The sequence below is a fragment of the Mucilaginibacter gossypii genome (assembly GCF_900100945.1).
GTDB lineage: Bacteria > Bacteroidota > Bacteroidia > Sphingobacteriales > Sphingobacteriaceae > Mucilaginibacter > Mucilaginibacter gossypii.
Window position 1 is genome coordinate 1 of sequence record NZ_FNCG01000012.1, and the last position, 57,671, is coordinate 57,671.

General features: G+C 42.2%; 55 protein-coding genes (1 of these 55 running past the window's edge). 31 read left to right on the forward strand and 24 right to left on the reverse strand.

From position 1 onward, the window contains the following. Positions 1-380 precede the first annotated feature (380 nt). Positions 381-959 carry a Crp/Fnr family transcriptional regulator gene (locus tag BLS28_RS19755; protein WP_256337489.1) on the forward strand — a complete coding sequence of 193 codons (579 nt, stop codon included), beginning with the start codon at positions 381-383 and terminating at the stop codon, positions 957-959. A 75-nt stretch (positions 960-1,034) separates the two neighbouring features. Continuing rightward, entirely contained in the window at positions 1,035-1,931 is an 897-nt protein-coding gene (locus tag BLS28_RS19760) for an SDR family oxidoreductase (protein ID WP_091171599.1), read from the forward strand. A 158-nt stretch (positions 1,932-2,089) separates the two neighbouring features. Here BLS28_RS19760 and BLS28_RS19765 read toward each other — a convergent pair whose 3' ends face one another. The 4 genes from BLS28_RS19765 to BLS28_RS30970 form a co-directional block, all read right to left on the reverse strand. Next, positions 2,090-2,272: a LytTR family DNA-binding domain-containing protein gene (locus tag BLS28_RS19765; protein WP_091171600.1), complete on the reverse strand. Its 183-nt coding sequence runs from the start codon at positions 2,270-2,272 to the stop codon at positions 2,090-2,092. Between the two features lie 310 nt (positions 2,273-2,582). Further along, on the reverse strand, positions 2,583-3,089 hold the full coding sequence (locus tag BLS28_RS19770; RefSeq protein ID WP_091171602.1) for an anti-sigma factor: 507 nt from the start codon (positions 3,087-3,089) through the stop codon (positions 2,583-2,585). Beyond that, complete coding sequence (locus tag BLS28_RS19775; protein WP_091171604.1) at positions 3,086-3,667, reverse strand: RNA polymerase sigma factor; 582 nt, start codon at positions 3,665-3,667, stop codon at positions 3,086-3,088. The genes BLS28_RS19770 and BLS28_RS19775 overlap by 4 nt, the downstream gene beginning before the upstream one ends. 329 nt (positions 3,668-3,996) lie before the next feature. Continuing rightward, on the reverse strand, positions 3,997-4,155 hold the full coding sequence (locus tag BLS28_RS30970; protein WP_176844522.1) for a hypothetical protein: 159 nt from the start codon (positions 4,153-4,155) through the stop codon (positions 3,997-3,999). Positions 4,156-4,261: 106 nt separating this feature from the next. On the opposite strand from BLS28_RS30970, the gene BLS28_RS19780 reads away from it, so the two are divergent. The 3 genes from BLS28_RS19780 to BLS28_RS19790 all read left to right on the forward strand — a co-directional run bounded on the left by BLS28_RS19780 (position 4,262) and on the right by BLS28_RS19790 (position 6,642). Beyond that, complete coding sequence (locus tag BLS28_RS19780; RefSeq protein WP_256337490.1) at positions 4,262-5,182, forward strand: hypothetical protein; 921 nt, start codon at positions 4,262-4,264, stop codon at positions 5,180-5,182. A 3-nt stretch (positions 5,183-5,185) separates the two neighbouring features. Beyond that, positions 5,186-6,007: a TerC family protein gene (locus tag BLS28_RS19785; RefSeq protein WP_091171608.1), complete on the forward strand. Its 822-nt coding sequence runs from the start codon at positions 5,186-5,188 to the stop codon at positions 6,005-6,007. A gap of 167 nt (positions 6,008-6,174) precedes the next feature. Continuing rightward, positions 6,175-6,642 (forward strand): phosphatidylglycerophosphatase A family protein, encoded by a 468-nt coding sequence (locus BLS28_RS19790; protein ID WP_091171610.1) that lies wholly within the window; start codon positions 6,175-6,177, stop codon positions 6,640-6,642. A gap of 136 nt (positions 6,643-6,778) precedes the next feature. Here the strand turns inward: BLS28_RS19790 and BLS28_RS19795 are convergent, their stop codons facing one another. From BLS28_RS19795 to BLS28_RS19805, 3 genes are all read right to left on the reverse strand, one after another. Then, positions 6,779-7,471: a response regulator transcription factor gene (locus BLS28_RS19795; protein ID WP_091171612.1), complete on the reverse strand. Its 693-nt coding sequence runs from the start codon at positions 7,469-7,471 to the stop codon at positions 6,779-6,781. Positions 7,472-7,599: 128 nt separating this feature from the next. After that, entirely contained in the window at positions 7,600-9,411 is a 1,812-nt protein-coding gene (locus BLS28_RS19800) for a sensor histidine kinase (protein ID WP_091171615.1), read from the reverse strand. 221 nt (positions 9,412-9,632) lie between these two features. Next, positions 9,633-10,001, reverse strand: coding sequence for a DUF3127 domain-containing protein (locus BLS28_RS19805; protein WP_091171616.1), 369 nt, complete (start codon positions 9,999-10,001; stop codon positions 9,633-9,635). Positions 10,002-10,089: 88 nt separating this feature from the next. On the opposite strand from BLS28_RS19805, the gene BLS28_RS19810 reads away from it, so the two are divergent. From BLS28_RS19810 to BLS28_RS19830, 5 genes are all read left to right on the forward strand, one after another. Further along, positions 10,090-11,265, forward strand: a complete 1,176-nt coding sequence (locus BLS28_RS19810; RefSeq protein ID WP_091171618.1) for a THUMP domain-containing class I SAM-dependent RNA methyltransferase — start codon at positions 10,090-10,092, stop codon at positions 11,263-11,265. Next, entirely contained in the window at positions 11,266-11,763 is a 498-nt protein-coding gene (locus tag BLS28_RS19815) for a hypothetical protein (RefSeq protein WP_091171619.1), read from the forward strand. 249 nt (positions 11,764-12,012) lie between these two features. Next, positions 12,013-12,252: a helix-turn-helix domain-containing protein gene (locus BLS28_RS19820; RefSeq protein ID WP_091171621.1), complete on the forward strand. Its 240-nt coding sequence runs from the start codon at positions 12,013-12,015 to the stop codon at positions 12,250-12,252. A 53-nt stretch (positions 12,253-12,305) separates the two neighbouring features. Then, positions 12,306-12,956 (forward strand): HD domain-containing protein, encoded by a 651-nt coding sequence (locus BLS28_RS19825; RefSeq protein WP_091171622.1) that lies wholly within the window; start codon positions 12,306-12,308, stop codon positions 12,954-12,956. A gap of 36 nt (positions 12,957-12,992) precedes the next feature. After that, positions 12,993-14,300 (forward strand): carbohydrate porin, encoded by a 1,308-nt coding sequence (locus BLS28_RS19830; RefSeq protein ID WP_091171624.1) that lies wholly within the window; start codon positions 12,993-12,995, stop codon positions 14,298-14,300. A gap of 114 nt (positions 14,301-14,414) precedes the next feature. Here the strand turns inward: BLS28_RS19830 and BLS28_RS19835 are convergent, their stop codons facing one another. The 4 genes from BLS28_RS19835 to BLS28_RS19850 all read right to left on the reverse strand — a co-directional run bounded on the left by BLS28_RS19835 (position 14,415) and on the right by BLS28_RS19850 (position 18,673). After that, complete coding sequence (locus tag BLS28_RS19835) at positions 14,415-14,810, reverse strand: HIT family protein (RefSeq protein WP_091171991.1); 396 nt, start codon at positions 14,808-14,810, stop codon at positions 14,415-14,417. Positions 14,811-14,936: 126 nt separating this feature from the next. Then, entirely contained in the window at positions 14,937-15,410 is a 474-nt protein-coding gene (gene greA, locus BLS28_RS19840; protein WP_090530524.1) for a transcription elongation factor GreA, read from the reverse strand. A gap of 282 nt (positions 15,411-15,692) precedes the next feature. Next, complete coding sequence (locus BLS28_RS19845) at positions 15,693-16,967, reverse strand: hypothetical protein (protein ID WP_091171626.1); 1,275 nt, start codon at positions 16,965-16,967, stop codon at positions 15,693-15,695. Between the two features lie 170 nt (positions 16,968-17,137). Next, positions 17,138-18,673, reverse strand: a complete 1,536-nt coding sequence (locus tag BLS28_RS19850; protein WP_091171628.1) for a carboxylesterase/lipase family protein — start codon at positions 18,671-18,673, stop codon at positions 17,138-17,140. Between the two features lie 225 nt (positions 18,674-18,898). Here BLS28_RS19850 and pafA point away from each other — a divergent pair, with 225 nt between their 5' ends. Both pafA and BLS28_RS19865 read left to right on the forward strand, forming a co-directional pair. Next, positions 18,899-20,581, forward strand: coding sequence for an alkaline phosphatase PafA (gene pafA, locus BLS28_RS19860; protein WP_091171632.1), 1,683 nt, complete (start codon positions 18,899-18,901; stop codon positions 20,579-20,581). A 119-nt stretch (positions 20,582-20,700) separates the two neighbouring features. After that, entirely contained in the window at positions 20,701-21,327 is a 627-nt protein-coding gene (locus BLS28_RS19865; protein ID WP_091171634.1) for a thiamine phosphate synthase, read from the forward strand. 8 nt (positions 21,328-21,335) lie between these two features. Here BLS28_RS19865 and BLS28_RS19870 read toward each other — a convergent pair whose 3' ends face one another. Further along, positions 21,336-21,749, reverse strand: coding sequence for a hypothetical protein (locus BLS28_RS19870; protein ID WP_091171635.1), 414 nt, complete (start codon positions 21,747-21,749; stop codon positions 21,336-21,338). A 154-nt stretch (positions 21,750-21,903) separates the two neighbouring features. Here BLS28_RS19870 and BLS28_RS19875 point away from each other — a divergent pair, with 154 nt between their 5' ends. From BLS28_RS19875 to BLS28_RS19905, 6 genes are all read left to right on the forward strand, one after another. Then, the gene (locus BLS28_RS19875) at positions 21,904-22,476 is read left to right on the forward strand and encodes a hypothetical protein (RefSeq protein WP_091171637.1); all 573 of its coding nucleotides are present in this window, start codon (positions 21,904-21,906) and stop codon (positions 22,474-22,476) included. Between the two features lie 150 nt (positions 22,477-22,626). Beyond that, positions 22,627-23,745: a DUF6515 family protein gene (locus BLS28_RS30975; RefSeq protein ID WP_176844523.1), complete on the forward strand. Its 1,119-nt coding sequence runs from the start codon at positions 22,627-22,629 to the stop codon at positions 23,743-23,745. A 156-nt stretch (positions 23,746-23,901) separates the two neighbouring features. Continuing rightward, positions 23,902-24,246 (forward strand): four-helix bundle copper-binding protein, encoded by a 345-nt coding sequence (locus tag BLS28_RS19890; protein WP_091171641.1) that lies wholly within the window; start codon positions 23,902-23,904, stop codon positions 24,244-24,246. Between the two features lie 290 nt (positions 24,247-24,536). After that, entirely contained in the window at positions 24,537-25,817 is a 1,281-nt protein-coding gene (locus BLS28_RS19895) for a replication-associated recombination protein A (RefSeq protein WP_091171643.1), read from the forward strand. A gap of 192 nt (positions 25,818-26,009) precedes the next feature. After that, a complete protein-coding gene (locus BLS28_RS19900) occupies positions 26,010-27,485 on the forward strand; it encodes a DUF5687 family protein (RefSeq protein ID WP_091171645.1) in 1,476 nt (491 codons plus the stop codon). A 2-nt stretch (positions 27,486-27,487) separates the two neighbouring features. After that, positions 27,488-28,204: an ABC transporter ATP-binding protein gene (locus BLS28_RS19905; protein ID WP_090530489.1), complete on the forward strand. Its 717-nt coding sequence runs from the start codon at positions 27,488-27,490 to the stop codon at positions 28,202-28,204. Between the two features lie 119 nt (positions 28,205-28,323). Here the strand turns inward: BLS28_RS19905 and BLS28_RS19910 are convergent, their stop codons facing one another. Both BLS28_RS19910 and BLS28_RS19915 read right to left on the reverse strand, forming a co-directional pair. Further along, positions 28,324-29,565 (reverse strand): peroxiredoxin family protein, encoded by a 1,242-nt coding sequence (locus BLS28_RS19910; protein WP_091171647.1) that lies wholly within the window; start codon positions 29,563-29,565, stop codon positions 28,324-28,326. Between the two features lie 57 nt (positions 29,566-29,622). Further along, entirely contained in the window at positions 29,623-30,762 is a 1,140-nt protein-coding gene (locus BLS28_RS19915; protein ID WP_091171649.1) for an acyl-CoA dehydrogenase, read from the reverse strand. Positions 30,763-31,170: 408 nt separating this feature from the next. Between BLS28_RS19915 and BLS28_RS19920 the strand changes: the two genes are divergently transcribed. Further along, positions 31,171-31,410, forward strand: a complete 240-nt coding sequence (locus tag BLS28_RS19920; protein WP_091171651.1) for a helix-turn-helix domain-containing protein — start codon at positions 31,171-31,173, stop codon at positions 31,408-31,410. A gap of 88 nt (positions 31,411-31,498) precedes the next feature. Next, complete coding sequence (locus BLS28_RS19925) at positions 31,499-33,553, forward strand: M13 family metallopeptidase (protein ID WP_091171653.1); 2,055 nt, start codon at positions 31,499-31,501, stop codon at positions 33,551-33,553. 214 nt (positions 33,554-33,767) lie between these two features. Here the strand turns inward: BLS28_RS19925 and BLS28_RS19930 are convergent, their stop codons facing one another. The 6 genes from BLS28_RS19930 to BLS28_RS19955 all read right to left on the reverse strand — a co-directional run bounded on the left by BLS28_RS19930 (position 33,768) and on the right by BLS28_RS19955 (position 42,884). Next, positions 33,768-35,393 carry an NADP-dependent glyceraldehyde-3-phosphate dehydrogenase gene (locus tag BLS28_RS19930; RefSeq protein WP_091171655.1) on the reverse strand — a complete coding sequence of 542 codons (1,626 nt, stop codon included), beginning with the start codon at positions 35,391-35,393 and terminating at the stop codon, positions 33,768-33,770. Between the two features lie 177 nt (positions 35,394-35,570). Continuing rightward, positions 35,571-36,362: a mechanosensitive ion channel family protein gene (locus tag BLS28_RS19935; protein WP_091171656.1), complete on the reverse strand. Its 792-nt coding sequence runs from the start codon at positions 36,360-36,362 to the stop codon at positions 35,571-35,573. 366 nt (positions 36,363-36,728) lie between these two features. Further along, positions 36,729-38,360: a chaperonin GroEL gene (gene groL, locus BLS28_RS19940; protein ID WP_091171658.1), complete on the reverse strand. Its 1,632-nt coding sequence runs from the start codon at positions 38,358-38,360 to the stop codon at positions 36,729-36,731. Between the two features lie 150 nt (positions 38,361-38,510). Then, complete coding sequence (gene groES, locus BLS28_RS19945) at positions 38,511-38,786, reverse strand: co-chaperone GroES (RefSeq protein ID WP_090530466.1); 276 nt, start codon at positions 38,784-38,786, stop codon at positions 38,511-38,513. Between the two features lie 423 nt (positions 38,787-39,209). Next, positions 39,210-39,971, reverse strand: a complete 762-nt coding sequence (locus BLS28_RS19950; protein ID WP_091171660.1) for a hypothetical protein — start codon at positions 39,969-39,971, stop codon at positions 39,210-39,212. Positions 39,972-40,145: 174 nt separating this feature from the next. Further along, positions 40,146-42,884, reverse strand: coding sequence for a DNA gyrase/topoisomerase IV subunit A (locus tag BLS28_RS19955; protein WP_091171662.1), 2,739 nt, complete (start codon positions 42,882-42,884; stop codon positions 40,146-40,148). Between the two features lie 297 nt (positions 42,885-43,181). Between BLS28_RS19955 and BLS28_RS19960 the strand changes: the two genes are divergently transcribed. Together BLS28_RS19960 and BLS28_RS19965 are read left to right on the forward strand one after the other, a co-directional pair. Then, positions 43,182-43,886, forward strand: coding sequence for a hypothetical protein (locus tag BLS28_RS19960; RefSeq protein ID WP_091171664.1), 705 nt, complete (start codon positions 43,182-43,184; stop codon positions 43,884-43,886). A 156-nt stretch (positions 43,887-44,042) separates the two neighbouring features. Next, entirely contained in the window at positions 44,043-45,941 is a 1,899-nt protein-coding gene (locus BLS28_RS19965; RefSeq protein ID WP_090530453.1) for a DNA topoisomerase IV subunit B, read from the forward strand. A gap of 216 nt (positions 45,942-46,157) precedes the next feature. Here BLS28_RS19965 and BLS28_RS19970 read toward each other — a convergent pair whose 3' ends face one another. Further along, positions 46,158-46,619, reverse strand: coding sequence for a DUF4019 domain-containing protein (locus BLS28_RS19970; RefSeq protein ID WP_091171666.1), 462 nt, complete (start codon positions 46,617-46,619; stop codon positions 46,158-46,160). A 116-nt stretch (positions 46,620-46,735) separates the two neighbouring features. On the opposite strand from BLS28_RS19970, the gene BLS28_RS19975 reads away from it, so the two are divergent. Further along, positions 46,736-47,227, forward strand: coding sequence for a cytidine deaminase (locus BLS28_RS19975; protein ID WP_091171669.1), 492 nt, complete (start codon positions 46,736-46,738; stop codon positions 47,225-47,227). Then, complete coding sequence (locus tag BLS28_RS19980; RefSeq protein ID WP_091171670.1) at positions 47,227-47,886, forward strand: GDSL-type esterase/lipase family protein; 660 nt, start codon at positions 47,227-47,229, stop codon at positions 47,884-47,886. The genes BLS28_RS19975 and BLS28_RS19980 overlap by 1 nt, the downstream gene beginning before the upstream one ends. A gap of 68 nt (positions 47,887-47,954) precedes the next feature. Here the strand turns inward: BLS28_RS19980 and BLS28_RS19985 are convergent, their stop codons facing one another. Continuing rightward, positions 47,955-48,383 carry a nuclear transport factor 2 family protein gene (locus BLS28_RS19985; RefSeq protein ID WP_167516316.1) on the reverse strand — a complete coding sequence of 143 codons (429 nt, stop codon included), beginning with the start codon at positions 48,381-48,383 and terminating at the stop codon, positions 47,955-47,957. A 173-nt stretch (positions 48,384-48,556) separates the two neighbouring features. Between BLS28_RS19985 and BLS28_RS19990 the strand changes: the two genes are divergently transcribed. From BLS28_RS19990 to BLS28_RS20010, 5 genes are all read left to right on the forward strand, one after another. Continuing rightward, positions 48,557-49,069 (forward strand): YdeI/OmpD-associated family protein, encoded by a 513-nt coding sequence (locus BLS28_RS19990; RefSeq protein ID WP_091171673.1) that lies wholly within the window; start codon positions 48,557-48,559, stop codon positions 49,067-49,069. 47 nt (positions 49,070-49,116) lie between these two features. Further along, positions 49,117-49,452 (forward strand): winged helix-turn-helix domain-containing protein, encoded by a 336-nt coding sequence (locus BLS28_RS19995; RefSeq protein WP_091171675.1) that lies wholly within the window; start codon positions 49,117-49,119, stop codon positions 49,450-49,452. Positions 49,453-49,622: 170 nt separating this feature from the next. Further along, positions 49,623-50,111, forward strand: coding sequence for a molybdopterin-dependent oxidoreductase (locus BLS28_RS20000; RefSeq protein ID WP_091171677.1), 489 nt, complete (start codon positions 49,623-49,625; stop codon positions 50,109-50,111). A 28-nt stretch (positions 50,112-50,139) separates the two neighbouring features. Then, entirely contained in the window at positions 50,140-51,108 is a 969-nt protein-coding gene (locus tag BLS28_RS20005; RefSeq protein WP_091171679.1) for a hypothetical protein, read from the forward strand. A gap of 73 nt (positions 51,109-51,181) precedes the next feature. Further along, complete coding sequence (locus BLS28_RS20010; protein WP_091171681.1) at positions 51,182-51,631, forward strand: hypothetical protein; 450 nt, start codon at positions 51,182-51,184, stop codon at positions 51,629-51,631. Between the two features lie 119 nt (positions 51,632-51,750). Here the strand turns inward: BLS28_RS20010 and BLS28_RS20015 are convergent, their stop codons facing one another. Together BLS28_RS20015 and BLS28_RS20020 are read right to left on the reverse strand one after the other, a co-directional pair. Beyond that, on the reverse strand, positions 51,751-52,053 hold the full coding sequence (locus tag BLS28_RS20015) for a DUF4286 family protein (protein WP_091171683.1): 303 nt from the start codon (positions 52,051-52,053) through the stop codon (positions 51,751-51,753). A 140-nt stretch (positions 52,054-52,193) separates the two neighbouring features. After that, positions 52,194-54,002 carry a tetratricopeptide repeat protein gene (locus tag BLS28_RS20020; RefSeq protein WP_091171684.1) on the reverse strand — a complete coding sequence of 603 codons (1,809 nt, stop codon included), beginning with the start codon at positions 54,000-54,002 and terminating at the stop codon, positions 52,194-52,196. Positions 54,003-54,186: 184 nt separating this feature from the next. Between BLS28_RS20020 and BLS28_RS20025 the strand changes: the two genes are divergently transcribed. After that, complete coding sequence (locus BLS28_RS20025) at positions 54,187-56,049, forward strand: S9 family peptidase (RefSeq protein WP_167516317.1); 1,863 nt, start codon at positions 54,187-54,189, stop codon at positions 56,047-56,049. Positions 56,050-56,055: 6 nt separating this feature from the next. Next, a protein-coding gene (locus tag BLS28_RS20030) for a sensor histidine kinase (RefSeq protein ID WP_091171688.1) crosses the window boundary here: on the forward strand, positions 56,056-57,671 show its 5' portion. It continues 31 nt past the right edge of the window; the window shows 1,616 of its 1,647 coding nt (coding positions 1-1,616); the start codon lies at positions 56,056-56,058; its stop codon lies beyond the right edge, outside the window.

The window sequence follows — 57,671 nt, forward strand, 5'->3', positions numbered from 1 at the left end:
TAATGAGAATGCAATCAAAATACAGATATGGTGCGCTTTTATTGCCGATCTTCTAATCAAAATTGTCCAGGTACAACTCAAAAGACAATGGTCTTTCTCTAATCTGAGTTCTATTATAAGACTCCATCTGATGAGTTATATCCACCTATTTAACTTTCTGAACGATCCGGAGAAACTGTCCGTCATGTCAACAAATCACTCACGGCAACTAAAATTGGGGGGGCTTGGACATCCGCTTTAAAACCTAAATCCTTCTTTTTATATCATAATGCAGTCTTTTTATAACAATAACAAACTTTACCGGACAACAGTGATGATCTATCGGAATCTCATTTTATACGCATCTGAAAACTTGCTATTGAAATGTTTATTATTTTTGGATGATGCATCCGGAATTTGAAACATATCTGCGAAGGAGTGGCCTGGCTGAGGAAGCGGTCCGCAGGGTCAGTGATCTGGCAGTGGCAAGAAAATTGCGCCGTAATGAGCTCCTTTTTAGCGCAGGCGAAATTTGCCGGCACAAGGTATTTGTTGTAAGCGGGCTACTGCACACGTTCAATATCTCGGCGGGAGGTAATCAGCATATTTTGCAATTTGCACCGGAAAACAGCTGGACGCTTGATGTTGAAAGTTATGACCGGCAGATACCCTCACAAGTGAGCATAGGAGCAGTAGAACCCAGCGAGATACTCTGCTGGCAAAAAAAGGATTTCGATATGTTGCTGGCAGAGGTGCCCCAACTAAAAAAATTTGCCGAAGGCCTTATTGCCCGTAATATCCATTACAGCCGGAAGCGGATCCTGATTTCATTAAGCGCAACGCCCGAAGAAAAGTATGAAGATTTTATCCAAACCTTCCCGGACTACCTGGCTCGTTTGCCCCTGCGTATGATTGCCGCTTATTTGGGCATCTCCATAAAAACCCTTACCCGTATCCGTCACGCGCAGCTCCTGCGCTAATTGAAATTATGGTCAGCTGACCATCTTTAGCATGATTTTATTGGGGAATTTTGTATCAAATAAAATCATTGACCTATGCGTGTATTTGTAACCGGAGCCTCAGGATTTGTAGGCTCAGCAATAGTAAAAGAACTTTTAGAGGCAGGCCATGAGGTACTTGGCCTCGTCCGTTCAGATAAAGGCGCTGAACAATTGGCATCAACCGGTGCCGAAGTATACCTTGGCGACATCAACGACCTGAAATTTATTCAGCAAGGTGCCGCCGCGTGCGATGCTGTAATCCATACGGCTTTTAATCATGATTTTTCACAGTTTAAGGCCAATTGTGAAGCCGACCGGAAGGTAATTGAAGCCCTGGGCGATGCACTTGTCGGAACAAGTAAACCTTTAGTTATTACCTCCGGAGTAGGGCTTTTGAATTATGGCCGGCTGGTTACAGAAGATGACGCGCCGCCTGCAGGATCAGATGTTATTCCGCGCGTAGCTTCAGAGGAGGCCGCCGCGGCTGCCGCGGCAAAACGTGTAAAAGTTTATACGGTGCGCCTGTCGCCCAGTGTGCATGGTGAGGGCGACCATGGTTTTGTACCGATGATCATTAATATGACCCGGGAAAAAGGAGAATCGGTCTATATAGCTGAAGGGAGCAATCGCTGGCCTGCCGTTCACCGTTCAGATGCCGCAGTTCTATATCGCCTGATTATAGAAAAGCAACCTGGGCTTCGTGTGTTTCACGCCGTAGCTGAAGAAGGTATCGAATTTCGCGAAATTGCCGAAGCAATTGGTCAGGGCCTGCATTTGCCTGTACTGAGCAAAACAGGTGATGAAGCGGCGGCGCATTTTGGATGGTTTTTACACTTTGCATCATTGGGTTGCCCCTCATCCAGCGAAAAAACACGCGCGGCCCTAAATTGGCAGCCTAAAGCTGTCGGGTTAATTGCTGATATGAGAGCTGCCGGTTATTTCCAGCAATAACATTGACCAAAACTTTAAGTTTACTCAAAGAACAAAAGCCGTCGTATACTTTTGCGATGGCTTCTGTTCTTTGGTTATTGGGTAATGAGTATTAAAAAAACCAAGCTTAAGTAACCAAACCACGGATAACTTCATAGTAAGCACCGCTCACCGGCAATTCAATACCTGCTTAATTGCACTGTACGATTTTGTAAGGATTTTATTTTACCTACCGGAACAATATACCTGTGGTGAATGCGCTGAAATTTTGCAGAAGGCAGCTTTTTCAATACCTCTTTTAATGGCATTAGCGTAAGTATGGGCTTGTCATTGGTTAAATGGATCCGGATATAATTTTCCATCGGGGAAATTTTAAATGGAATCTGTTATTGGTTTGAGAGAAGGATCGCCTTTAAAAAATAAAAGCCTCCCAACCTTGCGTCGGGAGACTTTCAACCTAAACCTTATCACAATTAAACCGGTAAGTTTACCAGTTCGTAAATCTTGTCACAATCACTGTGCCAAAAGCGGCGACTTTTTAAATTTTTATTTAATGTATTCTTGTTGATACATTAATCATAGGTTAAAACTGAGATTCCTGTTACAAAAGCCAGGTGTGACCAGTGTCAATATGACACTTTGGATGATTTGGCATATAGAAAACTGAACACTTTATGCCTCTTTTGCAGCTTTTTTTCTACGCAGATAACTATCAGTTAAAAATAGCGCCAAAATTACGTCAAACACGAAAAAACTTTTCATGAAAGCGCTATTGAAAATGGCGTTGGCTGCAGGCAATTTTAAATTTGCAGGTAGTTTAATGTTTACAACACTGAACGGATTTCCAGAAATTTGGACATTTGAAACGGTGATTGCCAGCAGGGCCAATATGCTTAGCACAAAAAAAGCCGCAATACCCAGTATAATCTTTTTATTTATAGTTGATTTTAGAGGTGCCAGTGCCTGATCTGCCCTGATAGCCTCCATTACATTATAGTTAAAGGCCATTGATGGTTCATCAAGTTCCAGGCCGGCAAACTCCTGGTTTAGCACAAGCAGCTCTGTGTACTTTTGTTTGTACAGCTCATCTTCCTCAATAAGCCTGGCAATGGCTTCCTGCTCAGCCGGTGTGCAGGTACCATCAATATAGTTCCAAAGTTTTTCTTCGATGGTGTTCATATCAGTTCTTTCACCTCGTGTTTTAAATTGCGCTCCAGCTTTTCTTTCAAACGCTGGCGTGCCCTAAATAGTTTAACCTTAACGGTATTTGTTTCAATACCCATTGTTTGGGCAATTTCTTCTAACGATTGCTCCCCCTTATAAAACAGGGTAATAATAGTGGCGTCATCGGGCAGTAATTGCTCAATTGCCTGGTTCAGGTAATATGACCGCGATTTGTTTTCTGCGTTGTTGGTATCATATGCCGATTCATGGCTCTCAACCTGTACAAATGTACCTTCATCATCAATCGAATCGGTATCCACCCGTTTCTTTCTTAAAAATGTCATAGCTGTAGTATAAACTATACTATACAGCCAGGTACTGAATTTTGACTGCCCCTGGAACGAAGCCAGCGAGCGGTACGCTTTCACAAAACAATCCTGCGCAATCTCTTCAGCATCTTCCCGGCCCTTTGCAAAACGCAGGGCCAGCGTAAAAACAAAACGCTGGTGCCGCTTAACCAAATCAGCGTACGCGAACTGGTTACCAGCCAGGGTTTGCTCAATAAGTTCGATATCTGAAAGCTTGCTCTGCATTATATAACCCCTGTGACCACACTTTTACAGACCAGGTTACACCTTTATGTAAATATAATTTATTTTGATGGGAATAGATATGGTATTAGGGGATTGCGCGTGGGGCGCGTTAGATTGCAGTGTAAAGCCCGGAGCGCGTAGAGAGGTTGCGGGTAGGAAAGGCGAGGACTTGCAACGAAAAGCCCGGGCCGGAGGCAACGCCATTGTCTGAATCAGAATTTACAGAATTTGATAATTGACCGAATGCTAAACCAATAAAAAATCCTTAGTTCATTTAGCTCAGGTATGATATTAAAAGAAATCCGAATTCGAAAATCCCAACTCCGAAATCAATCATAGCGTTGCCTGCGGCCGGGCATTACGCTCATACGCCTGCAGGCATTACGCTCCCGGCCGGTATCCGCTTCAATCCCTAACGCAAATTTGGGTTCAATTAAAGCGGTGCCCTCTAAGGTCAATAATCCAAATACACACCCGATTCGTAACATACGCCCCAACATTCAATCTCATAATTTTGTATTTTTACATTTATAAAAGGGATATTGTACGTTGATGGATGAAAACAGGCTAAATATTTTAAATAGCTCAAACAGGATGCTCAGCAAGCTTCAACTGCTGTCGGTATTTTTTGAAGATGAACTCATTTATAAGATCTACCTGCGTACCCAGGTTATCCATAAGCTTTTTGAAACCAATCCCGAAATCGATATCAACAAGCTGGAACTTTTTCATGTGCAATTTACCACCAGTCTGGTCGACCTGCTCCGCAAGATCAAGAAGAACAACGAGAACAATGTAAGCCTTGTGCTCGACGAGATCCAGCTTACCCGGGAAATGATTGATAAGATGGATGATAATGTGCTCACCGAGCAGGATTTCAAGATAGACAGACAACGGCAGGCGCTGAAAGTAAACCTTTCGTTGCGGAAGCTTTACCAGGTACTTTCAGATAACTCGGCTGATTATCCTTTCTCCAAAAATATCAATGCCTTCAGCCTGCGCTATGGTTCCGATTTTTTTTATAACATAACTCCCGAGCTGTATAATGAACTTGTGCAGCATAACTATAATGATACCTATCATAATAACTACGCTACTATTCAGCGTAAGCTGATGGGGGTATTGTTAAAACGCGAGTTCCGTACAGAGTTTTACTGTGGGTTAAAGGCCGGTAACCTGATACTGGAAGTATATAAATTTATGGATGAAGACAGGCACTTTTTATTTTCGCCTGCCAATAATTTATTCCTATTTTGCGATGTTACAAAGCTTTCGGGCATCGAGCATAATAACAATATGTCAAAAAGGGAAAAACTGATGCATGAGCTGCAGGACAAAATTGATAAGCTGCAAAGCGATGTAGTTACCATGAAAGCTTATATGCCTCCCGAAATAAAAAGCCTATTAGCCGAAAACTACAAAAAAATAGCCGACATCAACTTTTTACAAAGCCTGAGCGATGTGGATGTGCAGGCCAATATTTTAAAAGCAATGCTTAATACCGATATTATATAATTTATGGAGTTTTTACATTACCTGCTTGGCCCCGACCTTAAGGCCGGCCTATTGATTGTCCTAAACCTGATTGTTATTGAGAGCCTCCTATCCGTTGATAATGCTGCCGTACTGGCTACCATGGTACTTGACCTGCCTCCGCATCAGCGTAAAAAAGCACTACGTTATGGTATTATAGGTGCATATGTTTTACGGGGTGTTTGTTTGTTTTTAGCGGCATGGCTGGTATCTGTTTGGTGGCTGAAACCACTTGGAGGCCTTTACCTGATATACCTGAGCTTCAATTATTTTAAAGGCAAACTGAAAAAGGCCGACGGCGATGCTGAAGAAGAAACGGTTGATAAAAACAAGAACTGGCTTTACCGCTCAACCGTTGGTTTGATAGGTAATTTGTGGGCAACTATAGCTTTAGTGGAGCTGATGGACCTTGCCTTCTCTATTGATAACGTTTTTGCAGCTGTTGCATTTACTGACCATAAGATGTTAATTTATATTGGCGTGTTTATCGGGATCCTGGCTATGCGATTTGTTGCCCAGGCTTTTGTGAGGCTGATGGAAAAATTCACTTTCCTGGAAACCGTAGCTTTTATCGTGATTGGTGTACTGGGCATTAAACTGGCCTCATCGTTATTCATCCACCTTTATCCTGAAGCGGGATTTTCAAAATTGATGGAAGGAGAAAGCGCTGATATTTTCACTTCGGTGTTTACGGTAGCGTTATTTATTATCCCGGTACTTACATCATTGCTGTTTAACTTCCCAAAAAGACATACTATTGAACCAGAAGTTGCAGAAGCGGCAGAGGATGTGCTGGATAAGCAGTAGGCATACATTCCTTTATTTGTCATTTCGATAGAGCCGAAGGGTGTACTTTAGCGGGTGAGGACGAAAGAGAAATCTTATACTTTACGCCATGACCGCAGGAAAGGTGTATAAGATTGCTCACTATCGTTCGAAATGACAATTTTTAATTCTTTAACGATACAAATTAAATGTTCCTAAATAAAACAATAGCTTCCATTTTTGGCATCGGTTTTTTAAAAGGCGGGGGTACTTACGCCGCCATTGTTACCTGTGGCTTTATCTGGTTATTGTGGCAAAACCCGGCTTTGCAAAATCCCTGGTACCTGTTGGCTATTACCATATTTGTTACCGCACTTGGCGTATTTGTAGGCAATAAGGTTGAACCCGACTGGGGCGAAGACAGCTCGCGTGTGGTAATTGATGAGGTTGCCGGAATGCTGATAGCTATGCTTTTTATCCCTGCTAACTTATATTTCCTTTTAGCCGGATTGGTATTGTTCCGTTTTTTTGATATTGTGAAACCGCTTGGCGTACGCAAAATGGAAGATCTTGGCGGTGGTTTGGGTGTAATGATGGATGATGTGCTGGCTGGCGTTTACTCCAATATCCTGCTTTGGATTGGATATTTTGTGTGGATGAAATTTGGAGCACATTAGTGAAAGAGCGGGTTTGTGAGATTTCCTCTTCCTAGCCCATAAAATCAAATATGTGGTTACATAGCTAACTTGGTTAAGCCCCCTTGAGGCCTATATCACACAAATAATTTTTTCAACACAAAAATTAACCCTGAGTTCAGTTAATCAGTAGCTTATACCCCCGTCCGTGTACGTTGATGATCTCCACGTTAGGGTCGTCTTTCAGATACTTACGGATCTTGCTCAAAAATACATCCATACTCCGACCGTTAAAATAATTGTCATCATGCCAGATGTTCAGCAGGGCTTCTTCGCGGGTAAGCACCTCGTTTTTATGCACACACAACAGGCGCAGTAATTCGGCCTCTTTGGTAGATAGCTTTTGCTGGTTGTCTGTTGTCATGATCATCTGGGTTGTATAATCAAACGTATATTTCCCAATTTTAAAGGAGGTTTGTTTCTCCTCTTCCTTTTTGCCGATATTATCTGTACGTTTTAACAGCGCATTTATACGAAGCAGTAATTCCTCAATGCGGAAAGGCTTGGTGATATAATCATCTCCCCCCAAATTGAAGGCCTGGGTTTTATCTTCAATCATGCCTTTGGCAGTCGCAAAAATAATAGGCACCTGGGCATTTATCTTACGGATATCCTTACCAAGCGTAAAACCGTCCTTTTTAGGCATCATAACATCCAGTATCAGCAAGTCATATGTTTGTTTGGTAAAGGCGCGTAGGCCTTCTTCGCCATCTTTACATAAAACCACATCAAACTTACCTTTCAATTGCAGGTAGTCTTGCAGTAACAGGCCTAAATTGGCATCATCCTCAACCAGTAGTATTTTCTTCATATATTTTCCAAGTCAGGAAGATTTTTTAGTCCGGAAGTCCGAGGTCGGAAAGTCCGTAAGTCTTTATTTATTAAGTGGCTGAGCTTATCTTACGGACTTTCGGACATCCCGACTTTCCGACTTAACAATTACGCCACTGCAAACTTCAGCTCAAACTCCGAGCCCTTTTCTTTTTCTGATCTCACGCTTATGGTACCGTTCAGGCGTTTTACTATGGTATTAACATAGCTTAAGCCCAACCCAAAACCTTTAACGTTGTGCACGTTGCCGGTAGGGATGCGATAAAATTGTTCAAATATTTTTGATTGCTGGTCGCGGCTCATGCCTATACCTTTATCAGCTACTTTAATAACAATTTGCCCGTTTTTAACAAAAGTACTTATAGTTATATCAGGCGCTTCGTTGCTGTATTTAATGGCGTTATCAACCAGGTTGTATAATACGTTCGAAAAATGCAGCTCATCAGCAATGATATAGGCTTTTTCGGCATCAAGGTGCAGTGTGGTTTTAGCATTGCATTTTTGCAGTTTGAGCGCCATACTGTCAAGCACTATGGTAACCATTTCATTTACATCAACCGGTTTTTTATCCAGTTTAAAATCGTTACGCTCAATGCGGGCAATGTTTAATACACGCTCTATATGGCTGCCCAAGCGGGCGTTCTCTTCAAAAATGATGTTCGCTAAACGGGCTACCCGGTTTTTATCTTCGGCAATTTCATTATCCCTTAAAGCTTCACTGGCAATCATGATGGTTGACACCGGGGTTTTAAACTCGTGGGTCATGTTGTTAATGAAATCGATCTTCATTTCGGAGATCTTTTTCTGCCTCAATATCGAAAATATAGTATAACCGAAGCAAAGGATCAGCACCATGGTAAGGCCGCCGGTTGTAGCCATGGTAGCAGTCATATTGCTTAAGATCAATGAGTTTTTTTGCGGAAACGAAAGCCTGATCTTTCCGGGGTCGTTGATCACCTCTTTGGTAAAAATGGGTGTTTGGTAAGTATTTGCCGCTACAAACACAGGCAGCTTTTCGCCCTGGCTGTCGCTGGCATTTGAAAATATGAGCGAGTCGCTGTTGGCGGTTGTTACTTCGTAGCTGAAAGGCAGAAAAATGCCTTTATTATGCAGCTCAAAACGCAGTAACGAATCTATCCAGAAAGGGTTGATCCGTTTATTCAACGGTTCGCCCGATTTACGGTATTCTTCGGCCAGGTTTTCAATAACTGTGGGCTTATTGCTCAAACTGTTAGCCTTTTCAAGCGAATCGGTCTCCAGCATTTTTTTTATTTGTTGAACCTGCCGTTCCTTTTGCTTACGGGTTTGTTCCTGTACCCATAACGGATTGATACGCGGTACCGAGATCATTTGTTTGCCAAACTGGGGGTCGACGTAGACATACCTCAAGGTATCATACTTATGAAGTTTTTTAGGATGACCTACCCTGCGGGTAATACGCGTATGCACTATCTCGGGTGTAAGTTGCTCATGTACTACGCCAAACTCGTCTGTATATTCTTCTACACGTACTTTAAAATCAACCGTACCTTCTGTTTGTAGTAAGCCGTTAAGCTCATCATCCATTTTTCTGCGCTGGATCATGCGCTGCAAACTATCGCGCAGTAAAGCAATCCGTTTTTCGCGGGCAGATGAATGTTTTTTTGTTTTTGGTATTCCCGCTACTTTTATCGTGCTTATGTCCTGTTCTTCATTATCGGTGCTAATGGTAGCTTGCTGGGTTTTGGTTTTCAAAAAGTTATTCGCATCCTGGCGGGTAACCTTATCTACCACATTGTTCATAGCCTCCCTTACCTGGCGATCGAACGAATCAGACTGCATCTGGTATGATTGCCTCAGAAAATAAAATTGCATAGCCATTACGCCCAGCAACGCAAAGCTCATTAAGCCAATAATTAAACCTATGCTCCTTTTCTTCATTTATTAACAAACAAAATTATCCTAAATCCGCACACAAAAATTGCATTTAACAAAATTTAACAAATGTACATTCAATTTAAAACTCTGCTGCTTAATATTTTATTGTATCAATTATTAAGATGTCTGTTTAAGGCTATGGGTTATAACGGGCAGCGTATAAACAACAAAAGGCCCATTAACAGGGCCTCTTGAAATATTTTACTTATGCTTTTCTTTATTTATTAGAATGGCAGATCATCATCATCGGCCGATGAGCTGATATCAGCTGACGGAGCTGCATATTGCGGTGCAGCAGGCGCGTTGTTAGCAGCAGCCAGCGGGGTAACCCTCCATAACTGCAATGAGTTAAAATAGGTTTTTTTACCCATTTTATCTGTCCACGGGCGGCCTTTAAGGTTAAAAGAAACCTCTACATCGTCCCCAACTTTTACGTTATCCAGTAAATTGCAACGATCCTGTATAGCCTCAAACTTTAAATATTCAGGGTATTGAGGGTTCTCAATATATTCAAGTATAAGTTCGCGTTTTTTAAGTGAATCGGTTACTTGCTGGGTAGCCGATACTTCATGTACCTTACCTTTAACTTCCATAATTAGTCTTCAAATAATTTAAAAATGTAAAGTTAATAGTAAGAAATTAAAATAGGGGCTTTTTAATTCTTAATTTTACCGAATTAATATGCAAGTTTTCCACACCGAAAGTAAAATCATAATTACATGTAACAAAAGGCTTTCGCCTTACCTGCAAAGGGAGGTTGAAGCTTTAGGCTATGAGCCGGTCCGCGTTTTCCCTACCGGGGTTGAACTAAAAGGGACCGTTACAGATACTATTCCGCTTAATTTGAACTTGCGCTGCGCAAGCCAGATCCTGTATTCGTTAAAAACTTTTACCGCCCGCGACCCGAAAGAGCTTTACGATGAGCTGGTAACCATTGAGTGGGAAAAGCTGATTGATTTTACCGGCTATTTCTCGGTATCATCAAATGTAAATAACGAGCACATCCTTACCCCGCTGTTTGCCAATGTAAAAGTAAAGGATGCCATTGCCGACAGGATCAAATCCATTAAAGGTATCAGGCCCGATTCGGGCCCGGAGGTTAATAAAACCCTGGTACATCTTTACTGGCAGGATGACCGTGCCGAAATTTTCCTGGATACATCGGGCGAAACCCTGGCCAAGCACAGCTACCGTAAGATACCCGGCAAGGCACCAATGCTTGAGGCTTTGGCCGCATCAACCATTATGGCTACTAAATGGGATATGAAAAGCACATTCATTAACCCTATGTGCGGTTCGGGTACCCTGGCTATTGAAGCAGCATTGCTGGCTACTGATAAATCTCCGGGTTTGTTCAGGATGAATTATGGTTTTATGCACATACTGGGTTACGATGAAACCGTATTTTTTGCCGAACGCCGCAATTTAAAAGATAAAGCAAAAAAGGAAACCGGCTTTAAAATCATTGCCACTGATATCTCTGAAGACGCAGTTGACATCGCCCGTAAAAATGCCAGAACAGCCGGCGTAGAACATTTGATCGATTTTGCCGTTTGTGATTTTGAAGATACTGAGGTTCCGGCAGAAACTGGTGTAGTAATGTTTAACCCCGAATACGGTGAGCGCTTAGGCGTACACACTAAGCTGGAGATCACCTATAAGCGTATGGGTGATTTTATGAAAAAGAAATGCCTCGGGTATAATGGTTACGTTTTTACGGGTAATCCCGACCTGGCCAAAAAGATAGGCCTGAAGGCAGCCCGAAAAATTGAATTTTATAATGGTAAGCTTGATTGCCGCTTGTTTGAGTATGAATTATACCAGGGCAGCAAACGCGAACCGAAAGAAGAAAATTAAATGAAAAAGATCCTGTTATTTATAACACTTATTTTATCATCAGTACTGGTTAAAGCACAAGCGCAATTGGCATTTCCGTTTCAGGGCGGTAGTCCTATTATGAACCGCTTTTTTAAAGACAGTCTTGTTGTATCGCCCGAAATCATTAAAAAGAAAGCAAGCGGAACAGCGGTGTTTAAATTTACCGCTGATGAAAAAGGTTTGATTAAAAAAATAATTGTTTACTATGCCGATGATGCCATACTGGTAGTACCCATCATTGAGGCGCTAAAAAAATCAAATCATAAATGGATCATCCCCGATCATGAAAAACTGCATGATTTTATTTTGCCGTTTTCCATTAACTTTAATGCGCCGACAAATACAAGCAATGCTACTATAAAGGCGGCATTTGATTATTACAGCAAACGCAAGCCAATCATATCTTATAACCAGGTACCGCTTGAAACGGCTACTTTATTGCCCACGGTAATTGTTAGTTACAATTTAAGCGAGTAGTTTTTTAATAAAAAGGAATTTGGAAGCGACAGACTTTGCGGCCTGTCGCTTTTTTTGTCTTTATTATTAATTAATATGGTTGTTAAAACCTATGTATTTATACCGGCTCTTATAAAGGGCTGTTAATTTTTAATTAAAAAAGTATAAAATATCAGCTTTTCAATTGGTTAGCCATTAAAAAAATTGAAAATTTTGAAATCCATAACCCCATTATTTTCGTTATTTATAATCGAACTAATAAGTAAATGGATGAAAGATATGCTAAATTTAAAGATCAAGGCTATAGCTGCTAACATAAGGCATACCAGGGAGGGATTAAATTACACCCAGGAATACCTTGCAGCCAAGCTGGGTATATCACAAAACGCGTATAGCAAAATTGAGTTAGGTTATACAAAAATAACAGTGGAAAGGCTTTTTCAGATTTCCGCTATTTTGGAGATTGAAGTTGCCGAACTTATCGATACAGAAAAAATAGCCGCTGCTTAACGTTTTATACACAACCCCATTGTTCTGTCTTTTGCTTAGTATCTTTGCAAAAGATGGAACATAATAAAATCATTGAAGCCACTGCAAATTTTGTGCGCAATACGCTCAGTGACGCCGAAGGTGGTCACGACTGGTGGCATATTCACCGTGTTTGGACAAACGCGAAGCTCATCAATCAAACAGAAAAAACCGATCAGTTGGTAGTTGAACTTGCTGCCCTGCTACATGACATTGCCGATAGTAAGTTTCATAACGGCGATGAAGAGATTGGCCCGCGTACTGCCGGCAATTACCTGCAAAGCATGAATGTTGATACTGGTGTTACCGAACATGTGCAACAGATCATCAGGCATATGTCGTTCAAGGCCAGCTTTGATAAACCCTCCTTTCATTCGCCCGAACTGGCTGTAGTACAGGATGCCGACAGGCTGGATGCTATTGGCGCCATCGGTATTGCCCGTGCCTTTACCTATGGAGGCTTTAAAGGCCGCGAATTGTACAATCCCGAGATCCCGCCAAACCTTAACATGACCAGGGAAGAATATAAAAACACTACCGCACCAACTATTAATCACTTTTACGAAAAGCTATTACTACTTAAAAATAAAATGAATACGCCTGCCGGTAAGGCACTTGCCGAACAAAGGCACACATTTATGGAGCATTATTTAAAACAGTTTTTTGACGAATGTGGTTCAAGTTAACGTGAAAGCTTACTTTTGCGCCAAAATTGACAGCCCATGAAAAAACTTATACTTACTATAATACCCGTATTAATTACCGCCGTCGCTTTGGGGCAGGATACAGCTAAACGTCAGCGGTTCAACTTCCATTTCCAGCAAACAGTAATTACCCAATACAAACCATCGTTTCATGCCGATTATAACGGCGACAATAGTTTACTTACCAAAGAAGAAACACAAAGCTCAATTACCACTACGCTTTTTGGCGGTGCAAGGCTCTGGAAAGGCGCCGAAGCTTATTTTAATCCCGAACTTTCGGGCGGATCGGGCCTGAGCAAAACGCTGGGTGCGGCAGGTTTCCCTAATGGCGAAACTTTTCGTGTAGGCGGCGCAGAGCCGAAAATCTACATCGCCCGCTTATATTTTACCCAAAACTTTGAATGGGGCAAGGATAAAGACACCATTAGCGATGATGCCAACCAGTTAGCCGGTTTAAAAAGCAAGCGTTACTTTTCGGTTACCGTAGGTAAATTTGGTATGGCCGATTTTTATGACGGCAATGAATTTAGCCATGATCCGCGTACGCAGTTCATGAACTGGAGCTTAATGGATAACGGCGCATGGGATTATCCCGCCAATACCCGCGGATATGTTATGGGGATCCATACCGAATTAGGGCAACCTAACTGGACTTTGCGTTTTGCCTTTACCATGTCAACCACTACCGCCAACGGCGCCATTTGGGATCAAAAAATTGGTAAAGCAAACACCCAGACCTTAGAATATGAAAAACGCTATACACTTAACGGCCAAAAAGGTACCTTCAGGATCTTAGGTTTCCATAATAATGGCAAAATGGGAGATTATCGCCTGGCACTCGCGCAAAGCCCTGTTGCCCCCAATGTTGATACCACACAAGCTTATGGCAGGCACAAATATGGTTTCGGCATCAGCGCCGACCAATATCTGACCAAAGATTTTGGGGTATTTGCCAAAGTGAGTTATAATGATGGTAAAACCCAAACATGGTATTTTACCGAGATTGACCGGTCATTGAGTTTTGGCGGCGTACTTAAAGGAAGTTCATGGAACCGCGGCGATGACGAACTGGGCCTGGCTTTTGTAGCCAACGGCATCTCAAACGCCCATCGTGATTATCTTGCAGCCGGCGGCTACGGTTTTATTATAGGCGATGGCAAGCTTAATTACGGCACCGAATTTATTGCCGAACTTGATTATAAAATAAACGCATATCAAAAAAAGTTCTGGCTTACACCCGGTTACCAGTTTTTACTCAACCCGGCCTATAATAAGGACAGGGGACCGGTAAATGTCTTTTCGCTAAGGGCACATGTGGAGTTTTAAACATAAAAAGGCCTCGTCACTTATATTATGATGAGGCCTTTTTGTTTATATATAAGCTAAAAGCAGCATGAGCAAAACTAATAGCTAATAGCTTGATTAATGTTATCCCAATTGTTAACTGATTGCCTGTCTGATCTTCTCGGCGGTAGTGTTAAATTGTTCGGGGGTGAATTTTTGTTTAGGGAGCGAAAAGTTAATGCTGCTCATATCATTCATCGGTATAAGATGGATATGCGCATGGGGCACATCAAGGCCCATAACTGCTACTCCAACCCGTGGGCAGGGAACAGCCTTTTTTAAACCGAGGGCTACTTTTTTGGCAAATACCTGTAAGCCTATATAAGTATCATCGTCCAAATCAAAAAGATAATCAACCTCCTTCTTTGGGATCACCAGCAGGTGACCTTCCGTAAGCGGAAAAATATCCAAAAAAGCCAGAAATTCATCGTTCTCGGCCACTTTATAAGCGGGGATCTCGCCTGCAACTATTTTTGAAAAGATGGTCATTATTGGTGAGTGGTTGATTATGTTGATTGGATGAGTGTTTCTTTTATAGCGCAAATTATTCAGGTAAGCAGTTAATTATGACAGCTGGATAAAACCCAATCAACATAATAAACCACTCACCTAATTAAATTATCTGCTTATTTCCAGGATCTCGAATTCAATTTTACCTGCAGGTACGGTGATCTCGGTTTTTTCACCAACCTTTTTGCCAAGCAGGCCTTTAGCTATCGGCGACGCTACCGAGATTTTACCGGTTTTAAGATCGGCTTCACTCTCTGATACCAGCTGATAACTCATGGTAGCTCCGTTTTTCAGGTTCTTGATCTTTACTATCGACAATGCAAGTACCTTCGAAACGTCAAGTTTTGATTCATCAAGCAGGCGCGCATTGGCCAATGTTTCCTGCATCTGGGCTATTTTGGCCTCATGTAAGCCCTGAGCTTCTTTAGCCGCATCGTATTCGGCATTTTCCGACAGATCGCCTTTGTCGCGTGCCTCAGCAATAGCTTTTGATATATCGGCACGGCCGGTTGTTTTTAATCTCTGTAGTTCTTCTTTTAATTTCTCTAAACCATCTTTGGTATAGTATGATACCTCTGCCATAACGCAAAAATTAATTAATATTATTACTGTTAATCAACCAAAAAAAACCGCCCTTCCCTGTTTTAAGAAAGGACGCAATGCTTATAAAAGCAAACAAGACTATGTAAGCCCTCTGCTTACATAGTCTTGCGTTTTGGTAATTAACGAAGATAAGTGATTTAAGTTTTATTATCCAAATTTTTAAGAAGGGAATTTTTTTGTTACGTTATTACACAATGCCTTGTTATTCATTGGTAAAGTTGGAGCTAAGTATACACAAACAGGATTATCGGAATAATATGGTCAATTATACAGTTTCCGCGTATCCTCATTGCAATCAAACCTGATCTCATTTTTTATTCGCTCACTTAGCACATTATTGTTCTTTAATATTTCAACAACATGTTTCCGGCACATACCGCAGTTGTGTTTATCATAAAGTGCCTCCAATGGCTCCCGGCATTCCGGAGTTTTATTGGCATAATAGATATTAGTAATGTCAATTATCAAACCCTCTAATTCAATGCCTTTATTGCTGTTTGCTATGAGGGTTGTCAACAGTTTATGATCTCCCTTTTTATAATTTTCTTTTAAAAGCTCAACAAATAGTGTTGGCTGTTTACCAATAGCAATTTGTTTTAAAGCGAACTCCCTGATGCTTTTATTTTTAAAAAGACTAAGCGCTTGAATAGCGAATGTCACAACTCTTCTGTTCTTTGCCGGATGTTTACAAGCCCAATCAAAAAGAAATTCTTTGTCAAGAGGAAATGGATGCTTTGTAAAAACTTTAAGTAATTTTTCCCGGTTACTTTTCTTTCGTTCAATTATAAGTTGCTGACCGATTGATTTAAGTTCGGTGCTTTTTAGTTTCCTATTGTAAAACCAAAGTTGGCTTTGTCTCAACAGCGTTTCCTCAACTATATTTTTATAAACGGGTTCCGGTGGTTTTACCTTTGTGGCACGCTGTGCCATGTTTTCCCTCACCGAATCGATGTAGATCTTTATAAAGCGATTTTGTTTGGCACTGATATCCAGTTGCACCCAGGTGTCGGTTTCCGGGTTTTCTTTTTGAAATTGATTAATGAGGTCCTCGTCCTGCCAGTCTCCCGGATCTGCTTCAAGGCGTTTGCCAAATTCTTCAGCAATAAATTTCAAGCCTTCAATACCATCAAGTTGTATAATGTCTGAGGTACCGGCCCAATCCGATCGCCAAATAGGATTGTGAACAAAGGCATCGTAAATGGTTTTCCGGGCTTCTGCATCATCTTGTCGGGCAAACATTTTAGCCAGGCTGAAAAGCTGTGTCAGTGTCCAGGTATCTTTCTGAGGTTTTAGCAGGGCTTTTAATACTGCTTTCTTTATTTTGTCTTTTTTCCCCGAAAGGCCAATAAGTTCAAAAAGATATTCCCCTCTGCTGCCTTCGCATTGTCCATCGTACGAGAAGTTTTTGACACAGGCTTTGATGATCTCTCCCGAAAAATCAATACCGGGATAGCGTTGCAGTAGTAAATACGCTTCGCCGGTTCCCCGTCGGATGGCGCTTTTAAATTTTTGTTTGATAAGGTGGGTTTCTTTCATTAAAATATAGGTAGCACTTTAATTAATCTGGAGTTTCGTATCCTTTTGTTTTATGGTATCCGCTAACATTTCAAGCCTGGCTGTCTCATCAGTTTCTTAAGCGGGGTGTTTAAGACTTCCCTACCTAAATGTATCTGGCAGCGTTTATTATCTGGGTCTTTATCTATGTATTACTTTCCGTTGGCCTTCTTCACCATAAAATCCAAAGCGGCTTTATCCGGCAAAGGTTTTGCGCCCGGCTTCTCACCCAATATCATTATTTTATGATCACTTGTTGTATAAGCCGGCCATGCAGGTACGCCTTTCCCGTTCGGGTTACCGGTTTTAACGAAATTAACCCAGTAAGTGCTCATTGTATTGGCCAGTTGCTGATCGACAGGTCCCCATGGCCGGTTCAGGAATTTGAGGTTATCATAGGCATAAGCAACCTCGCCAGTATGGAAAGCGCCGTATTTTACAAAATCGGCAGTGGCAGGCAGGCGGCGGATAAAACGGTAAACATAGATTTTCGACTTCGCCTTTTTACTTTGCACATTGGCCCAGGTATAATTCTGCATCCCGAAGATCTGATCGCGGTTTATCCGTGTTTGGGAGGTCGCGGCTTCCTGGTCCGAACCCGCCGGATATAGTTTTAAAAATGCATCAGCATCGGCACCATATTGGCTTTTTATCATCTTTTTATACTCTTCAGCAGTTTTTGGCGGACCGACAAAAGCGTCGTCTTCGTTCCAGCCGGTAAGTACAGGCACATCGTTTTGTTTATGCTCATTAAAAATATCAGCGATGGTTGCGGGTAAAACATAGCCGTCAATAACCGGGCGGCTTTGGCCTTTGCCAACCAGTTCGGCAGCGGGTTTACTCCTTAGTTCGGCAATGGTGCTTGCACCCAAGGTAGTCGCTGTTTTTACACCGGCTGCCTCTGCTTCCCGCAACCCGCCTGATCCTTGCTGACTGATAAAACTGGCCCCGCTTTCGGCAATTGCACCACCGAACAACCCTTTACCTAATGGCGATGCCACCAAACAATTTACACTCATGGAACCTGCCGACTGCCCCGCTATGGTAACCTTATCCGGGTCTCCACCGAAAGCCGCGATATTCTTTTTTACCCATGTTAATGCAGCCAGCTGATCCATCAAACCATAATTCCCTGATGCATTATGCGGCGATTCCCTGGTTAATTCGGGATGGGCGAAGAAACCAAAAATCCCGACGCGGTAATTAATAACCACAAATATGATCCCTTTTTTAGCCATCGCCTCGCCATCATAAATAGGTACGCCAGCTCCACCACTTACAAATCCACCGCCATAAATATAAACCAGCACAGGGCGTTTTTCTGACGGTGTTTTTGCGGCAGTCCATACATTAAGATACAGGCAGTCTTCGCTGATGGGCTCATAGGGGATCAGGAATTCGCGCGTGTAAACACCAAAGGGGTCTGGTTTACCCCGCATTGGGCTGGCCGCAAAATCAGTGCATTTTTTAACGTCGTCCCAGGGCTTTACCGGCTGTGGTTCCTTCCAGCGTAAATCACCAACCGGTGGCGCTGCAAAGGGAATACCTTTATAAATATGCACATCGCCCGCCTGATTGGTTAAGCCTGATACTTTACCTGCATCAGTAGTAACAACATCAGGGTTTTTATTTTGAGCGACGACAGAGCAAGCCAGCAGCAAAAGCGGCAATAAAAGGATGCGTTTCATTGATTATAGGTTTAATGATTGGTTTGCTAAACTTACAAAGATTTGGGCATTTTGTAAACACGGCCCCACCCAAACCCTCCCCGGAAGAGAGGGCTTTAAAGTCTCCCCTTCCGGGGAGGGTTTGGGTGGGGGTTTCTGTAACAATCCTCTATATTTAACAAAAGCATCACATTGCATTTTAAATGCTTTGCTGATATTTGGCGAAATCAAAAATCTTTTTTCGCGATGAAGTTTAAACATCTGCTGCTTATTTCCCTGTCCTTCGCTACCGTTTCGGTATCGGCCCAAAAAAAGAAAACTACAACGGCTGCCCCGGCATCTGCATCAATTCCACGCCCAAAATTAGTTGTGGGTTTGGTGGTTGACCAAATGCGTTGGGATTACCTGTATCGCTATTATGACCGTTACCAAGCCGGTGGCTTTAAGCGCATGCTTAATGAGGGCTTCACCTGCGAAAATACCAATATCGACTATATCCCAACGGTAACAGCTGCCGGCCATACCTGTATCTATACCGGATCCATCCCCGCCATACATGGCATAGTGGGTAACGATTTCATTATCCAGGCTACGGGTAAATCCATGTATTGTACCGACGACAGCACGGTTGTAGCCGTTGGCAGCACTTCAAAAGCAGGACAAATGTCGCCCCGCAACTTGCTGGTTAGCACAGTTACCGATGAATTGAGGCTGGCTACTAACTTTCGCTCAAAGGTTATCGGCATAGCATTAAAAGATCGCGGCGGCATCCTGCCTGCCGGTCACTCGGCCAATGCTGCTTACTGGTTTGATGATGCCAGCGGTAACTGGATCACCAGTACTTATTACATGAATGACCTGCCCGCCTGGGTTAAAACCTTCAACAATCAAAAAATTGCTGAAAAATACCTGAAGCAGGACTGGAACCCGTTATATCCTATTAAGACGTATGTACAAAGCGCACCCGATAACAGCGATCGTTATGAAGGTAAATTTGCCGGTGCCGCTACACCAACCTTACCGGTCAAAACATCCGAACTTTATAAGGGCCATATTGGCATGATCCGTTCTACTCCGTTCGGCAACACCATGACGCTCGACCTGGCTAAAGCTGCTATTGAGGGCGAAAAACTGGGCAAAAACATAGTAACCGACTTTTTAGCCGTTAGCCTTTCATCAACAGATTATGTTGGTCACCAGTTTGGCCCTAACTCTGTTGAGGTTGAAGACACTTATTTAAGGCTTGACCAGGACCTGGCCGCGTTTTTCAATTATTTAGATGCAACTGTAGGTAAAGGCAATTATTCGGTTTTCCTGAGTGCCGACCACGGCGCTGCCCACAACCCTAACTTCTTGAAAGATCATAACATCCCGGCAGGTGTTTGGGACGAGGGAAAAGCTGCAAAAGAAATGAACACGATGATCAGCGATAAATACAAAGTGGATAACCTGATCATCAGTATGGATAATTACCAGGTTAATTTTAATAACGCGGCCCTTGCAAAAGCAGGCGTTAGCGAAGATGCGCTAAAGTTAGATTGCATCGCATACCTGAAGAAACAACCAGGCATTGCCTATGCAATCGACCTGCAAAAAATACAGGAAGCCAATATTCCCGATGAGCTGCGCAGTATGATCATTAACGGTTATAATGCCGAGCATAGCGGTGCTATCCAGATCATCCTGAAACCTGCATGGTATACCGGCCACGGCACAAACGACCGCGGGCCAACCGGTACTACACACGGCACCTGGAATCCTTATGATTCGCATATCCCATTGGTATTTATGGGCTGGGGCATTAAGCATGGCAGCCTTACCCGCCAAACACATATGACCGATATTTCGGCTACTGTAGCATCGCTACTTCATATCCAGGCTCCTGATGGCTGTGTAGGTAAAACGATCAGCGAAGTGCTGAAAAACTAAGTCTGAAGTCAGGAAAGCCGGAAAAGTCCGAAAGTTTACAACACAAAACTTTCGGACTTTTCGGTTAATAATTAAAAACTTTCCGACTTTCGGGTTTGACCAAATTCGGACTTAATAAAATGAAAAAATACATTTCTAAATTTCATTATCTTATAAATGATCTGCCCGGTTTTAGCCACGTACAACAGGTGCAGATGGCTTGCGGTGCGGGCGCAAACTGGGTACAACACCGTTGCCTTACCAAACCCGAAGATGAGCTGATTGATGAGATAAACCAAATAGCCGAAATTTGCGACGACTGGGGTGCAACGCTCATTATCGCTAATCATTACGGCTTGCTTGACCGGGTTGATGCGCAGGGTGTGCACATAGATGATAGTGATGCCGATCTGGCCAGTATCCGCAAGATTATCGGCCCGGATAAAACTCTTGGCGTATCGGCGGCAGGTGCTGATGAATTATTGAAATTACAAAGTACCGGAGTGGTTGATTATTATGTTTACGGGCCATTTGCATCCGCATTAAATGATGTGTCCAGCGTACATAAGGTGCTTGGTTTTAATGGGTATCGTGAACTGGAGAAACTGGGCATCCATATCCCGGTGATAGCAGCAGGCGGCATCCAACCAGATGATGTAGGCCCCTTGCTCCAAACAGGCATCGATGGTATCGCAATATCGTCGGCCATTAATTTGGCTGCAGACCCGGCTGCGAAGTTGAAGGAGTTTTACAGGAAGATGTATTGATTCAGACCCTATCGGTATTTGATCTGCCAATCGACCCTTTTTAATTCATCAAGCGTATAATCGAGTCTTTTTAAATACTTTTTATTTCCAAGCAAATAACTCATATCGGCACCTCCCTTTTGATATTTATTTAAGCTATCGATGTCAAAAAAATAAGCGTACAGAGTTTTGGTTTTCCCTTTATTAATATACTCAAGCCAGGCATTTTTTCCCGACTTTGTTATAAAAGAGGTGTCATTAGGTGCTATCACATGCGATTGATAATATGGAATGCCATTTTCTGTTCGCACAGTTGTATCGTTAACTACCTCCACAGCAACGTGAACCGACGATTTATTAATAACAGATAAACGCCGGTCGTAATAATCCGTGATGCAGCCTGTGAATAATAAAGGCACGAACAATAAAATTTTTGCTTTCATGATGAGGTTTATTTATCATTAATACCCTGCAAATAAAAAGGTGACCTTTTTATATTATTCTACCGTCATAAAACTTTGATTTGGTTTCAGCAATCAATAAAAACCCCATCTTTATATTTTCATTTAATATTCATCTGTTCCATCTACATTAGCAATGTCATCACATCATATAGTTCGCGAAAAACAGGAACCAGCTTTATTAGTTTTAAGCATGGATACTTTTGATGAGGAAATGCTGGGGCAGTTGCTGGAGTGGAGCCCGACCGTGATCTGCTCTACCGGTACCGCCGAAAAGCTGGATGCATCAGGGATTAAAATCGACTGGATAATAAGTGATGGTGATTCGGGTGATTTGCAGTCGGACGTGAAGGTGATGCCTTCGGGAGGTGACAATGCGGCAGGCGCAGCTTTAAAATACTTGGTAACGCATAATTACCAGGCGGTCAATGTAATTACCGATGTGCTGGACCTGAAAGATTTTTTGTTTTATGCTGATAAAATAAACCTGGTGATTTTTAGGGAACGGCAAAAGATCTACCCGGTTAATTCGGGCTTTAGTAAGTGGAAACCCGCAGGTGAGTTCATTGAAGTACTTTCGCATCCGTCGGGCTTACAAATAAGCGGGCTTGAAACTACAGGCAATAACAGGTATAAAACCACCCATGATGGTTTTTTTACCCTGCAGTTTGAGCAACCTTTTTTGTTCATTGCCGAGGATATAGCGTAGCGAAAACAATAGCCGGTACGTATGGATGGTATTGGTTCGCTTTTTGAGTGAAAAATAATTAAAAACGCGTTAAACCGTTTAAACATTTAATAGTCTATATATTTATATCAGCAAAAAATACCATGCTGATCTGTTAAAAAATCTTTCATCATGAAAAGGACATATAAAAATCTATTAACAATTGCATTAGGGGGCTTATTGAGCTTATCCCTGGCATTCAATGCTGATGCACAACGTGGCGGCGGTTCTCGCGGCGGCGGTGGCGGAGGAGGCGGCGGTTCAAGACCGTCAGGCGGTGGTGGCGGAGGCGGTAGTTTTTCCCGTCCTTCTGGTGGTAGTTTTTCCCGCCCCTCAACTTCATTTAATGGTAGCACACGCGGCGCTATCGCGGCTCCGCAACGGAGCTATGGAACTGACTCTCGTGGTAGCATAGGCGCTCCTCAACAACGCAGTTATGGTGGTCGTGATTACGCAATAAGGCCAAATGGCACATCCGTAGCACCCCAGCGTAGCTATGGTAGCACCGGCCGTACCGTATACAATGGTAACCGCAGCTATACTACTGTAGACAGGCGCGTTTATAATGGCGGTCGAGGCACTTATTACAGAGGCGGTTCATACGCATACGGTGGTCGCAGGGTTTATCCTGGTACTTACCATTACGGTGGCCGCGGGGGGTATTTTGGCAGCCACTACTATTATCCATACCGTAACTACTATAATTCATTCTATTATCCGCGGTTAGGTTTTAGCATAGGTTTCTTGCCATATGGTTACTATCCTTTCTGGTGGGGCGATTACCAATATTTTTACAGCGATGGTTTGTACTACCGTCAATACAATGACCAGTATACCGTTGTTGAACCGCCGATAGGGGCCGAGATTAAAACCCTGCCTTCAGGTGCCGAATCTATCATGATCAATGGCGAACAGTACTACGAGTTAAATGGTGTTTACTACCAGCCATACACCAAAGATGACGGCTCAACTGTTTACGTGATTGCAGGTAAAGATGGCCAATTAACTACCGATCAGGGCAACGGCGATGGCAGCAGTGTTGACCAGGGCCCGCAAATTGGTGACATTGTAACTCAATTGCCACCGGATTGCCGCAAGATCAAGATCAACGGTGAAAAGCTGTTTGTATCCCCTGATGGTTATTACTACCAGGAAACTCAGGACGACGGCAATAAAGCTTACAAAATTGTAGGCACCCCATCTGATGATCCTGAAAATAACGACAGCGATCAAAACCCTAACCAACAGTAATTAATAAAAATTCAATATATATATATTAGGGCCGCTTCCATTTTGGAAGCGGCCTTTTTTGATTCTTACAGAATCTGAACCGAATAATTCAAATTAATTCAAACTTTTTTTAATTGCAAAGGGTAGTATATTAAGTAATAATTAAAATCTACCATTATGCAAAATCATGATCACCGCGTTATAATTCAAAAATTATTGGATTGCGCTTTAGCTTGCGAACATTGTGCTACTGCATGCCTGCACGAAGAGGATGTTAAAATGATGGCCAACTGCATTAGTCTTGACCGGGACTGCGCTGACATATGTGTCCAGGGAGCCCGCTTATTGCAAAGAGATTCAGTTATTGCCCACCAATACCTGGTTTTATGCGAGGAGATCTGTCGCCTTTGCGCCGCTGAGTGCGGTAAACATCAGCACGACCATTGCCAGGAATGTGCCAAAGCCTGTATCGATTGTGCTGAGGCCTGCCACGCACATCATGAACCTATTACACAGGATTGAGGTATGTTGAGTGATTAAATGCGGTGGCTTTTTGAAGGAGTGATGACAAAAGGAAGGCCTCTCGGTCAGCCCGTCGACGGATAACATGTTGTAGGCCCAGACTTACGAAGTTGCAAAAACTTTGTAAGTCTTCAACCGATTGCTATTTCCCCTTCATAGCGCACCGATTCTAAAATTCAGAAGTACAGGCCTTCCTGAATAATTGTCACCCCTTCGTTTGAACAAACACCAATCTTATAAATTACTAATTTTTTTAGGATTTGGCGTTTTCTTTTCTGAATTTTACTTTTATGAATAACCTCCCGCCATTAGCCGAACGCATGCGCCCCAAATCGCTTGATGATTATGTTGGGCAAAAACACCTTGTTGGGCCGGGAGCAGTGCTGCGTAAAGCTATCGAGTCGGGTTCATTGCCGTCGATGATATTTTGGGGACCGCCGGGAGTGGGTAAAACCACTTTGGCTTATATTATTTCGCAGTCATTGTTTCGTCCGTTTTTTGCTTTGAGTGCTATTAACTCGGGCGTAAAAGACGTAAGGGAGGTGATAGAAAAAGCGTCGTTGTTAAAGAAACAAGGCGAGGTGCTACCGATATTATTTATCGATGAGATCCACCGCTTTTCCAAATCGCAGCAAGATTCATTGTTAGGCGCTGTAGAGCGGGGCATTGTTACGTTAATAGGCGCAACGACTGAAAACCCATCTTTCGAAGTGATCTCGGCTTTGCTGTCGCGTTGCCAGGTGTATATTTTACAGCCGCTATCCGAAACCGATCTGATCGACCTGCTGAACAAGGCTATGAAGGAAGACGTAATCTTAAAGGATAAAAGCATCACCATAAAAGATTACGAAGCTTTGCTGCGCCTTTCGGGAGGCGATGCCCGCAAGCTGCTCAATATTTTTGAGCTGTTGATAAATGCTTTTGACACGCCGGAGATAATATTAACCGATGAGGTTGTATTGGAACATGTACAACAAAACATGGCGTTGTACGATAAAACCGGTGAGCAGCATTACGATATCATTTCAGCTTTTATCAAATCCATGCGGGGCTCTGACCCCAACGGTGCAGTTTACTGGCTGGCGAGAATGATCGTAGGCGGTGAAGACCCTTTGTTTATTGCCCGCCGTATGCTGATCCTGGCATCCGAAGATATTGGCAACGCTAACCCCAATGCCTTGCTGCTTGCACAAAGTTGTTTTGAGGCGGTTAATAAGATTGGTATGCCTGAATCGCAACTGATATTATCGCAGACGGCTATTTACCTGGCAACATCGGCTAAAAGTAATTCGGCTACAACAGCTATTGGTGCGGCCATAGCATTGGTGCGCCAAACCGGCGATTTACCGGTGCCGCTGCACTTACGTAACGCACCAACCAAATTCATGAAAAACATAGGCTACGGCAAGGATTACAAATACGCCCATAGCTACGAAGGTAATTTTACCGATCTTGATTTTCTGCCGGATGCTATCCGCGGAACAAAAATTTACGACCCCGGTAACAACGCGCGTGAAAACGAATCAAAAGAAAAGTTAAGAAAACTTTGGGGCGACAGGTATAAATACTAACTTAAGCTTCGTTTTATTGAGCCTGTTAATTAATATCATATAACAAATTGACCAATATTAATTAATTTATAGCTTTAGGCTTTACGCATCGTGCCTGTCGCTTTTATATAGAACAAATTATAGCTTTGGGCTTTATGCATTTTGCTTTTAGCTTTATAAAACCTATACCTTAACCTTTAACTGTCTATACTTATGATCACTACCTTTCTCGGGCACGAACTTAAAGCTTTCTGGCGGTCAAAAAACACAGGTAAAAGTATTGCTATCCGTGTGGTGATGGGCTTACTTATCCTTTATCTTTTTGGATGTATTTTGCTTGCCGGTTTGTTTTTGAATGAAATTTTGGGCCAGGTTTTTCCGCATGATGACATAGTGGTTTCTTTTTGCGGTATCATCCTGCTTTATTTTTTATTTGACCTGATGATGCGCATGCAATTGCAGGAGCTGCCAACGTTACGGGTGCAACCATATCTTCATTTACCTATAAAAAGGAATAGGGTGGTCGGCTATCTGGCCTTTACGGCCATGCTTTCGGTGTTTAACCTGTGGCCCATTATACTTTTTGTACCTTTTATTTTAAAAGTGATCCTTACCGATTCGGGTGCTTTGCCTGCGCTCGCTTTTATATTGGCTATTATCGGTTTCATGCTTTTCAATAACTACATGGCCTTGTTTATTAAACGCAGGGCCAATCTTAACGGATGGGTCTTCCTGGTTTTCGCAGCGGCTCTCATCCTTATTATTACCGGTGATTTCAGGTTTCACCTCTATTCGGTACGCAATATTTCCTATCTGTATTTTGGCCATTTGCTCAATAAACCGGTGTTGGTATTGCCGCCTGTTGTGCTTGCAGCAGCCATGTATTACATAAATTTTGCCTATTTAAAGCAAAACCTGTATCTCGAAGAGCTGAGTTCGCGCAAGGCATCGGCTTATAAAAGCAGTACGGAGTTTCCGCTGTTAAACAGGTTTGGTAAAGTAGGCGACCTTGCCGCAAACGAGCTGAAACTGATATTCCGTAATAAGCGGCCACGATCGACATTGGTTATGGGGCTGTTCTTTATGTTTTACGGGCTCATATTTTATACCAACAGCCATTACGGACAAACCTGGTACATTTTTGTGGGCATGTTCATGACTGGTATTTTTATTATCAGTTACGGGCAGTTCATGTATAGCTGGCAAGGCGCTCATTTTGATGGCCTGTTGGTAAGCAAGATCAATTTCCGCGATTTTTTAAAGGCAAAATACCTGCTGTTTACCATGGTATCAACCGTGGCTTTTATATTGACTACGCCTTATGCTTATTTTGGCTGGCGCATTGTTTTGGTACATTTTGTAATGTACCTGTGGAACATTGGTATCAACACCACCATTGTACTGTTTTTTGCTAACCGCAATGCCAAACGGATAGATCTGTCAAAAGGCGCGTCGTTTAATTGGGAAGGGGTGGGGGCAACGCAAATGCTTATTTCGTTTCCCTTGATGATTACGCCGTATATTATTTATCTTCCCTTCTCACTGTTCAAACACGCGGACATCGGCCTGGCCATGCTGGCCGGTACCGGGATCATATTTATTTTAACCCGCGATTTTTGGGTTAAAAAACTTGAGGAGGATTTTATACAAAAACGTTATACCGTTGCCGAAGGCTTCAGAAACAAATAACCATGATTGAAGTAAGAAATTTGAAAAAAGTTTATAACGGGATTACCGTTGTAGATGTACCCGCCCTGCAAATTAACAAAGGCGAAAGCGTAGGCCTTGTAGGTAATAACGGCGCAGGCAAAACTACGTTGTTCCGGATGGTGCTCGACCTCATTCGCGCCGAAAGTGGCGAAATCCTTTCAAACGGAGAAATTGTAGCCGGTCATGAGAAGTGGAAAGATTACACCGCTGCTTATCTTGATGAAGGTTTCCTGATAGACTACCTTACACCCGAAGAATATTTTTATTTTATAGGAGGGCTGCATGGTCATAACCGCACATATGTTGATGAGGTGTTAGTTAGCCTGACCGATTTTTTTAATGGCGAGATACTGAAGAAAGGGAAGTACATTCGCGACCTGTCAAAAGGTAACCAATGCAAAGTTGGTGTAGCGGCCTGCCTGTTGCAGGAACCTCAATTGCTCATGCTGGACGAGCCCTTTGCCAATATTGACCCAAGTACCCAGTTCAGGCTTAAAAACCTGCTGAAAGATCTGAACAGGAATAAGGGTGTAACTACCATAGTATCCAGCCATGATCTTAACCACATCACTGATGTGTGCGACCGCATCCTGCTGATGGAAAAAGGTGTGATCATTAAAGATATTGCAACCAGCTCATCAACGTTAAATGAGTTGGAAGCGTATTTTGGCGTTGAGGTCGCCCCTTCCGCCCGTTAAAAGGGTGACTACCTTCAAGCTCCCTTTTTAAGCATAAACAAAAAACGCATTGCCGGCAGCAATGCGTTTTTTGTTTAAAATCTTCTTTTGACAAGCGCGTGTGCATACAAGCACTCGCTTTAGGGGGCGGGTGGGGCCTGGATTAGCTCATCCGTCAATTTCTCAAACTCGTTGATAAACTCGGTATAATGCTCCCCCGTACCGGGGCCGCTAAAACCTGTATGGATCTTTTGTACGTCGCCGTTTTTATCAATAATGATGGTGGTAGGGAAGCCAACCACTTTTGATAACATAGGCAGGCTTTGGGCGGTTTGTTTTTTATCGCTGGTATAGCCGGTCACCAACAATGGATAAGGTACTTTAAACCTGTCTTTTACCTGCTGCAGCGCTTTCTTTGATTTTTCAAAATCGGTGGTGCGTTCATAAGCCAGACCAATTACTTCAACACCTTTATTGTGATATTTGTTATAGTAGTTAACCATATAAGCAGTTTCGTCCATACAGTTAGGGCACCATGAGCCCAATATCTGTACAATTACCACTTTGTTTCTGAACCTGGCATCATCAAGCGAGATAGTTTTGCCATCAAGGTCCTTAAAGCTGAAAGTTATTTTTTTATACCCCGGTTTTAATGAAGTGAGTGAATATGCATCGGGAAGTTTGGCGTTTTCATCCTTTACAGCAGTCCATGCCTGCACAGATGAATAGCCGGCGAAAAATTTACCGTCGGTTAAGGTCTTATCATCGCTAATGGTAGCAGTAAAAGTATAGGCATGACCACCGTCGAAAGTAGAGAGGTAAAGTTTATTACCACTTACCGAGCCTTCTAAATAACGGTAATCACCGGTGGTGGTTAAGAAAGTGCCTGTAAGTTTATTGCCCTCCTGCTTAAACTCGCCAACGGTGGTATCGCGGCCCTCGCCCTCACCAAACACCGCCGACCAGCGGCCTCCGATATTAAATGCCGGGTTTTCGGTATTCTTAAAAAAGCGCCATGAAGTGTTAGGTCGGGCGCTGAACGGAACAAGAAGATCATTATCGGCCAGGTGCCTTACCCAGTTGCCGTTAAGGCTATCTCCGTTAAGTTTCAGCTTAAATTCTGAATTGAACAGCGGCATATGGATAAAAACAGAATCGCCTTTGGTAGCAACATCTGTTACTTTAAAATGCTCGGCACCGTTAATGATAGCTAATTGTTGTTTGCTCCCGCTATTGCTGAACTCGAAATTAAAAGGGATTTCGGTGCCTGATTTAGTTTTAAGCGCACCGCGCCACACACCTGTTTTTAGTTTGGTTTGAGCAAAGCCGGTTTGCAGAAATAGTAATCCGCAAATACCGGCTATAATATTTTTGAAAGTCATACTTAAATATATAGTCTACTTAATCTATATACTTTCAAAGGTATAAAAACAGCGCCGTTATTTCAACAATCCGCGCGAAATGACAATTCTTTGAATTTCAGATGTTCCTTCATAAATCTGGGTTATTTTGGCATCCCGCATCAGGCGTTCAACGTGATACTCTTTCACGTAACCGTACCCGCCATGGATCTGTACCGCTTCGGTGGTGGTGCGCATAGCTACTTCAGATGCATAAAGTTTTGCCATTGATGATGCCTGGGCATAGGGTTTTCCATGATCTTTAAACCATGCCGCTTTAAGGCACATCAAACGTGCTGCCTCAATTTCAGTAGCCATATCGGCCAGCTTAAATTGGATAGCCTGGTGATCAGCCAGCGGTTTACCAAAAGTTTTGCGCTCCTTAGCGTATTGCACTGCAAGTTCGTAAGCACCTGAAGCAATACCTAAAGCCTGCGAAGCAATACCTATACGGCCGCCATCCAGTACGTTCATGGCAAACTTAAACCCAAAACCGTCTTCGCCAATGCGGTTCTCTTTAGGCACTTTAACGTCGGCAAACATCAGCGAGTGGGTATCCGAGCCGCGGATGCCCATCTTGTTCTCTTTAGGGCCGACAGTAAAGCCGGGCGTTCCTTTTTCCACAATAAAAGCGTTAATACCATGGTGCTTTTTTTCGGCATTGGTTTGTGCTATTACAATATAGGTAGATGCGCTGCCCCCGCTGGTGATCCAGTTCTTAGTACCATTAAGCAGGTAATGATCGCCCATATCAATGGCTGTAGTGCTTTGTGACGTAGCATCAGAGCCGGCCTCTGGCTCCGAAAGACAGAAAGCGCCAATGCATTCACCTTTGGCCAGCGGTGCCAGATATTTTTGCTTTTGTTCTTCGCTGCCATATTTCTCCAATCCATAGCATACCAGCGAATTATTCACAGAAACAACTACTGACGTGGATGCGTCAATCTTTGAAAGTTCCTCCATCACCAGCACATATGATATGGCATCCATGCCAGCGCCGCCATATTGCGGAGATACCATCATGCCCAGGAAACCCAGTTCACCAAGTTTCTTAACCTGTGCGGCAGGGAATTTTTGCTGTTCATCGCGTTCAATAACACCTGGCTTTAATTCTGTTTGCGCAAAATCACGCGCAGCCTGGCGAATCATTTTTTGTTCTTCGGTCAGTTCAAAATACATTGGTATAATTAAAAGCATAAATATATAAAAATTACTATGCATGCATAGTAATTTTTATAAACAAAAAAAGAGAGCTTTTTTTGAAGCTCCCTTTCCCCTAATTAATTTAAACTATTGATTAAACCCAAAACAAAGAACAAAAAATCTCAACTTGGGCGTCTGAGAATTCAATTTAATTTTTCACAGGTAGATGTTACTAAATCTTTTATTTTTTCACAGATGATACAGGGCGAATATCTATATACAAATCCTTTGCCATAATTATAAAATTGTGGCATTAATATTTCATGTTTAAACGTTAGTCGCCCATTTTTATAAAAGAATAATATCTGCATATAAAATGTAATGGTGTTATTTTATATTTAGCTTGCACAAAAAATACAAAGTATCATATTAGCCGATCCAGTCATGCTTTTAACTGATTTTGAATACCTTAACAACACTAATAACGCATTTAAACGCAAAGTTGCCTTGCAGATAAAAACCTTACGCAAACAAAATCAGGTTACGCAGGAGAAGTTTTTTAACGAAACGCACATAAATATTGCTCGGCTCGAATCAGGTATTATTGATATCAGGTTGGAAACACTTCGTAAAATTTGTTATTATTTTAACGTTTCCTTAGCAGGTTTTTTCCAGGAGATATAATAAATTATCATATTTTAAAAAATAAGCTGTCCTAAATTCTATTTTACCATACAGTTGTTGTATTTTAATTCATACACACGCCTAAAAAATGAACAGAAAAACCCAATCCTTATCCATAGTTGCCGCCGCGCTTGGCACCTTACTTAGTGCCTGTAGCCAAACCGACAAAACAAAAGCTTACGAAGCCGGCGACCCAGTGATCCATAATATGGATACCACCGTAAAACCGGGCGATGACTTCTTTAAATATGCCAACGGAACCTGGCTCCGCAAAAATCCTATTCCGGCGGCGTACGCTGCCTGGGGCATCGGCAATGTTGTGCAGGAAGAACTGCGAGACAAGATGAAAAAGATCAACAAGGATGCGCTTAAGGCTAATGCTCCTAAAGGCAGCAACACCCAAAAAATAGGTGATTTTTATTTCAGCGGGATGGATACCGTTAACATCGAAAAACAGGGGCTTGCACCACTGAAAGATGAACTGGATAAAATTGACCGGATAACGGATATCAAAAGCCTGGTTGAGGAGTTTGCACACTTACAAAGGATTGGCGTTACACAGCCTATCGGCGCTTATGTTGGGCAGGATGCTAAGAACAGTGCAAAGATGGCTTTGGGTTTATACCAATCGGGCATTGGTATGCCTAACCGCGATTACTACTTTAATAAAGATGCGCATAGCGTAGCCATCCGTACCGACTATCAAAATAATTACCTGCCCGCCATATTTAAACTGGCAGGCCTGCCTGCTGATAGGGCAACTGCAGCCGCTAAGAAAACTTATTCGCTGGAAACTTTCCTGGCTGATAGCAGCCGGAAACTGGAGGACCTGCGCGATCCTTATCATAACTATAACAAAATGCCACTTGCCGCGCTGAGCAAGCTGGCCCCGGATATTGACTGGAAACCCACTTTTGAAAAGATGGACTACAAAAATGCGGATACCGTAATTGTAGGACAGCCTGAGTATTACAGGGCGCTTAATAAAGCACTAAAAACTTTTACTATAGATGACTGGAAGAATTACCTGCGCAAGAGCCTGGTCACTGCTTTTGGGCCATACCTGAGCAAACCGTTTGATCAGGAGGTGTTTCGGTTTTATGATAAGGTGATTTATGGCAGTACGGCCCAACTCCCACGCTGGAAAAGGGTGCTGGATACTGAAAACGGTTTGATGGGCGAGGTATTAGGGCAAATCTTCGTAAAAGAATATTTCCCCGAAAAGACAAAAGAACGCTATGTAAAACTGGTTGAAGAAATGCGCACCAGCTTTAAAGAGCATATTGAAAAGCTGGATTGGATGAGCCCCGAAACCAAGGAGAAAGCTTACTACAAATTATCAAAAGTTGTCCCTAAAGTTGGTTATCCGGATAAATGGAAGGATTTTTCAACTTTGGAAATTAACCGGGGCCCTTACGCCCTCAACGTATTACGGGCAAACGAATGGTGGCATAATTTCAGTGCAGCTAAATTAGGCAAACCTGTCGACCGTACTGAATGGGATATAACGCCTCAAACCTATAATGCTTACTATAACCCGTCAAACAACGAGATTGTATTGCCTGCCGGCATTTTTACCATTCCCGGCTACAAGGATGAAAATATTGATGATGCCGTCATTTACGGCTATGCTGCTGCCTCAACTATTGGCCACGAAATGACCCACGGTTTTGATGACCAGGGCCGCCAGTTTGATGCTGCCGGAAACCTTAAAGCCTGGTGGAAACCGCAGGATTCGGTAAAATTTAGTCAACGTGCCAAAATGCTTATCGACCAGTTTAATGGTTACAGCATTTATGGTTTGCATGTAAATGGCAAAGCCACTCAGGGTGAGAACATTGCTGACCTTGGCGGCATTGTAATAGGTCTTGACGCGTTCAAAAAAACACAGCAATATAAAGAGGGTAAACTCATTAACGGGTTAACACCATTACAGCGCTATTTTTTAGGATACTCATTAGGCTGGCTTACGCAGGACAGGAAAGAATCACTTTCGAGCCAGATCTTAACCAATGAGCATGCGCCCGGTTTTATGCGTGTTAACGGGCCGTTTACCGATGTGCCTGAATTTTACGAAGCCTTTCATATTAAGAAAGGTGATAAGATGTGGATAGACCCGGATAAACGAGTGAAGATATGGTAGCGTAGCGGTAATGATGTAACTGGCCGTTACATGATCACAATGATAACGTTTAAAACAGACACGAAGCAAATCCAAACCATACAGGGCGACTGTAAATCGGGATTGCTTCGTGTATCATAGTTGCATGACTGTAAGTTGTTAATTGTCATTCGTAATATGTATTGTAGTTTTAGGATTGTCCTGGGGCTACTCCTCATGACGTCCTAACGGTTCCCTACAATATAAACTTCGTGCTCAGGAAATTGGAATCATTGTCATTCACAATTTCGTTGATGATGTTTTTGTTGGTTTCGGTCATTTTAGTGGTAACTAATGAACGGATTGAGAACGACCTTAACGCATCATGTACCGAAAGTGTACCCTCGGCGCTGTCCTTGCGCCCGGTGAACGGAAATACATCCGGACCGCGCTGGCACTGACTGTTAATGTTTACGCGGCTTACTAAATTCACAAAGGGATCGATCAGTGACGAAATTTCCCTGGCATCATTACTGAAAATACTCACCTGCATACCATGTGGCGAATCTATCTGGTAAGCGATAGGCTCCTCAATATCTTCAAACGGAATTACTGGGATCACCGGTCCAAATTGCTCTTCGCGGTACAGTTTCATGTTTTCATTAACCGGGTAAACTATGGCCGGGAAAAAGAACGAAGCCGATGTTTCACCGCCGTTTTCGTTAATCACTTTTGCGCCGTTGGCTAAAGCGTCATTTACAATATCGGTAAGGTAAGCTGGTTTATGAGGTTCGGGGAGCGGGGTAAGTTTTACGTCCTTTTCCCAGGGCAGTCCGAACTTAAGTTTGGCAACGGCCTCGCTCAATAGTTTTAAAAACTCATCAGCAACGGCTTTATGTACAAATATCACTTTAATAGCAGTACAACGCTGGCCGTTAAATGACAGCGAGCCTAAAATGCACTCGCTCACAGCCTGCTGCAGGTCGGCATGTTTGGTGACTATGGCTGCGTTCTTGGCGTCCAGACTTAAAACAGCTCTTAAGCGATTAATTTTAGGGTGACGCTTTTTCAAATCATTTGCTACTTTGCTTGAGCCAATGAAAGCCAGCACATTCACCTTGCCCGATGACATCAGCCCGGGTGTTACCACTGCGCCCCTGCCATAAATGGTGTTCACCACTCCTTTAGGGAATGATTCCTGGAAAGCTTTTAGCAATGGGTAATGCAATAGTGTGCCGTGTTTAGGCGGTTTAAATAAAATGGTGTTCCCCATAATCAGCGCGGGGATCAGCGTAGTGAAAGTTTCGTTTAACGGGTAATTAAACGGCCCCATGCAAAGCACTACCCCCAGGGGCGAACGACGGATCTGGGCCACCAGCCCCTCGGCCATTTCAAAGCGTGACGACTGACGGTCAATATCTTTTAACGCGTCGATGGTGGCATTGATGTATTCAATAGTACGGTCAAATTCTTTAGCCGAATCAGCGTATGATTTACCTATTTCCCACATCAGCAGTTTTACCACCAGCGTACGTTGTTCGCTCATTTTGTAAATAAAGCGCTCCATACATTTAATACGGTCGGCAATGCTCATGGTGGGCCATTCGCCGCGGCCATTGTCATAGGCTTCAAGCGCGGCATCCAGGGCTTCAAAAGCTTCTTTTTCGGTGCAAACCGGGTAGGTGCCTATCAGCTTCCGGGTAAAAGTACCGTCCTCTGCCCAAAAACCAACAGGTGAGTAAACTTCACTTACTTCGCCGTTCCATGGTTTCATTTCGCCACCGCTCAGATATTCGCGCTGGTGTACTTCTTCAATCTGAAATTCGGGGGGGATATTATTTTCATCAATAAAAATTGAACTGAGCTGGGTTTTAAAACTCATATTTTTTCAAGGGTTTGATTTCCCTAAGATAAAAAAAGCCTGCTTTAACAAGCAAGCTTTATGTGTTATAATGTTTACTGATTTTTAATAACCGAAGGCATTATTGATGATCCGATCCGCCTTCGTGAAAGAATTATCCTTTTGAAGGGCCTTTGATTCCCGGTTTCCTGCTTCTTATCAAAATCCTGGTTTAGGGAAATTAACGCCACCTGCGGCAAGCTCTTTAAGCATTTGTTCCTGAAGGTTTATTTTAGCATTGAGGAAATCGGCAGGATCAACCCAAACATTAATGGTAAACCTTACACAATCGTTATCCAGGCTAATAACACCCACGCGCGCGGCCGGGTCATGAAGGATATCTTTATTGGCATTTACTACGCCTGTCATGATGGCCTTCGCCTTTTCTATATCATTGTTATAGCCCACCCGCAATTCAAAATCAAGACGGCGGCGGCCTTCGCGCGTTATGTTTACAATAACTTCATTAAACAGCTTTCCGTTAGGGATAATGACGGTTTTGTTATCTGCAGTAATAAGTACGGTATAAAACATCTGTATAGATACCACCTTGCCATCCTGCCCTTGCGCAACAATGCTGTCATCTATCTCAAAAGGTTTTAATAACAAGATCAGCACACCACCTGCAAAGTTTTGAAATGTGCCCGACAGCGCCAAACCGGCTGCTACCGAAAATGCGCCGATAATGGTAGTGAAAATGCTCATTTCAAGCCCTATGATGTTCATTACCCAAATAATGAGTAAAACATATAAAGCTGTAATGGTTAGGCTTAAGAAAAATGGCTGCAGTGACGAATGGATGCCGCGTTTCATCATACGCATGCGCAGCCTTGCACGCAAAAACTTAATAAACCATAACCCAATAAAAAATATGATTAGTCCACCTACATAATTAGGGCCGCGGTTAATAAGCCAATGGTGGAACTCAATGTAAAATTCGTCCAGTTTCATAACTGGGCGCAAAGTTAATAATTATCTATTAACTGTACAGGGAAACGAAGAGCTCGGGGCCCTTAAACAACACCCACTCAACCAGGGTGCTTTGTATTTGTTTTGTTTTTTGAGATAGACGTTTCATGACCTGCATTATTCAAATCCTGTGCCTGATTAGTGCTGTATCAGATTTGTTATGCAAAATTACGTATTACTACGCCCAGAGGATTTGGAAATTAATCAAATGATTAATAAATGACCGTTGAATTACCTTAGGATGACTATAACGGCCTCTTTTAAAGCACAAAACCCTGTATGCTTTTGCATACAGGGTTTTGAAAGTATATAAGTTTCTATACACCCCTTCAGGGGGCTTGGGGGCTCTTACATCATGCCGCCCATGCCACCGCCACCCATTGGTGGGCCAGCTGGAGCATCTTCAGGATCATCAGCCAATACAACTTCAGTTGTTAATAACATTGAAGCGATTGAAGCAGCGTTCTCTAAAGCTACGCGACCTACTTTAGTTGGGTCGATAACACCGGCAGCAATCAGGTTTTCGTATTTATCGGTACGTGCATTGTAACCAAAGTCGGCAGTGCCTTCTTTTACTTTTTGCACAACGATTGAACCTTCGATACCAGCGTTTTCGCAGATCTGACGTAAAGGCTCTTCGATAGCGCGACGGATGATCTGGATACCAGTGTTTTCGTCTTCGTTATCGCCTTTAAGGTCAGCTAAAGAAGCAACAGCACGGATGAAGGCAACACCACCACCAGCTACGATACCTTCTTCAACAGCGGCACGTGTAGCGTGTAAAGCATCGTCAACACGGTCTTTTTTCTCTTTCATTTCAACTTCGGTAGCAGCACCTACGTAAAGTACAGCAACACCGCCAGATAATTTGGCTAAGCGCTCTTGTAATTTTTCGCGGTCGTAGTCAGAAGTTGTTGATTCAATTTGTGATTTGATCTGGCTTACGCGGCCTTTGATCTCTTCTGCAGAACCAGCACCATTGATGATAGTAGTATTATCTTTGTCGATAACGATTTTCTCAGCAGTACCTAAGTAGCTAAGATCAGCGTTTTCTAATTTGTAACCTCTTTCTTCAGAGATCAAAGTACCACCGGTAAGGATAGCGATATCCTCTAACATAGCTTTACGACGGTCGCCGAAACCTGGAGCTTTAACAGCAGCAACTTTCAGTGAACCACGGATTTTGTTAACTACCAAAGTAGCTAAAGCTTCACCGTCAAGATCTTCAGCAATGATCAATAATGGTTTGCCGGTTTGTACTTGTTTTTCAAGGATAGGAAGCAATTCCTTCATCGAAGAGATCTTTTTATCATAGATCAGGATGTAAGGATTTTCCAGTTCAGCTTCCATTTTATCAGCATTGGTTACGAAGTAAGGAGAAAGGTAACCACGGTCAAACTGCATACCTTCTACAGTTTTAACTTCAGTTTCAGTACCTTTTGCTTCTTCAACAGTGATAACACCGTCTTTACCAACTTTTTCCATTGCTTCAGCAATTAACGAACCGATAACCTCGTCGTTATTTGCAGAAATAGAAGCGACTTGTTTGATTTTGTTATTGTCTTCACCAACAGTTTGCGACTGGGTTTTCAGGTTTTCAACAACTGCTGCAACCGCTTTATCGATACCGCGTTTCAAATCCATTGGGTTTGCACCGGCAGCCACGTTTTTAATACCTGCAGTTACAATAGCCTGAGCTAAAACAGTAGCAGTAGTAGTACCATCACCTGCAATATCGGCAGTTTTTGAAGCTACTTCTTTAACCATTTGAGCACCCATGTTTTCAAGGGCGTCTTTTAATTCAATTTCTTTAGCAACAGTAACACCGTCTTTAGTGATGGCTGGTGAGCCAAATTTTTTGTCGATGATTACGTTACGGCCTTTAGGACCTAAGGTTACTTTTACTGCGTTAGCAAGGATATCAACACCGCGTTTCAGGGCGTCGCGTGCTTCAACATTGTATTTAACTTGTTTTGCCATGATGTTTTAATTATTGAATTATTGAATTAGCGAATGAGTGATTTGATTTCGCTTTCAATAATCTATTTTTTTTAATTTCTTTGATTTTAAACCAGCGGTTTGAACAGGAATAAATTCACTAATTCAATAACTCACTAATTCACTAATTGGTTAAAGAACTGCGTATATGTCTGATTCACGCATAATTAAGTACTCTTTACCTTCATAGGTAATTTCAGTACCTGCATATTTACCATATAAAACCTGGTCACCAACTTGTACGGTTAAAGGCTCATCAACTTTTCCCTGTCCAACAGCAACGATGGTTCCACGTTGAGGTTTTTCTTTGGCAGTATCAGGAATGAAGATACCTGAAGCGGTTTTCTCTTCGGCTGCTGCAGCTTCCACTACAACCCTATCGCCGATCGGTTTAATGTTTAATGACATAGTTATAACTGTTTATTTTTATTTAAGTTTTTCAGCCCAATATGCAACATCAATTATGCCAAGCGGGTATTATGGCAAGTATTGACAGGCTAAACTGTTTTAATGTCAGCAAAAGGTTATTTGCGTTTTGCGGCTTAACAATTTTTTAACCCGATGGTGTCAGGTTGTCAGTATGACTTAGGGATGACGGTAGGGGGATGATGCTTAAAAAAAAATGTCATTTCGATAGAGCAGGGGGGAGGAGTGCGCGGTAGGGCGAAAGAGAAATCTTTTAGGCTTTGCAGAGCGATAATGTATGATTTATACAAGGCGTATAAGATTTCTCCTCACTCCCACGCGTATTCCCTCACTTGTTCGTCGAAATGACAATCAGTTTTTATTGGTCGGGAGCGATTAAGAAAGAATGTTGTATCTGAACGAGTCTTACGCCGTTTTCCTCACCGCTGATAACTTCTTTACTTCATCCTTAGCTTTTGCAAACCATACTTTATTGCTTTTTCGCTCAACAGGGCTTAACTGCGATTGCTCGTTGAGCATATCCGTGAAAATTTGCCAGGCATCGTCATCGCGGCCGGCACGGGTAAGGAACATGCCGTATTCATAGCGGGGCTCAAAATAGGAGTAACGCCCTTTCATCAGTTTAAATTCATTTTCGGCCAACTCTTCCTGGTAAGTAAGCTCAAGCGATTTGGCATACAGGATGTGCGCTTTTGAGCGGGCAAATTGTGGTAGCTTATAAAGTTTTTTAGCAATAGGAATCACCTCGTTATACTGGCCTTTTTCAAAATAAGCTACAATTAGCTGCGCCATTACGTGCTCGTTTTCGGCAAAGGCACCGGTGAGACTGTTTTGATATATTTCGAGTGCTTTATCGGTAAGCCCGGCGTCCAGATAGGCATCTGCCAGTTTAACACGGTTGGCAAAAGTATCGGTAAACCTTACTTCATCTTCAAGGCGTTTAATTTTGGCCCCGGGGTTTATTACCGCTTCAACATTTAGTTTAGGTGCACGGATACCTCGGTTGGATAGTATTTCGCTGTATATATAATACAAGCAGCCAAATACGGGTATTACTATCAGGATCCAAAGCCATTTTTGCTGGGTGCCGCGCCGCAGGCTGTGAATGATACAAAATGCCTCTAATATCAATATAATATAATAATAATTGCCACCGCCGAAGTACATGCCTGTTTATGATATAAGATTTAGTAATATTCAAAAATAACTAAAATACAGCTGTAAACAAGGGGGGTATAGCTGTAAAATGATTTTTTTGCTAATTGTTTGAGTATTGGATAAACGGGATTAATCGGCAGGTAAATAAAAAAGCCACCGGCTATTGTTACCGGTGGCTTTGCGTTAAAATAGCCCTAATTGTCCCTGATCGTCCATGTCGATATCGTCGGGGTTAGTGATCTCAAAATCGATCTTTTTAGGTGGCTTTGGCGACTCTTCAGATTGATCGGCTGGTGTTGCCGGCCCGTCTTCCTGAGAAACTACAGGCTCATCTTCATTTGTATCTGTTGATGCAAGAGTAGCTTCTTCGTTAATGTCGGTTTCGGCAGTTTCCGTTGCCTGGTTAATGCCATCACTTATCAGCTCAACTGATTTTACCGGATGTTGTGAAAGGCGGTTGCCCATGGCTTTCATTCCTTTTACATCAATAACATCTGCTAAATTCAGTTCGAGGGTTTCAGGTGTTTGATCTTTGCCTTTCAAGTGTGTCATGCTGATTACCGGCGCGGTGTGACCGATCAACACCATTTTTGATCCGGCTTCTTCACTGATCAGGCTTATCTGCTTACCAACGGCTATGTTTTCAAAAGAGAAACGCTTAACAAGATAGTTTTTGGATTTGCCTTCAATGTGTACTATCGAGAACACTGCCTGCGGCTCATACTTTTCGATAAGGATCATCTTATCATCAAAGTGGTTGTTAAGATCAAAGCTGCTTAATTCATAAACGCCATTGCTGAGCACGGTGAGAATGCGGTCGTCACCATCAAATTCGCCCAGGTATTTGCCGCGGCCATCTGCGTTCAGGCGCTTCAGGATATCATCATACCAGATCTTACGTCCGGCCAGCGTTGACACACCCTTGCTTTTCAGTATGATTTTTTTAACCGGGTATTTGGTAATGATATTACCCATCGAACCGCGGCCTTTGATAGCTATAGATGCGAAATCCTCATCAAACTGTAGTTTTTTAAGTTTGGAGTGAGGTTTAAGCTGTACGTTCACCACTTCGGCCTCGCCGTTAGGGTTGGCGGTAAAGTACAATACTTTTGAGCCTTTGGTGCCTTTGGTAAGGTCGTATTCCTTATCGCGGGTTACACCCACTACCGAGAATCGTTTGATATAACTGATGCCACTCTCGCCGTCTTTATATATCATATTATAAACGGTGCGTTCGTCATTCTTTTTAAATACGGCAACGTGAATGATGTCCTTACCCACAAAAACCTTGTCCTGCACTTTGGTAATCATACAGCGGCCATCGCCCCTAAAAACAATGATCTCGTCAATGTCTGAACAATCGCCAACGTATTCAACCGAGTCATCTTTCTTCAGGCCAGATCCAATAAAGCCGTCGGCCCTGTTAACATATAGTTTGATATTAGCCAATGCTACCTGTGCAGCTTCAACCTTATCAAAGGTGCGCAGTTCGGTTTTGCGCTCTCTGTCCTTACCATATTTATCCTTCAGTTTTTCGAACCAGGCAATGGTATACTCGGTAAGGTGTTTTAGGTGATGTTTTACCTGTTTTATCTCATTTTCGAGCGCCTTCATTTGCTCATCCGCTTTTTTAACATCAAAGCGGGTGATGCTGCTCATAGGTTTATCTATCAGCTTTTTATAATCTTCGGGCTGTATGGTGCGGTAAAACTGCGGAAAGAAAGGCTCAAACAAGCGGTTCAATACTTCCAATACCACTTCAAAATTGCCCGAGTTTTCGTACTCAGGATTTTTATACATCCCTTCCTGGATAAAGATCTTAAGTAATGAACTGAAGAAGATCTTCTCCATTAAATCCTTCAGCCTGATCTCCAACTCCTGTTTTAGCAGGTCTTTGGTGAAGAATGTGCTTTCGGTAAGCATATCGTTCACGCTCATGAAGCGCGGCTTATCATCCTGTATTACGCAGGTGTTTGGTGATATGGATACCTCGCAATCGGTAAAGGCATAAAGAGCGTCGATGGTTACATCGGGCGAGATGCCCGGAGCCAAGTGAATAATGATCTCTACATCCCTGGCGGTATTATCCTCAATTTTTTTGATCTTGATCTTACCTTTATCGTTGGCCGAGATCACGCTGTCAATTAAACTGCCGGTAGTAGTAGTAAATGGTATTTCGGTAATGGCAAGCGTTTTTTTATCGCGCTCAACAATTTTAGCCCTTACCCTCACTTTACCTCCACGCTGACCTTCATTATATAGTGAAGCATCAGCCATGCCCCCTGTCGGAAAATCAGGCATGAGGTTAGGGCGTTCACCTTTTAATACGGCTATGGAAGCATCAATTAACTCAATAAAGTTATGAGGTAAGATTTTGGTAGCCAAACCTACCGCAATACCTTCGGCTCCCTGTGCAAGCAGCAAGGGGAACTTTACCGGCAGAGTAATAGGCTCTTTGTTACGGCCGTCATAGCTGGCCTGCCAAACGGTGGTATCCGGGTTAAAAACAACATCAAGCGCAAATTTTGATAAGCGCGCTTCAATATAACGGGGTGCCGCTGCCGAGTCGCCGGTTACCGGGTCGCCCCAGTTTCCCTGGCAATCAATCAACAGGTTTTTCTGACCAATCTGCACCATCGCGTCACCAATAGAAGCATCACCATGAGGGTGATATTTCATGGTGTTACCTATAACATTGGCGGCTTTGTTAAAACGCCCGTCGTCCATTTCCTTCAACGAATGCAGGATGCGGCGTTGTACGGGTTTTAAACCATCGTTGATATGGGGAACAGCCCGGTCGAGAATTACATAGGATGCATAATCAAGAAACCAATTTTCATATAACCCATCGAGTGAGGCAACGGTGTGGAGTTTTTCTTCATTAGGGTTTGGTGTATCGTTTTGATGCAGATCTTCACTCATTATTCAATAAAAACTTTTGGATTGGTAAAGATACGGATTATGTGCTGATGTGCAGATGAAGTGAGCTACATTTTAATGTCTTGTTAATATTGGTTTATAACAAAATTGTTACGTTTAGGTAGGTTTGCAACAATTACTAATCACGTGCGTAAAAATTATTAATGTAACAAATAATTGATTGATATTGTCGTTAAAGCATAGCGGTTATTTGAATGCGAGAGGGTGTTGATTAATTAATTTGTTTATATATTTACCTATGGTGCTTTAACCAGGTTTTTTTTCCTGGCTGCCCCTTAAATGAAAACTATTTTGAAGTTAACCCGGCCCTTATTGCTTATGGCTTTGTTGTTGCTGTGCTTTACAAAAAGCATAGCTCAGATAAGTCCAAGGCCGTTATATGCCCAAAATAATAAGAAACATACAACAGCGAAGGTTAAGCCTGGCTACTCAAAGCTCAAAACAGCAGGTACAGATCAGTTTAAAGAATTTACCAAGCTTTTGGCCCAGGCCAATGTAATTTATACCCCACCCAGGGGGTTTAAAGAGATTCCCGCTCCCAATGATGAGGATTTTTCATTTGATTATGCGTTGCAGTTGCCGGGGCAGGATTTTGAAGTATGGTTCCAGGTAAAATCCCAGAAACAGAATTATACCAGTTATGAGCAGGGGCAATATGATATTGACCGGGAAACCGAAAATCCAGATTCGATATATATAAACATGAGCAGGGCGCACGCCATAGCTTTTACCGGCGAAAGGGATAACTTTATGCGGAGCATACCGGTTAACGTTTTAAACAGATATAAAGCTGATGCCGGTAAGTCATACCTGTTAAACCTGCTCGATTTGCCTGCTACCAAGCATTATAAATACGCGCTGCTTATTGCATTACAGCGTAACCATACCGGCACCATTATGGCTGTTTGTTTTACTAATGATAAAGGCCCCGAGTTTTTTAAAAATGTAGACAGGGCAAGTAATTGCTTGAAGTTTAAGCCGTAGAGAGATACAGAAAAGTAATCTCTCTGCTGTGTCATTTCCTTTATATAATTCCCCAATGTTAATAAGTTGATATTTGCTCTCCGTTAATTCAAGCGGGAAGTTTTATTTTTGCAGTTAGGCGCATTTTTACGCTGTTTAATTTTCTACTTTATATACATGGCAGAACCAGTTAATTATAGTGAAGATAGTATCCGCTCCCTTGATTGGAAGGAGCACATCCGTTTACGCCCCGGTATGTATATTGGTAAACTGGGCGATGGCTCTGCTTATGACGATGGTGTATACGTACTGCTTAAAGAGATCATTGATAACTCGATAGACGAGTTTGTAATGGGATCAGGCCGTACCATTGAGGTGAACATGAGCGACCATAAGGTATCGGTGCGCGATTATGGCCGCGGTATCCCTTTGGGTAAAGTGATCGACTGTGTATCCAAAATAAATACAGGCGGTAAATACGATAGCAAGGCCTTTCAAAAATCGGTAGGTTTAAATGGGGTGGGTACCAAAGCGGTTAACGCGCTTTCCAACTCATTTACAGTGCAATCATATCGTGACGGCCGCACCAAACTGGCCGAGTTTGCCAAAGGTGAACTGATTCGTGATGAGAGTGAAAAAGATACCACCCAGCGGAATGGTACTGCTATCAATTTTATACCCGATGATACCATTTTCAGACATTACCGGTTTATCCCGGAGTTTGTAGAAAGTATGATCTGGAACTACGTGTTCCTGAACGCGGGCCTTACTATCAATTTTAACAATCAAAAGTATTTTTCGGAACGCGGCCTATATGATTTGCTTACCCGTAATACGGATGCTGAAACTTTACGGTATCCAATTATCCACCTTAAGGGCGAAGACATTGAGATAGCCATGACCCACGGTCAGCAATACGGCGAGGAATATTACTCATTTGTTAACGGTCAAAATACTACCCAGGGCGGTACGCACCAGGCCGCCTTCCGCGAGGCGGTAGTAAGAACCGTACGCGAGTTTTATAAAAAAGAGTTTGATGCTTCGGATATCAGGGCTTCAATTGTTGCGGCTATTGCCATAAAAGTTCAGGAGCCGGTTTTTGAATCGCAAACCAAAACCAAGCTGGGCTCACAAAACGTTGGTCCGGATGGTCCGTCTGTGCGTGGTTTTATTAATGATTTTGTTAAAAAGGAGCTTGATAATTATCTGCATAAAAACACAGAAGCTGCTGATGGCTTGCTAAAAAGGATCCTGCAATCAGAACGGGAGCGTAAAGATATTGCAGGTATTAAAAAACTGGCCAACGAGCGTGCAAAAAAAGCATCATTGCATAACCGCAAACTGCGCGACTGCAAAGTGCATTTTGACGATACGCACGAACGTAAACAAGATACCACGTTGTTCATTACCGAAGGTGACTCGGCCAGTGGTTCGATCACTAAATCGCGTGATGTGATGACCCAGGCTGTGTTCAGCTTAAAAGGTAAACCCCTTAACTGCTTTGGCCTAACCAAAAAGGTAGTTTACGAAAACGAAGAATTTAACCTGCTGCAGCATGCCCTGAATATAGAGGACGGCCTTGATGCTTTACGTTACAACAACATTGTAATAGCTACCGATGCCGATGTGGACGGTATGCACATCCGCCTGTTGTTGATGACCTTTTTCCTGCAGTTTTTCCCTGATCTGGTAAAGGCCGGTCACGTTTCCATATTGCAAACACCGTTATTTCGCGTACGAAATAAAAAGGAAACCATTTATTGTTACAGCGATGAGGAACGCCGCAACGCCATAGCTAAATTGGGTAATAAACCCGAGATCACTCGGTTTAAAGGTTTAGGTGAAATTTCGCCCGAAGAATTTGGTTTGTTTATTGGTAAAGACATGCGGCTTGACCCTGTAATATTAAGAGATGCCAATGTAAAGGCGCTCCTCGAATATTTTATGGGCAAAAATACTCCAGCCCGCCAAATGCATATCGTTAATAACCTGAGGGTTGAAAAGGATGATGAAACCATCAACCCAACAATAGCTAAAGAAACTGAAGCTGAGGAAGAGTTGCCAGTGGCTGTATAAACCTTGATTTGCCTGATTAGGGGATTTTCCTGAGTTGTGTAACTTAAGAAAATCCCCTAATTTGTTTCAAGCCAGTGGTCAGTGTTTTCACCATACCGCACGATGTGGGATACGATTGCAATAATTGAAATAGCCGCAAAAGTGGTGCGGTGATAACATATACCACGAGCTCAATTTTTTGTAATGCCCTAATTTTTTGTTTTGATTAGGTGCTTTTTATTTAAAGAAGCCGTCGGAGTTGATATTATAGGCGAGGATTTTAATCGAACCATCTTTTTCTTTTACAAGCCTGATCGATTCAACCGCTTTATATTTGCTGTGTTTGGTGTTGTATGCAAAAACATATTCTGCGGATGGGTTAGTACCCACAACCCTGCGTGTTTCCCATTTGTTTACCGTTGTTGAGTCAAGGTCGCCAAGTTTGTTTTCTGTTGCGGTGTATAACTCAAGTAATTTATCCTTTGTTGTAACCGCCCAAAACTGATTACTGTAAAGCTTAAAGGTGTCGTTGTATTTTTTAGCTTTTATAAGCTCAAAAAGTTTATTCGTTACTTTTTCACCGTCCTTTTTATCTTCTTCCCTGTTTATATAAGTATTGTTAAAGCTGCATCCATTTAAAGTAATAGCGGCTGTTAATAGCATTAAGCAAACAAACTTAAATGATTTAATAAATTGCATGAGCGTGAGTGAGTTTAGATAATGGAATAAATGTAAATAAATCTTTTCAAAATTTTAATCCTGTTAAAATTTCCTTATCTTGTTTCCCCCGATTTTTTAACAAGGGTCGATAATATATGATAAGTCACGAAATTAAAATAGCCTTTGACGAATATGAGTCGCTGGCCGATCTTGATAAAGCCGACAGGCAGCTGTGCCTTGAAGCACAGAAAGCATTAAAAAACTCACATTCTCCATATTCCAAATTCCGTGTTGGGGCTGCACTTCGTTTGCAAAGCGGTAAAATTATTTATGGCAGTAACCAGGAAAATGTAGCCTATCCATCGGGTTTATGTGCCGAGCGGGTGGCATTGTTTAACTGGGGCGCCAATCACCCTGATGATCCTATCGAGGCCATGGCAGTAACGGCACATTCAGATGATTTTCCTATTGTAAAACCAATTACCTCTTGCGGATCATGTTTACAGGTATTAGCTGAATGCGAAAAGCAGCAAAATCAATCAATAAAAATTATATTGCATGCCGAAGATGGACCGGTTTGGATCATCAAAGGCATTGAAAACCAATTGCCGTTTTTATTTTTTGAAGAACGTATAGCTACTCCATAATGAAACTGAAGTTTTTTTTTCTCTTCATAGGTCTTGCATTTAGCATTGATGTATTGGCCCAACAGGGTTTCCCGTTTGATAATGAGATCAGGGCCTTTAAACATCAGGATAGCCTGAGTTTTCCAAAGCCAGGTGGTATTTTATTTATCGGCAGTTCATCTATCCGTAAGTGGACAGATCTCGAGCAGCGGTATGCCGGCAGGCCTATTATAAGGAGGGGAGTAGGCGGTTGCGAATTATGGCAGATAGCAGATTATTACACGCCTTACATCCTGCTCCCATACAAGCCACGCAAAATTTTTGTTTATGCCGGCGAAAACGATATAGCGGCAGGTAAATCGGCCCAGGCGGTTGCCGCTTCATTTGCAAAGCTGTGGGAACTAATCCATCAGAAATTGCCGGGTGCCGAAGTGTATTTCATGTCGATTAAACCGAGCCCGGTGCGCGCTAAATATTATGATGTGGTTTATGCCGCGAATGAGCTGGTGAAAAGCTATCTGAAAGGTAAACCAAAAAGTTATTATGTCGACCTCGTTCCGGCTACTTACAAGCCGGGTACTACAGCCCCGGATTCAAGTTTGTTTAATAACGATTACCTGCACCTTAATAGCAAAGGTTATGATCAATGGAAAAAGGTACTTGATCCGCTGGTGAAATAAAATAAAAAAAGCCCCGCACCAACGGGGCCTTTACCTACTTACATATTAAACACTAAACTAAAACTTACTTATTTAAAAACGCTGTACACGTTTGTAATTTTCCAGCCGCTGCCGGTGTTGGTAACGGTTACATAGTTGCTGCGGGTAAAAGTGCTGTATTTCATATCAACTTTTACTACGGCAAGGTCATTGTTGCTTTCAACAATTGAAGTGCTGGTAATGCAATCCTGCTCGGTATTTTTATTGGCTTTTAATAAGTCAACTACTTCAGTTTTGGTAAAACTTAATACTTTAGTGCCGCGTAACATGCTGAATTTTGCCGATTGATCTACCACTTCGTTAAAGCCCTGCATTTTGCCGCGGGTCATGGCATCTATATAAGTGTTGATGGCGTAGTTTTTGGTTAAATTATCGCCTTCAATTTTATTTGTTGCTTTTGCTGCAGTGCCTATTACTAATAAGGCTAAGCCAAGCATGATTGATTTTAAGGTTTTCATATTGTTGTTGTTTTTTAGGTTTTTAACTTTTAAATTGTTTTTATACTCATAAGACATTGCTACTATGCATTACGTTACAGCCTCTACAACTAAATATGACGATTTAACAAACATTTAACATTTTCGCATATTTTTTAGTGATGATGATAACAATATGCTATTAAATAATACTTATGGTTGATTTTAATGCCATTATTTTACAGTTTGCCGAACAGGGCGAAAAAACCGGGTGGACCTACATCGAAATTCCCGCCGATGTGGCGCAGGAAATGAAGCCTGGTAATAAAAAATCGTTTCGTGTAAAGGGTAAGCTTGATGAGTTTGAGGTGCGTGGTATGGCCCTGATGCCAATGGGAGAGGGGAATTTTATCATGGCCCTGCGCCGGGAAATCTGTAAAGCAATCCATAAACATCGCGGGGCTATGCTCCGGGTACGGCTTGAACCCGATGATGATTTTAAATACATAGTTCCGGATGACTTGCTGGAGTGCTTTGAATATGAACCTGAAGGCGGCGATTTTTTCAATAGTCTTGCCGAAAGTCACCGGGGGTATTTTATAAAATGGATAGAGAGTGCCAAAACCGAAGCTACCCGCGCTAACCGAATAGCCAGCACTGTTAATGCTATGGTGCGCCGCATGGATTACGGGCAAATGCTGCGGGCCCAAAAAAAAGCAAGGGAGTAACTGTGTAGTGTATCAGCTGTAATAAATTTGATGATTAACAATTATTAATGGAAATCCCTTCATTTAAACTTAACGGTCGCATCTGGATAGAAATGGACGAGGAAAAAGTACTTGGCCATGGCAGGGTCGAGTTACTTGAGCGGATCCATGCGTCGGGCTCCATCAGGCAGGCCGCGCTGCAAATGAAAATGTCATACAAGCAGGCCTGGGATTTAGTTAACCACATGAACGATGGTTTTAAGCAGCCGCTGGTAATTTCAAAAAGAGGGGGAAAGGGTGGTGGAGTAGCCTTGCTTACACCATTTGGGTTGGAAGTTATTGGGGAGTTTAAAGATCTGCAGCAAAAATTCTCTCAATTTTTAGACAGTAATAGCAAAAAGTAAAAGTTTTTTCTGGGTTTAGTATTGAAAATTAAAAAACGGTATTCGTGGTGGATTGATTTGTCGATCCTATTCTGCATTTTTGCGTTATTTTTTTTTAAAATATAACGGGATCGCCATATGATATAAACATTTTGCAGATCTGCATCAATCAAAAAAAACTGACATAAGCCATGAAAAAATATACCCTTATATTGCTGCTATTGATAGCCGGTTTAACAACACAGGCGCAAACAAAAGAAGCCGTAGTAAAAATAACCGGAGAAGTAACAAATCCACTAACCATTGGCCCTGCCGAGTTGCAGCAATACAAGCAAACGACAGTTACCCGTAAGGACAAGGACGGAAAAGCCCACATCTATTCGGGCGTAATTGTATCCGAAATACTGACTAAAGCAGGTGTTACCCTGGGCGCCGACTTACATGGTAAAAACCTGGCTAAATATCTTTTAGTTGAAGCCGGTGACGGCTACCAGGTACTTTTTGCCCTTGCCGAGCTGGATAAAGGTTTTACCGACCGCGTGATCATTCTTGCTGATAAAATCGATGGCCAGCCCTTGGCCCCTGCCGATGGGCCGTTCCGCATCATTGTTCAGGATGAAAAGAAACCTGCGCGTTGTATAAAGCACGTTACTGGGATGAAGGTGATGTTTGCGAAATAAATCTTGCGTTGTTAATTCATTCTGTTAGATGGAACATAAAAAAATTAGTGCTGGTTTCCTGAAAACCATTTCATGGTTAAATGAAAATATAATCGATTGGGCAAATGCTGGTCAGCAATATAATATCGATGGGAAACAAACGCAGCTTTACCAATATTCTTATGCTTATAGTTTTGATGGAGCTATAACGTCAGTAGGAGGGGAATATGCCTTTATTTATCAAAAGCTTGGTACAAAAGGCTTATTGCTGAAAAATGGTGATTTGCTAAGAGAAATTAACCGGACATATTATTGTGCGAATGTTTACGAATACCCGGCGGCATTTATAACAATGAATGAAGTGACGTATTTAATTCACTGCCCAGCCGAATATTGCCAGCTCGATTTTGAAAATGTTGAAACCGGTGAAATAGTAACCAATATCTCCGGGCGCAAGCCGGACGATTTCTTTCATTCAAGGCTGGAAGTAAGCCCGTCGGGTAAGTTTTTAATGAGTAAAGGGTGGCATTGGCACCCCTTAGACGATGTTTATATTTTCGATATAGAGGAGTGTATAAAACATCCAATCCTTCTTGATAATTCGAAACTACGTCACTGCTCATCTACGGAACTATGTACTGCAAGTTTTATAGATGACTCCAAGGTACTTATTGGCTCTTCTGATGAATTGATTGACGATGACGATGATCATTTTCCCCCAAAGCATATCGCGATTTGGGATATCAGGACTAATAAGATATCTACACCTGTAAAAGTGGATGGGGAGTTCGGCAATCTATTTGCTATTAGTGATGAATTGGCGTGGGATACATTTGAATATCCAAAGATCATCAATGTCAATACCGGCGAAGTTTTGGAAAAAGCAGAATCGGTTAATAGCGGTAGGCAGCGTTCAAGTATCGTGAACAAAAATGAATTGGCGCAAATTGTATTCAATCGCAAAACTAAACAGCTTGCAATAGCTAACGGTGAAAGTATTGAAATACGTAGCCTATAATAATTATGCAGGAATGTTACAGATAAATTGCTGCTGAATGCTATCTTAGTTCGTTAATTAATTTAAACCTTTCATGATTCCATATAGCCAGGCTGTAGAGCAACTTGAAGAAGAGAAACCTAAAATATACACCCTTAACTCAATCAGGGTAGCAACATTTATATTCGGGCCATTAGCCGCGGGGTATTTGGTATCTCAAAACTACAAAGCGTTTAATGAGAAAGATAAATCAACCACAACCTGGATAATTGCCGTTGTCGCATTGATCGCAATTATTGGCCTGGCTGTTATTACTTCAAGTATAGAGCGGTTTCCAAGGTTTATATTTCCATTGGCTTATGCCTGGGGGACTTTCCTACTTGTACAAAAGTTCCAGGGCGAACAAATGAAGGAACATTTTGCCACCGGAGGTAAAACTTTTACTATATGGCGTGCATTGCTTGCCGGTCTGATTTGTCTAATTGTGACAGTGGCAGCCTTATTTTTGATTCTTTTAGTGATACCTGGCGCTCTTGAAGAATAAAACTCGCCATAGGACGGTCAGCACCAGAGGTGCAAAAGTTGTAGAAAATAAATAACTAAATTGTTAGTGTGTGCCAGAGATACGAGACCTCAACGCCACGCATCGCTGGCACAATTAGTTTATTCCACCTCTTCCATCAGGGTATTGAACATCACAAATTTTTCGTTAAATTTTTCCTGGTGGGTAGCCTGAAATTTGTGCAGGTGGTTCATGTAAAACTGCTGAAAATGCTCAATGCTATCAGCATTGTATTGAATACAGTAGGTAACCCCTTCGTTAGGCGAATCAATAACAGTCAGGATGCGGTACGAGCTGAAATGTCCGGTAGCCATGATAGCCGGGATATGGATGGTTTTGATATAGTTAAGCCATTCGTCATGAATGGTTACGTCAATTATTATGGTGTCGTTGTATACAATCATGTTGTAAAATTAGTTATTTAAGTTGATTGGGTGAATGGTTGATTTAGTGAGTAGTTGATTAGGTGACTGGTTGGCATATTCAGAACAGCAGCAATTTAGACAACCACTCGCCATTTAACCTAATCAACCACTTACCAACTTTAAGACGCATCCGGTTTATCGCCCCTTAATACTCTGAAACGTTTGCGGGCTTCGTTGATCCAGAGGCTGCCGGGATAATCAGTTATGATTTTTTGGTAGTAGTTCCTGGCAGTGGTTTTATCGTTCAACCTGTTTTCATAAATGTCGCCTAACATAAATACGGCATCATCGGCCCAAAGATCGGCGGGGTGCTCTTCGACAATTTTCTTTAATAAAGGTACCGCTCCGGCATAATCCTTCTGCTGGATCAGGATGCGAGATTTTGACATCATGATATCATCATCTAAAGCATTGTTCGGGAACTTTTTGCCAATACTGTCTAATATCATTACTGCCTTTTCGGGATTTTGAGCAAAAATCTGCAAATCGGCCCGGGCGTACACTTTAAGCGCCGCCCCGCTGCTATCGGCAGCAAGATTATCCTGGATCAGCAACAATAGGTTAAGTGCATCGTTTGCTATTAATTGCGATGTAGCAACTTTCAGCACATCCAACTGTCCCTTTGCCCAGGTGAAATCTCCGGTATAATAAGCCATTTTAGCATTTCTGAATAAAGCATCCTGCCCGACGGCAGTAGCGGGGAAATCTTTCTCAACCTGGCTGTAAAGCAGGGTGGCTTCCCAGGGTTGGTTGTTAAGTAGGTAAATATCGCCTAAATCAAGCTTGCAATCGGCTAAAAGGTTTGGCCTGATATCATTTAACCTGGTAGTTTCTTCCAATAATTTTTGGGCGTCCTTAAGTTTGTGAAGCTTAAAAGCTTGCAGATTGGCCAGCTTCTGCATGGCAAAGGCGGTACTGCTGTTACGGCCAAATTCGGTGAGCAAGTCGTTATAGTCTTTTTCAAGTCCAAGCAAATCTTCGGGCAGGTATTTGCCCGATGTTACTTTCAGGTTTTTGGTGTTGATCAACTCAATCTTTGAGGGGATGTATAGTGACGATGTTTTCCCTTTGCTGATAATGTATTCATATCCGCGAATGGCTTCGTCATAAGCTTCATTGGCAATGAAGGTACGGCAGAGGTCATAGATGCTGTTACCATCGTCATTTTGTCTGCGGCTCAGGGCCAGTGCCTGGTTAAGGGCCAGATCAAATTCCTTTTGCTGCAGGTACTGCCAGGTAAGCAGATCGGCATAAATGGTTTGCTGCGGATCTTTCTGAATGCGTCTCAGTAAAGCTGTTTTAAGCATATCATAATCAGCGCTACCCTCGTATACATTTGAAAAAGCATTTTCGGCCTGGTTTATAAAATTGGGGTTTTGAGGTAAAAAGTTCAGGTATTCGTCGGTGAGGGATATTTTGTCGCGCTTAAAACGGTAAAGGTTAATAAGCTCATAAGTAAACATGTTATCATTTTTAAGCAGTTTCCGTCCTTGCTGAAAAATTTTGATTGCATAATCAATATTAGCGCTTTGGTAAAACTGGGATGCCAGGGCAGCTATTTCACCCTGGTCGGCCGGGAGGCTTTTGATCAGGTCGTCATAAATAGCGTCAGCTTTGGCCATATTGCCCCCCTGTGTATAAATATTACCCAGCATTATAGCATACTGGTGGTCATCAGGATGGCGGCGGATCAGTTTTTTGGTGATGCTTTCGGCTTCATCAAATTTTTTAAGGTTGAGCAGTGTATTTATGTATACACTGTAATAGTTCTCGTTGTTTTGCTTGTATAACTTTTGATAAATTTCGAGTGCTTTTTGCGGTTCGCCGTTAGCATTGTATTGCCTGGCCAGCAGCAGTTCATTGTCCTGTGCAAGCAGCCTGCCGCTAAAGCAAAAAGCAAGAATAATAACAATATATAAAGCCCTCATCTGTTCAAAAATAATCAATTAATAGGATTGCTTAAGCCGGTTTGCCATATTATTTATATAACGGTATATAAGGGTAAAATTGTAGTGACATCTTGATAACATCGAACTTATTTATCTAATTTGAGTACGTGAATAAAATGGGGTATTTGTAGCTATGTTGAGCCGGGTCAGATTTTTTCTTATTGTGAGTTGCATTATCGTCTTCTTTTCCTGCAACAGGAGTAAAGTAAGGCAGATACCTATTATTGACTTTTTTAAAACACCCGAAAGGAGCTTTTACCGAATTTCGCCCGATGGTAAATATGTATCATACCTTAAGCCATTTAAAGATAAGCAAAACATATTTATACAGTCATTAGCCGATGGTAAGGAACGAATGGTTACTCAATTTGAGGACTATTCAATCAGAGGTGATTATTTTTGGACATACAATAACCAGCTTGTTTTTTCGCAGGATCTTATCGCTACCGATTCAGTTAAAATGTATGCTTTTGATGTGGCTACCAATAAAAGCCGGATTATATTATCATTCGGTAATGTGAGGATTGGCCTGGTTAACCGTAACCGGCAGCAGCCAGATATCATCACTATTAAGACCAATGAGCGAGATCCCGGCAATTTTGACGTTTATCGCCTTAATGTGAAAACCGGCGAAATGAAGACTTACCTGCTTAATCCGGGGAATATTACTGAATGGTTTGCAGATGCCGACGGCAGGATCAGGCTTGAAAGGGCATCAGACGGGGTTAACGAAACCATCTTATTCCGCCCCGATGAGGATAAGCCCTTTAAGCCTATAATCGAAAATAATTTTAAGAATGCAGTAAGACCTATAGCATTTACAGGTATAAAAAATTATTTCTATGCGCTATCAAACGTAAACCGCGATAAGATGGCCCTGGTTGAGATTAATGCGGAAGATGGTAAAGAAGAGCGGACAATTTTTAGCTGCAGCAAAGCGGATATCACCAGTTTCGAATATTCAAAAAATAAACACCGGATAGAGTTTACCGGCTGGGACGAATCAATGCCGCGTAAGCATTTTCTTGCACCTGATGTTGAGCAGATGTACCAAACCATTCAGCAACAGCTTAAGGGTAATGAGATCAGGGTGGTTGACCGCGACAGCTCTGAGAATAAATTTATCCTCAACACTTATACCGACCGTAATCCCGGTTCATACTATCTTTTTGAAAAAAACAGTGGTAAGTTAACCAAGCTAAGCGATATCAACTCAAGCCTTGTACCTGCCGAATTATGCGCCATGAAACCTATATCATACCATGCGCGCGATGGCTTGCTGATTAATGGTTATTTAACCTTACCAAGGGGCGATAAAAATGAAAACTACCCTGTAGTAGTTATGCCGCACGATGGTCCATGGGGGCGTGATACCTGGGGATATGATGACCAGGTGCAGTTTTTAGCCAATCGTGGGTATGCCGTGTTCCAGGTTAATTACCGCGGATCAACAGGCTATGGCAAGGCCTTCCGAAGTGCGGGATATAAACAGGTAGGCGGCAAAATTCAGGATGATATTACCGATGGGGTACACTGGCTTATTGATACTAAAGTTGCAAACCCTAAAAAGATTGCCATTTTTGGCGGGCGTTTTGGCGGTTTTTCAGCGCTTTATGGTGTGTCTTTTCATCCCGAGTTATATAGTTGTGCGGTGGTACAATACGGCCTCATTAACTTTTTTACCTATATCAAGGATGCGCCGCCGTTTGTTAAGCCTTATTTAAAAATGACTTACGAAATGGTTGGCAACCCCGAAACTGACGCAGATCAGTTGAGGGCTATATCGCCTGTTTTTCATACCGACAAAATTAAGGTACCTTTAATCATATTCCAGGGTGCCAAAGATCAGCGGGCTAATATCAGCGAGCTTAACCAGTTTGTACGCGAGCTGCGTAAACGTAACGTTGATGTGAAATATTTTTTAAAACCCAATGAACGTGCATATTTCAGGAGCGAACATAACCGTATGGAAATGTATGCCGAAATAGAGAAGTTTTTGGATAAGAATATGCGGGTTAAACCATAAGCCGACATGGCATTACAGAAAAACGCTTACCGGCAAAACTTTACGCTGATCACCATTTTCCTGGTGTTCATTTCCATAACTTTCGTGGTAGCCCTGTTTATATCTTATAACCTCACCGCAAAGTATGTTGAAAATGAGTTTTCCTCAAAAAAGGTTGAGGTACTGGAACAAACCATTAAACCGTATTATGAGTTTTTTCAGAATAAAATCCCTGAAATAACCTCCTATCAGGGTTTTCTTGATTCGGCATCGGCAGGTAAATATGCGGCCTCTGTTTTTCATGATTATAATTTTGTGCGCCGGGTTATCTTTTATGATGCCCTCATTGGCGGCAAAACTACGATGACCGTACGTAAAAATAATTTGAACATAGCTGCTAAGGCGGTTTATCAGTATTGGCACGTTAATGACAAGGTGTACGGGGCCGAGCAACGGAGAACAGTCAATGAAGATGATTTCAGAGAGATGGCTATTAAATTAAGTAATTATATTGCCTTTTCAGATACATCACGAGTATCAAGTCAGGATGAACTTTTTAAAGCATTTTGGGATGTGAAACCCGACAAGATCAGTTATACCAATGTTCTCAGGCGCGAGGATGTACGTATTTATCGTGACATGCAAATGCTCGGTAACAGCAAAGGGGCTTCATACAAGCAAAACATGATGACCTTTTACCTCGACCCGTATCTGATCAAGGTGAAAAATACGCATCCCGAGCTGTACGAAAATGTATCCATTCAACCCGTAGTATATGACCCTATTGACAGTGAGGGCGATAAACTGATAACCGAGGTGTCATTACCAGTGGCTTTTTCTGATTATAAGCTGTTCTTTAGTTCGGCACAGGGTTATTTAACAGCCGAAATTAACCGCCGCTTTATGCCTATCGGAGCTATTGTATTATTAATGACCCTGTTTTTAATGCTGATAGGCTGGCTTATATACCGTAATCTGAATGTGAACATGAAACTGTTCAAGCTTCAGTATGATTTTATCAACAACTTTACCCACGAGTTTAAAACACCGGTAAGCGTAATCAAAATAGCCGGTTCAAATTTGCGTGGCGATGGCGAACTTACCGAAAGGCAGCGCCGTCATTATGGCAAAATATTGGATGAGGAAGCTGATAAGCTCAACGAGCTCATGAACAAGCTGCTTTCCTTTACGCAGATTGAAAATAAATCCATTACTTTAAAAGAGGAAGAGATTGATATAGAGAATTTTATTAGCCGGTATATTGATACCTTTAAAATAAAGTACGCTGATTTTAATATTAAATTTAAAATCAACAGGGTTGAAACTTTTTATACTGATCCTGTATTATTAGGGAGTGTTTTTCAAAACCTTATCGAAAATGCATACAAGTATTCGCACCCTCAGCAAAAGGAGTTGTTCATCAATATTTCACAGGAAAAGCGCAATATTGTTTTTTCGTTTGCAGACAAGGGGATAGGGATACCAAAAAATGAACTGAATAACGTTTTTAAGAAGTTTTACAGAATAGAAAACCAATACAATCAAAACGGGAGCGTTGGCCTGGGTTTGGCATTTTGTAAAGAACTGGTTAATTTTATGAACGGCGAAATAACCGTTTACAGTAAGGTTAACGAAGGTTCGGA

Coding starts and splice junctions, on each gene's coding strand:
- BLS28_RS20010 (WP_091171681.1), top strand. CDS start 51,182: ATGATTCCATATAGCCAGGCTGTAGAGCAACTTGAAGAAGAGAAACCT.
- BLS28_RS19760 (WP_091171599.1), top strand. CDS start 1,035: ATGCGTGTATTTGTAACCGGAGCCTCAGGATTTGTAGGCTCAGCAATA.
- BLS28_RS19825 (WP_091171622.1), top strand. CDS start 12,306: ATGGAACATAATAAAATCATTGAAGCCACTGCAAATTTTGTGCGCAAT.
- BLS28_RS19920 (WP_091171651.1), top strand. CDS start 31,171: ATGCTTTTAACTGATTTTGAATACCTTAACAACACTAATAACGCATTT.
- BLS28_RS19870 (WP_091171635.1), bottom strand. CDS start 21,749: ATGAAAGCAAAAATTTTATTGTTCGTGCCTTTATTATTCACAGGCTGC.
- BLS28_RS19845 (WP_091171626.1), bottom strand. CDS start 16,967: ATGAAAGAAACCCACCTTATCAAACAAAAATTTAAAAGCGCCATCCGA.
- BLS28_RS19785 (WP_091171608.1), top strand. CDS start 5,186: ATGGAGTTTTTACATTACCTGCTTGGCCCCGACCTTAAGGCCGGCCTA.
- BLS28_RS30970 (WP_176844522.1), bottom strand. CDS start 4,155: ATGTTACGAATCGGGTGTGTATTTGGATTATTGACCTTAGAGGGCACC.
- BLS28_RS19755 (WP_256337489.1), top strand. CDS start 381: ATGATGCATCCGGAATTTGAAACATATCTGCGAAGGAGTGGCCTGGCT.
- pafA (WP_091171632.1), top strand. CDS start 18,899: ATGAAGTTTAAACATCTGCTGCTTATTTCCCTGTCCTTCGCTACCGTT.
- BLS28_RS19960 (WP_091171664.1), top strand. CDS start 43,182: ATGAAAACTATTTTGAAGTTAACCCGGCCCTTATTGCTTATGGCTTTG.
- BLS28_RS30975 (WP_176844523.1), top strand. CDS start 22,627: ATGAAAAGGACATATAAAAATCTATTAACAATTGCATTAGGGGGCTTA.
- BLS28_RS19775 (WP_091171604.1), bottom strand. CDS start 3,667: ATGCAGAGCAAGCTTTCAGATATCGAACTTATTGAGCAAACCCTGGCT.
- BLS28_RS19995 (WP_091171675.1), top strand. CDS start 49,117: ATGGAAATCCCTTCATTTAAACTTAACGGTCGCATCTGGATAGAAATG.
- BLS28_RS19800 (WP_091171615.1), bottom strand. CDS start 9,411: ATGAAGAAAAGGAGCATAGGTTTAATTATTGGCTTAATGAGCTTTGCG.
- BLS28_RS19930 (WP_091171655.1), bottom strand. CDS start 35,393: ATGAGTTTTAAAACCCAGCTCAGTTCAATTTTTATTGATGAAAATAAT.
- BLS28_RS19965 (WP_090530453.1), top strand. CDS start 44,043: ATGGCAGAACCAGTTAATTATAGTGAAGATAGTATCCGCTCCCTTGAT.
- BLS28_RS19975 (WP_091171669.1), top strand. CDS start 46,736: ATGATAAGTCACGAAATTAAAATAGCCTTTGACGAATATGAGTCGCTG.
- BLS28_RS19985 (WP_167516316.1), bottom strand. CDS start 48,383: ATGAAAACCTTAAAATCAATCATGCTTGGCTTAGCCTTATTAGTAATA.
- BLS28_RS19770 (WP_091171602.1), bottom strand. CDS start 3,089: ATGAACACCATCGAAGAAAAACTTTGGAACTATATTGATGGTACCTGC.
- BLS28_RS19915 (WP_091171649.1), bottom strand. CDS start 30,762: ATGTATTTTGAACTGACCGAAGAACAAAAAATGATTCGCCAGGCTGCG.
- BLS28_RS19780 (WP_256337490.1), top strand. CDS start 4,262: ATGCTCAGCAAGCTTCAACTGCTGTCGGTATTTTTTGAAGATGAACTC.
- BLS28_RS19935 (WP_091171656.1), bottom strand. CDS start 36,362: ATGAAACTGGACGAATTTTACATTGAGTTCCACCATTGGCTTATTAAC.
- BLS28_RS20015 (WP_091171683.1), bottom strand. CDS start 52,053: ATGATTGTATACAACGACACCATAATAATTGACGTAACCATTCATGAC.
- groES (WP_090530466.1), bottom strand. CDS start 38,786: ATGTCATTAAACATTAAACCGATCGGCGATAGGGTTGTAGTGGAAGCT.
- BLS28_RS19765 (WP_091171600.1), bottom strand. CDS start 2,272: ATGGAAAATTATATCCGGATCCATTTAACCAATGACAAGCCCATACTT.
- BLS28_RS20000 (WP_091171677.1), top strand. CDS start 49,623: ATGAAAAAATATACCCTTATATTGCTGCTATTGATAGCCGGTTTAACA.
- greA (WP_090530524.1), bottom strand. CDS start 15,410: ATGGCAGAGGTATCATACTATACCAAAGATGGTTTAGAGAAATTAAAA.
- BLS28_RS19925 (WP_091171653.1), top strand. CDS start 31,499: ATGAACAGAAAAACCCAATCCTTATCCATAGTTGCCGCCGCGCTTGGC.
- BLS28_RS19895 (WP_091171643.1), top strand. CDS start 24,537: ATGAATAACCTCCCGCCATTAGCCGAACGCATGCGCCCCAAATCGCTT.
- BLS28_RS19820 (WP_091171621.1), top strand. CDS start 12,013: ATGAAAGATATGCTAAATTTAAAGATCAAGGCTATAGCTGCTAACATA.
- BLS28_RS19805 (WP_091171616.1), bottom strand. CDS start 10,001: ATGGAAGTTAAAGGTAAGGTACATGAAGTATCGGCTACCCAGCAAGTA.
- BLS28_RS19990 (WP_091171673.1), top strand. CDS start 48,557: ATGGTTGATTTTAATGCCATTATTTTACAGTTTGCCGAACAGGGCGAA.
- BLS28_RS19815 (WP_091171619.1), top strand. CDS start 11,266: ATGAAAAAGATCCTGTTATTTATAACACTTATTTTATCATCAGTACTG.
- BLS28_RS19875 (WP_091171637.1), top strand. CDS start 21,904: ATGTCATCACATCATATAGTTCGCGAAAAACAGGAACCAGCTTTATTA.
- BLS28_RS19890 (WP_091171641.1), top strand. CDS start 23,902: ATGCAAAATCATGATCACCGCGTTATAATTCAAAAATTATTGGATTGC.
- BLS28_RS19980 (WP_091171670.1), top strand. CDS start 47,227: ATGAAACTGAAGTTTTTTTTTCTCTTCATAGGTCTTGCATTTAGCATT.
- BLS28_RS19910 (WP_091171647.1), bottom strand. CDS start 29,565: ATGACTTTCAAAAATATTATAGCCGGTATTTGCGGATTACTATTTCTG.
- BLS28_RS19850 (WP_091171628.1), bottom strand. CDS start 18,673: ATGAAACGCATCCTTTTATTGCCGCTTTTGCTGCTGGCTTGCTCTGTC.
- BLS28_RS19970 (WP_091171666.1), bottom strand. CDS start 46,619: ATGCAATTTATTAAATCATTTAAGTTTGTTTGCTTAATGCTATTAACA.
- BLS28_RS19830 (WP_091171624.1), top strand. CDS start 12,993: ATGAAAAAACTTATACTTACTATAATACCCGTATTAATTACCGCCGTC.
- groL (WP_091171658.1), bottom strand. CDS start 38,360: ATGGCAAAACAAGTTAAATACAATGTTGAAGCACGCGACGCCCTGAAA.
- BLS28_RS19795 (WP_091171612.1), bottom strand. CDS start 7,471: ATGAAGAAAATACTACTGGTTGAGGATGATGCCAATTTAGGCCTGTTA.
- BLS28_RS19810 (WP_091171618.1), top strand. CDS start 10,090: ATGCAAGTTTTCCACACCGAAAGTAAAATCATAATTACATGTAACAAA.
- BLS28_RS19900 (WP_091171645.1), top strand. CDS start 26,010: ATGATCACTACCTTTCTCGGGCACGAACTTAAAGCTTTCTGGCGGTCA.
- BLS28_RS19865 (WP_091171634.1), top strand. CDS start 20,701: ATGAAAAAATACATTTCTAAATTTCATTATCTTATAAATGATCTGCCC.
- BLS28_RS19950 (WP_091171660.1), bottom strand. CDS start 39,971: ATGTACTTCGGCGGTGGCAATTATTATTATATTATATTGATATTAGAG.
- BLS28_RS19955 (WP_091171662.1), bottom strand. CDS start 42,884: ATGAGTGAAGATCTGCATCAAAACGATACACCAAACCCTAATGAAGAA.
- BLS28_RS20020 (WP_091171684.1), bottom strand. CDS start 54,002: ATGAGGGCTTTATATATTGTTATTATTCTTGCTTTTTGCTTTAGCGGC.
- BLS28_RS20005 (WP_091171679.1), top strand. CDS start 50,140: ATGGAACATAAAAAAATTAGTGCTGGTTTCCTGAAAACCATTTCATGG.
- BLS28_RS19790 (WP_091171610.1), top strand. CDS start 6,175: ATGTTCCTAAATAAAACAATAGCTTCCATTTTTGGCATCGGTTTTTTA.
- BLS28_RS19905 (WP_090530489.1), top strand. CDS start 27,488: ATGATTGAAGTAAGAAATTTGAAAAAAGTTTATAACGGGATTACCGTT.